Source organism: Devosia naphthalenivorans (assembly GCF_003056355.1).
GTDB lineage: Bacteria > Pseudomonadota > Alphaproteobacteria > Rhizobiales > Devosiaceae > Devosia > Devosia naphthalenivorans.
This window is the reverse complement of sequence record NZ_PYVW01000009.1, coordinates 113,739-163,440: the sequence shown is the minus strand read 5'-3', so window position 1 is coordinate 163,440 and position 49,702 is coordinate 113,739. Positions and strand designations below refer to the sequence as shown.

Below are 49,702 nucleotides of genomic sequence, written 5' to 3'. Positions count from 1 at the left end.
CCTGCTCGGCATCGCCCGTGCCAGGAAACTTTCCAGGGCCACCATGGGTAATATCCGGCAAAATCTCTTTCTTGCCTTCGTGTACAATGCTGCCGGCGTGCCCGTAGCCGCCGGGGTCCTCTATCCATTCTTCGGACTGACGCTTTCGCCGGCCATCGCCGCCGCGGCCATGGCACTGTCGTCCGTCAGCGTGATCGGGAACTCCCTGCGCCTCCGTTCAGCTCGCATCGCATGACCCGTCGAACTCTTCAACTCAGGCGATTCCTGTAACCGACGCGTGCCGGAATGGGTTTGGGTGCGCCCAAGCGCTCGGCAAGTGGTGCCGGCGCTGCAGGCGTCGGCCTCATGGCTTGGGCTCGAAGATTTCGACGACCAGTTGCATTGGTTCATCGGGCCGTAGAGCATGGGACGGGATGCGTGTCGCTACCGGCGAGATTCGCTCCTCCACCAGCGAAAACGATAGGGACGTGCCTGCATGAACCGCAAGTCGCTCCTCGATGGCATCATCCACTACCTGTCGATCCTCAGGGTTTCAGTGGAACTCCACAACAGCCTGAACCATCAGGACATCAACGTTGTTTCCGAGAACTTCTTCCGGGATTTCCTCAACCTGGCGTTCGGGTACGGTCTGAAGAACATCAACATCGTGGAGAAGAATGCCCGTGCCATCGACCTGGGTGACGAGGCGCAGCGCATCGCCATCCAGGTGACGTCGACTTCCGGCATCGCCAAGATCAAGCACACCCATGCCGGTTTCGTGGCCGGAGCGTTGGACGGAAAGTACGATCGCCTCGTAGTGCTGATCATCGGCGAGAAGAAGCTCTATAAGCAGGACATCCTGGGCGGGGATGGTGTATTCGCCATGTCGATCAAGGATGACGTGTGGGGGCTGGAAGAGCTCCTTGCCCGGATCGACGACCTGCGGCCCGAGAAGCTCGTCGAATGCTTCAACTATCTCAATGCCGGCATCTCGACCCGGCAACCGCGCGAGGCGAACGAGGTGCTGACGCTACTGCGCCTGATCGAGGTGCTAAGTGAGTCGGAGGTCGGAATCACCGCCGACGATATCCGCGTCGACCCGGACCCGGACGGGAAGATCAATGCAAGGTTCGCCGACCACGCCGACTTCCTGAAGCGGCAGTTCACCGGCCTTCACGTCATCTACGGCGCTACGCTGGCGGAGGTGTCGAACCAAGCGGACATCGGCCATGGTCGCATGCTGAAGCTGCAGATATACCTGACGAACTGGAGTGACCGCATCCTGCAGGAATGCAGCGGCGATCCCGAACTGGCTTTGGAGACGATGGTGACGCGGGTCATGGAGAAGATGGGCGACGGGACCGCTGGCTTCGACGAAAGCGCCGTCCGCTTCTACCTCATCGACCAGTTGATCCGCTGCAACGTGTTCCCCAACAAGAGGGCTGCCCATGTCTAATCTCTTCCTTAAGGATGAGCCGTTGGACAAGGCCCCCGCGATCGTGGGATTCGAGATCATCCGCTATGTCCGGACGAAGGGCAAGGGCCGCATAAGCATCTTCGACGTGATCGATCACTTCAAGCGCGAACGTTGGTTCACCTCCAGCGCGTTCTTCTACGGCCTAACCTTCCTTTACGCAGTCGGGCTGATCGATTTCGAGGAACCTTATCTGGTTGCGCTCGATGCGGATTGAACTGCTCTACACCGAGCCCGCGACGATCGAGCCGATCGAGTTCGGTGACGGCGTGAATGTCGTACTCGGCGAAAGCGACGACACCAGCTCGAAGAACAACGGCGTGGGCAAGTCCCTCTGTATCGAGTTCATCAACTTCGCTTTGCTCAAGAAGAAGTCGGACAGCCGTGTGTCCAAGATACCCAAGGAAGCGTTCGACCCGGCGACCTTTGTCTGCGTTCGCTTCATGCTGCACGGCGAGGTTTACACGATCAAGAGGTCGTTGTCGGAAGCCGAGCAGCCCAGGATCGTCGTCGGTGGCAGAGAGACCATATTCGCCAAACGCGAGGACGCCACTGACTTTCTGACGCAGCGGATGTTTCCCTTCGAGGGCGCGGGTGCGGTGAACTTCCGCGAGATGCTCGGGCCCCTGATCCGCGATGAGCGATCGGAATTCAAATCCATCGTCTCCTACTTCGACACCCGGCTGAAAGTGCCGGAGAACTATGCGCCCCACCTCATGCTCCTCGGCATCGACCTGAGTATCTATCATCTCATCAAGGATATCCTGAAGGAGATCGACTTGATCGGTGCCGAGGAGGCCCGCATCCGTGAAAACGTCCTGCTCGTCCGCCAGAAGACGATCGATGACGCCCGTTCAGACCTGAATGCCCTCGACGAAGAGGTCGAGAGCATCAACAGCGCCATAGAAGCCCTGGAAAACGCCCCGGCCTTCGACATCGTGAAAGGCGAAATCCTCGCTATAGAAGAAGAGATGGCGGCACTCCGGCGCCGGAAAGAGGTGCTTTCCCAGCGCTCGGTACGCCTGGCTCCAGTCCTGGCCACGCCCACGATAGACAGCGAAGAGATCCGGCAGTTCTACGACGAATTGCGCGCGGGGCTCGGAACGGTCGTGGCCCGCGACCTGACGGAGGTGATCTCCTTCAAGGACAAGATCGAACGCTTCCAGCAGCACCTGCTGGAGGAGAAGTCCCAAGTCGTGGACGTCGAGATCAAGGGCCTCAATAGGCAACTGGCCGATCTGGACCGGAGGTATTCCAAGCTGCTTGCGGTGCTGGACCAGGAAGGACAGCTCCGCAGTCTCCGGCAGACATACGCTTCATATCAGGCGAAGAGTGACGAACTCGGTCAGCTCAAAGGCTTCTTGGAGAGGTACGACCAGCTAGCGGTCGACAAGCAGCAGAAGCGGTCGGACAAGGAAACCGAGCGACTGCGGCTGCAGGGGAGCATCGCCGCCGTCCGCGACCGGTTGAAATCGGTCGAGAAGACCATCCTCGACATCCACCAGTTCATCCAGGGAAACCGCAAGGCTTCTCTCGACGTCCGGACCACGGCGAACAAGCAGGTCGTCGACATCGTGCTGCGCATAGACGACGACGGTAGCCACAGCGTGGAGCGCGAGAAGGTCTTCATCTACGATATCGCGCTGCTGTTGAACGACTTCACTAAGGTGCGTCACCCGGGCTTGTTGGTACACGACAACATCTTCGACGTGGACGAGGATACCTTGAACAGGAGCCTGGAATTCCTGCTCACCCGGGCGGAGTTCGAGGATGAGCAGCAGTATATCCTGACGCTGAACGTGGACCGCATCGCCCATGCCACCGAAGAGGTGTGGTACGACGACTTGCAGCGCAGCGTCGTCGCGTCCTTCACCAAGACCGACAGGTTCCTGAACACGACATACCAAGAAGTTCGGTAGTCGGCGGCGCATTTTTGCCTACCTAGCCGTCACAGATGGAAGCAATGCCTGGGTCGGGCACGTCCTCTAATATTCTCTGACCTGTTGAGCGGCCTTGAGAGTGATCAAAGGGATAGGTTTCTCTAATGTTATCATGTCTGTGGAGCAAACAGATATTGCAAAGAAATCATTTCCGAACGACCCTAGTCAAAAGACTATGGGGGCGAGATTCATGCAGATTACAACCTGCGGGCGGGGCGTACATATTCGCGAGGTTGTCGGCATTGAGCGCCTGCGGAAGCTCCCCAACGACTGGTATGGGTTCACCAATCTCGATCTAGCCACAGGCAGGGGACGATCGCGCGAGATCGATCTTGTACTGGTCACCGACGACCGCATCTTTTTAGTCGACCTGAAAGATTGGCATGGCCGCATAGAAAGCGAGAACGGGAACTGGATTCATAACGGCAGGGATACCGGTCCATCTCCGGTTGCTAAGATCCACGCTAACGCAAAGGCCGTTTGGCAACTTCTGACGGAACACCTCAAACGCCATATGAAGGGCGAGGTCGTTCCAAGAGTGGTTGGGCTGGTTGTAGTGACCGGCAAGGCGGATATGACGGGCATCTCGGAAACCGAGAAGGGCTCCGTGTTCACCGATGAAGAATTCATCTCGTTGGTCAGCAAGACCGGATCGCGGATCGAGACATTCGGAAAGGTCGCCATTTCTTCACGTGGTCTACTCACGGAGAAAATCTGGAAGGATCAGCTCAGCAAATTTTTCAACGCACGTACAGGCCCCATTGTCCCAGGACGGCGGCGATACAACAACTTCATCGCCAATTCAGACGAGGCTACCTTCCAGCATCCGAGAGAAATCTACAGCGAGTACGATGCGGTCGACGAAAACGCGGCTCAGACACTTGGGACGTTGCGGATATGGGACTTCACCAAGGCTGATACACGCTTCCAGAACGACGAGGCGCGCCAGGAGATCGCCGGACGGGAACGCAGCGTAGTAGAATATCTGAGGGATCGGGGCGAGGCCTGTGAAAACGCGATCCTTCAACCGCGCGCCGAGGATCCGGAGCGTGGGGTAGCATACTGGGAAATATTCGATAGGCGCCAGCGTCTGCGGCGCTTGTCGGAATTTGTCACCTCAGAGAATTCTCACCTGGCGCGCGACCGTCGCATCGAACTAGCACGCCAGCTTATCGCCCGGGTTGCTGCGCTACATGCTGCGGACGCCGCGCATCTAGACCTGGGCGGACATAGTATCTGGCTCGAATCACCTTCGACAGTAAAGCTTTCCCACTTGATGGCGGCAAAGTTCCCTCAAGTCGAATCTCTGGGGGAGCGCAGATATCAGTTCTTGGCCAGTGCAAAGCTTCCCGAGGACTTGCTTGGCGGTGAAAACATCCCTAAGCGCCGTGACGTATTCCTTCTCGCAGCATCGGTTCACTGGCTATTGTTGGGCGTTCAGCCGGCCACAGACAGCGGCGAGGATATGCCGTTCGAATGGAACCCATCAGCCGATGCCGAGGGGAAATACACGTCTCTTCATGCCTGGCTTGAACGTTGCTTATCGCTAGACCCTATGGATCGGTTCACGGATGCGCAGGCAGCGCTGGACGCATTCAACGCTGCCACTGCCGACCGGCCTAATGCTGGCGAAGTAATCCGGGGTCTGGAGGGGTTCCGCGAAACTTACCGTTCCCAGCGGCACCTGTTCTCGGCTTATCCCGACATGGGAATGCTCAAGGAGAGCGACAGAGTCGACATATGGAAGAGTGAGGATAGTGAAGGCATTCCAGTTCTGGTCAAGCTGTGGAAGAGGGCTGCTTGGGGTGACCAGACACGAGAGGGTCCACGTATTCTGGATTTCCTGTCCAGAGCACATGAAATGAAATTGTCCCCTCTAGACGGATGCGCTGCAGTTCATGGCTCTTACTGGCTTGGTGACGCTATGGCGATCATCCAGAAATGGGTCGATGGAAGCGTGCTTTCGGAAGCCCTACAAGCAGGGCCCTTTAGTGGTGAGCCCGCTCGGTCGGTAGAATTCTGCCTGGCGCTCGCCAATACGGTGAACTCGCTTCACGACGCTGGCCTGACACATGGCGATATCAAGCCACAGAACATAATCGTCGCCGAGGATGGAACCCCGGTCTTGATCGACATCCTCGACTTTCATGCAAGCGATGACGGCGAACCAACGAACACGGCTTACTCGCCTTCCGCGGGCGGACGACTAGAGAGGGATCGCTTCGCAGTAACAAGGATTACCGAAGAGGTACTAGCCGAAGCCGGGCTGGATGCATCTGTTGCGGCCACGGTTTCGACAAGCATCGAAAGCTGCCGAGCCACCGTGCCTGAAAATGGCACGCTACTCCCGTTGGTGGAAGCGCTTGAGGTGGCCCTGCTTCCACAGCCCGAACAAACACCGAAACGCCTTATAGAGATACGGTTTCCGGGAATTTCCACCGGCCCCCTGCTATCAGACGAAGGGCAGTTTTACGTTCGAAAAGGCGCTGTGAACCGATCCAGCATCTTCATTCGTGGGGCATGCGAGGAGCTGGAGATATTTATGGATGATCAGATGCGTCCCGTGCGGGCACGGCGATGCACGATGGATCAAAAGCAGATAGGTAAACTGGCAAGGTTCGAATTCATGCAGTTCGAGGCTGAGATAGAAATATCTGGCTCAGCAGCGAGTGACTTCACCGATGTAGAATTTCTCTTGGCCGATCCTGCGTTTGTTTCGAACTGGAGTAACCAATCCACCAAGGGCGTCGATACATCCGCTGGAGATGAGATACCCGAGGCCCAGCCTGAACCCGCGTTCGACGACTCTGCGTTTGATGAGTTTAGTGACGATCAAGCCCGGGTCGCAAGCCCAACGACGCCTAGTATCGATATCAGGCGGTTATGGCAGTCACTCATCACCGCAGAGGGCGATCTGACTACTGATGGGGTGGCAGCGGCCGACAGCGGGTACAATCGTGACATCAAACGCCATTTTGTTCCCTTTGAGCTGACCAGCGGGACCTTCGATTTCAACCGAAACGATCGTGTTGGTGTCGAAAGGCTTGACCGCAAGGGAACCTGGCAACGGGTGGGTGAACTAGATATCGCCCGGTCAAAGCCCGATCGAGTTTTTATCGATGCAGCGGAGTGGAATGCGACTGGAAACGCAGGTCTTGTAAATGAAGAGCAGCGACTGCGCTTCATCAGCCACTTCGAAGTCCAAAGCCTGCGACGCCGGGAATCAGCGATTGGTAGAACACTGGGTGGACAGGCCCGCATTAAGGCTATTCCGACCTTTTTCGAGCCGCGAACCTCATCTCGTCCAGCATCTCTTAGCATCGAAGTGAGCGATAGTGATCTTGCTCGATATGGGTTGAACGAAGATCAGCGGGAGGCCTTCAAGAAGCTTGTTTCCGTTCGTCCGCTGGGTGCCCTGCAGGGGCCTCCTGGCACCGGAAAGACCTTGTTCATTGCCGCTCTCGCGCATTTCGCACTAACGCGCGGCCTTGCAAAAAACATCCTACTAGCAAGCCAATCTCATGAAGCTGTCAACAATGCCGCAGAGGCCGTTCTGAGGCTTTTTGCCAACCAGGATGAGCAGCCGAGTATTCTCCGTGTCGGTAACGAAGGTGTGGTCTCCGAGCGGCTGATGCCTTTTCACACCGATCGACTGGAACAACTGTACAAAGACCGTTTCGGTGCCGAATTCCGCGACCGTATGAAATTGGCCGGGCGCTCGCTGGGTGTACCCTTGCCGGTGGTGGAGGCGATGATTGACATCGAGGTCAACATGCGACCCGTTGCCGAAAAGATCGTAGAGTTGCAAGGGCAAGCCGAGCCGGAGACGGACCGCATTAACAGCCTGCTGGGCACGCTCGAGACTCTTGCCAAGAGTGTAGCTGGTGCAGATCAGGTTCTGATGGTGGAGGATGATCCTCTACAACTGTTAGACGACGTCCTGCGAATGGTAGTTGATCGCATGCCTGTAGGTGAACGACCTGCGCCAGAGCGGCTGGGCAGGATGCGCTCGGTTTTTAATATAGCCAAGGACTTCGTGGGTAGTGTGTCTACCCAGCAGCGGGGTTTCGAGGCGTTCTTGGCTGGTACGCGGCACATCGTTGCCGGAACATGTGTAGGACTCGGGCGCACATCGCTGGGTCTCACCACAACCCCGTTCGATCTCGTCATTATAGACGAGGCGGCGCGCTGCACCGCAAGCGAATTGGCGGTCCCTATGCAATCTGGACGTTGGGTCGTGCTAGTCGGAGACCATGCGCAGCTGGAGCCGCAGCACCCCGCCACCGTCGCATCGAAAGTTGCTGCTGAGCTCGGCACATCTGAGCTCACGGTAATACAAAGCGACTTCGAACGCCTTTTCGAGAATGGCTATGGCAAGTCGGCGGGCGCGAGGCTCAAGACCCAATACCGCATGCTCCCTCCTATCGGGAAGGTTGTATCGGACACCTTCTATGGAGGTGAACTCGAGGCTGGACGAACGGAGCCTGAGATCGATCCTAAGGTGTTGCCTGATGGCCTTGAGCTTCCTCTGACCTGGATCACTACCGATTCGATGGGTGCTGCCGGAGAGGAGAAAACAGAAAGCACGGGAACCAGCAGGGTAAACCAGGCAGAGGCCGACAGCATCGTCGCACTCCTAAAAAACTGGTCTGCGACCCCATCCTTCACCGAATGGGTCGCGGGGCAGACGAAGCATGCTCATGTAGTAGGGGTGATCTGCATGTATGCGGCGCAGCGTGATCTCATCCGCAAGAAGATCCAGGCGGCTAACCTACCCGAAGCGTTTCGACGTTCAATCAAGATCGACACCGTCGATAGTTACCAGGGCAAGGAGAACCCTATCGTGGTCCTTTCCCTCGTTCGCAACAATGTTTCCGGCCAGGCTGAGCGAGGACTCGCCAGCATCCGGCCAGGGTTCTTGAAACGCCCGAACCGTATCAACGTAGCTGTCAGTCGCGCTATGGATCGCCTAGTTATAGTTGGCGCCAAGTCACGTTGGCAAACAGGTACTCCAATGCAGAGGTTGTCGGAAGCAGTCGAAGATCGCTTCAATGCGGGAGAAGCTCTAGTGATCTCGGCGTCGGTATTGCTGGGCGATGCTAGGGACGTGCGAAGTGCGGTTAAAGAAACGGTGGCTACGGTATGATCGCGCATCCAAGACCGACGCTGTCTCTGTCTGGATTATTGAAACCGGAAGAGGATAGGGACCTTGAACTGGCCAGCTATGACGTGCTGCTGCCTTGCCGCCGGTTCGAGGTTGACCACAAGGTTGCTGTCCTGGGTCGTGTGTCCCTAACCGCTGAGTTCTTGTTGCGCTTGGTGAAATCGGCTGACGGTATTGATGAAACCGATGCTGCTTTATTTTTCGGCTTCGGCCTGCGTGACATGTCTTTCGTTCTGGCCGAGGTAGAGGGTCTGGGATACGTGGAGCGGCGTGAAGGCAGGCTCTGGATCACCCTTTCAGGAATGTCCCTGTTTCTAGAAGGATCGGAGGAGCCAAAGATATTCGAGGTGGAGGTTCGGCGAGAGAATGTCGGGTTTGACCTAATCTCGTTGGCCTACGAACAGCCCAGGGGTCTCGATGAGTTCTCAAGAACTCTTCCCGAACTGCCGCTATTGCATCCAGAGCGCGCCAGCGCCGCGGCTTCAAATATCTATTCGGCCTTTCGGAGATCGTATCCAGAAATCATCAGCCGAAGGGAAAGGTCGCTCGATAGACGTTCACTCTATTCAATCGATCATGTGAGCGCCGGCGACCGCTTCTCCAGCCCGGTGAAGTTGACCATCCAGTCAACCGGACTCCGTCCTTGGGTGGGCGTGGCTGACTTGACCGAGTGGCGCAACGAGGTGGAACAGGAGGATCGCCCCGAGGTTCTGGACGCCGTGGCGGCCTTCGTAGACGACCTATCTGTCAGCCAACGGAGTGGTGATCAGGACGGCTATGAGGCCCTGATATCGTTGGCGCCCGAGTTCCTGAAAGAATTTGTCCGCAAGGACGGCCTCGCCGTGGATAAATACTATCGGGAGACCATCAACCGCGTCGGTGAAGTGCGCTCGAACCGGCAGACCATTCCTTTTGTTGGGTCGCTCTTCACCAGGGACAACGTACGAAAGCTGACCGAGGCTTACAGTATCGGACTCCGGTCGCAATCGAGACCCTCCACCTTACTGTGGTTGATGCCGATAGTTAAATATTGGGGGGCAACGAGAACACTCCCGGAGCTCCTGCGGACGATGGCTTCCCGCATTGGGGCCGACAATAGCGGTGAGCGCCCAGCTACTACCACCGTGGGCTTGGTGTCGGGGTGGCCGGAAGCGCATATCAAAAAGGCATTCGGTCAGGTTTGCAAAAGCGATGCACCGGCATTTCCGCAGATGCTTGAGATCCTGCTGGTGCCGGGCGTCGTTGTTGCAGCGTCAGTCCATGCCCCCATTGGATCTAAAACCGGCTTGCCAGTCCCTCTGGGTTTTATCAGCTTCGATCCACGAGTTATCGAGCGTGCCTCGGACTATCTCGACCAATCGCTGCATCGATACGTTAAAGACGACATGCTTGATCGTCGTATCCGTGAAGACCTAGCACGCAAGACCGACGCTGAGGTCGAAGCGAGCAGCATTGTCCAGGAGTGATGGCTGGGAGCTGATTAAAGAGTCTTTTAAATGTTGGCGGTCGCGGAGGAACTCGAATCCCCGACCTCAGGTTTCGGAAACCTGCGCTCTAGTCCAGCTGAGCTACACGACCAAAAACTCGGTGCAGGCTGCGGGTAGCGCGCCGCGACACCTCAAAACGGGAAGATCGGATTACGCGGCAAATGCCTACGCAATCCTGTCTAAGTCGTTACCTACGTTGACTAATTCCGATTAATGCCCAAAAAATCGGGAATATCGGACTCCGTTCAACACGAGCGATTTCAATAGGTTACTGGCGATCCCGACAGGATTCGAACCTGTGACCAACAGCTTAGAAGGCTGCTGCTCTATCCAGCTGAGCTACGGGACCAGCGCAGGCATGTTTCATGTAGCGCATTTTGCGGCGAAGGGAACCGCCTTATTGACATCTGTTGTGCATGTTCACCGCGGTCGGGGAGGGGCCGTGCTGCCCCGAACGATGAGCTGGGAGCTTAGCACGAACTGCCTCGGGACGCGTTTTCCCGGCGCTCCTTCGATCAGGTCGATCAGAGCTTCCGCCGCCAACCGGCCCAGTGCCTCGCGCGGTTGCCGCATGGTCGTGAGCGGCGGCAGGAAGTGCTCGGCAATGCCCAAATCATCAAACCCGATGACTGACATGTCGCGGGGACAAATTAGCCCTGATCTGGCAATCTCCGAGATGAAGCCGATAGCGGCTTCGTCATTGGTCGCGAAAATGGCGGTGGGCCGCTCCTGAAGATCGAGCATTGTGCGCGCAGCGCGCGCCCCGTCATCCATGCTGAAACCTCCATGGAGGACCCACTCGGCACGGATTTCGGCCCCCGCGGAACACAATGCTGCAAGGAATCCGGCTTCGCGTTCTGCGGTGAGCACGTTTCCGGCGGGTCCTTTGATGTGACCGATTCTACTATGACCAAGGCGCAGTAAATGCCGTGTCGCCTGTTCTGCGGCATAGGCATTGTCCGTCCTGACGGTGTGGAACGGAGCGTCGGCAATCGCTTCGCATGCGACGATCAGGGGCAGGCTGGTCGGCGCACGGGTGAGGGCCTCCAACTGCGCGCGATCGATCGATCCATCGAGCAGCAGCAATCCATCGGCGCGATTCGACAGAAAATAGTCCCGCAGCGGATCCGTGTCTCCGCGGGCAAACCGGTTGGCAACCAGAACCCCATAGCCGCGTCGGGCGGCCTCTCGCTCGATAGCGTCCAGTATGGTTGAAAAGAACGGATTGCCGATGTCGGGCAGGGCCACAAGGATGGTTCTCGCGCTCTGCAACCGCAGTGAACGCGCCGACTGGTTCAGCGTATAACCGGTCACCCGAACAGCTTCCGATACCCGCTCGCGGGTCGCCTCCGTAACTCGTTCCGGCCGTGACAAGGCCCGGCTAACGGTGGCTGTGGACACTTTCGCTATCCGTGCAACGTCTTGAATCGTTGGCGCTTTTTCGCTCAGTTCATGATCCAACAGCGTCCCCTTCCACTGTCAGCGACACTTCTGTCTAAATCGATCTTGACAGCCCGGCAAGAGCTAGGTGAAACTAATGAAATCGATTGCATAGATTTTCAGACGATCGTCTTGCAATCGATTACATGCAGTCAGCTCGGGATGTTTCATCAGAAGACAACCTTGCGGCTGGCCGCTTCGCGGGAGCACCTCGCTCCAAGTGATCGTTGGGAGGACATTTAATGAAAAAGTTTACCGTAGTGGCCGCGATGGCCGCTGCCATGATGGGCTCTACCGCTGCAATGGCAGCAGACCTCGAAGTCACCCACTGGTGGACTTCGGGCGGTGAATCGGCCGCTGTGGCCGAGTTCGCGCGTCTGTTCAACGAAACCGGCAACACTTGGGTCGATAGCGCCCTTGCAGGTTCCGGCACCGGTGCGAACCCCGTCATCATCAGCCGTATTCTCGGCGGCGATCCGATGGGCGCCACCCAGATGAACACCGGTCGCGACGCGGAAGGGCTCATCGAGGCTGGCTTGATCCGCGATCTGACCCCCATCGCAGACGAAGAGGGCTGGAAGGATTTCTACGCCGATCCAGGCCTGTTTGACGCTTGCACCTATGACGGCAAGATCTATTGCGTTCCCGTCAACATCCACTCCTGGCACTGGCTCTGGCTGTCGACTGCAGCGTACGAGAAGGCCGGCACTGCCGTTCCAAAGGATTGGAATGAATACGTAGCCTCCTGGCCGGCTCTGCGCGAAGCTGGCGTGGTTCCCTTCGGTCTGGCCGCTGGCTGGGCTCTGAACGGCATCCCGGGCGTTCTGCTGGCCGACGTCGGCGGTCCCGATCTCTACATGAAGGTCAACCAGGATCACGATGCCGAGGCTGTCCGCAGCCCCGAATTCCGCAAGGTTGCCGAAGCTTGGGCCGCCCTGCGCGATGTTGTCGATCCGGCCGAAGTCGTGCCGCAGTTCGGCGACGTGGCCAACCAGCTCCTTGCTGGCGAAGCCGCCGGCAACATCCACGGCGACTGGATCCAGGGTGAGTTCGCGGTTGCCGGTGCAACCCCAGGCGTCGAATATGACTGCCTGCCAGGCCTGGGACTGACCAACCGCATCGAAGGCGGCGGCGACGCGTTCTACTTCCCCGTGCTGCCAGAAGGCACCGCGCAGGACGTGATCGATGCCCAGACCGCTCTCGCCAAGCTGCTGGTCAGCAAGGAAGCCCAGGTTGCGTTCAACCTGAAGAAGGGCTCCATGCCGATCCGTACGGACATCGACCTGTCCACGGCCAACGATTGCATGAAGAAGGCAATCACCATTCTGGAAAGCCCGGAAGGCCTGCTGCCATCGGGCGAAACCCTGAACTCGAGCGACACCCAGCAGCAGCTGGACGACCTCAATCAGGAATTCTTCGCCGACAAGAGCTTCTCGGTCGATGACTACATCGAAGAATACGCTTCGATCATCGAACAGGCCGACTAAGCTTTCAGGCTGAAAAATGGGGGTCGCCATTGGTGACCTCCAAATAGCGTTTCGGGCAAGCATCCATCCCGGGCTTGCCCGGCGCACTTATTCTTCAAAGGAAGTGCAATGACCGACATTGGGCGCTCCGGCGCTATGGGTCGGCCGGTGGAAGCAGATAAGCCACCTGGTCTGCTGTACAATATATTCGTCAGGAACATTACGGCCAAGATCGCCGCCTCGCCCATGGTGGCGATTGTCCTGATCGTTTTCATCGGCTGTACGCTGTGGAGCGTCTGGTTCTCGTTTACCGATTCCCGTTCGCTGCCGAACGGCGATTTCGTGGGCTGGGCTCAGTATGAGCGTCTGTTCTCGGCACGGCGCTGGAAGATTTCGGCCACGAACCTTCTCACCTACGGTATTTTCTCGCTCGTCTTCACCATGGTTGTCGGCTTCCTGCTTGCAGTGCTGATGGACCAGAAGCTCCGCTTCGAAGACGGCTTCCGCACCATTTTCCTGTATCCATTCGCCCTTTCCGGCATCGTGACCGGTCTGGTGTGGCAGTGGATCATGAACCCGACATTGGGCCTGCAATCCACGATCCGCGGTCTTGGCTGGACCAGCTTCACCTTCGATTGGATCACCAATACGGACATGGTGCTCTATGCCCTGCTGATCGCGGGCACTTGGCACGGTACGGGTTTCGTCATGGTTTTGATGCTCGCGGGTTTGCGCAGCATCGACGGTGAAATCTGGAAGGCGGCCCGCGTCGACGGCATTCCCGCTTGGCGCACCTATCTGCAGATCGTGCTCCCCATGATGCGCGGCGTTATCGTGACCACCCTGGTCATCGTGGGCTCCGGCATCGTGCGTACCTATGATCTGGTGGTGGCGCTCACCAATGGCGGGCCCGGCCTGTCCTCGGAAGTGCCGGCCAAATACGTCATCAACTACATGTTCACGGCGGGCAATCTGGGGCAGGCCCTGGCTGCCTCCACCATCATGCTCGTTGCGGTATTCGTCATCCTGATCCCGTGGATCATGATCGAATTCGGCCCCAAGAAGGCTCGTTAGGAGGATCTTATGACCAATATCACTGCGGTCGACGAGCCCTCCGGGCCGCGTCCAAGCAAGGGTTTCAACCCCAAGCGCATCGTCATCTACGGCATCATCATCGTTGCCGCCATGTACTATCTGCTGCCCCTCTATGTGATGATCACCACATCGCTGAAGGGCCTGCCTGAAATCCGCGTCGGCAACATCTTCGCGCCGCCGCTCGAGATCATCACGATCGAACCGTGGGTGAAAGCCTGGACCAGCGCCTGTACCGGCCTCACCTGTGAGGGGCTTGCGCCCGGCTTCTGGAACTCGGTGAAGATCACCGTTCCGTCCACCATCATTTCGGTGCTGGTTGCTGCGGTCAGCGGCTACGCCCTGGTCAACTGGCGCTTTAAGGGGTCGGAGTTCTTCTTCACCTGCCTGCTGCTGGGCTCGTTCATCCCCTATCAGGTGATGCTCTATCCCATGGTGATGATAACAGCGCAGCTCAAGATCTTCGGCACGCTCTGGGCCGTGATTCTGGTGCATACGGTGTTCGGCATGCCGATCCTGGTGCTGCTGTTCCGCAACTATTTTGCGTCGCTGCCGCAGGAACTGTTCAAGGCTGCCCGTGTCGATGGTGCTGGCTTCTGGCGCATCTTCATCCAGATCATGGTGCCGATGTCGCTGCCGATCTTCGCCGTGGCCATCATCCTGCAGGTCACCGGCATCTGGAACGACTTCCTGTTCGGCGTGGTCTTCGCCGGCACCCAGAATTATCCGATGACGGTGCAACTCAACAACATCGTCAACTCCACGCAAGGCGTGCGGGAATACAACGTCAACATGGCCGCCACGATCCTGACTGCAGCTGTTCCGCTGCTCGTCTATTTCGTCTCGGGCAAATGGTTCGTGCGCGGCATCGCCGCTGGCGCGGTGAAGGGTTAAAACCATGCAAAGCAGTGTTTCCATCAAGGATGTCTCGCTCAACTTCGGCAGCGTTCCGGTCTTGCAGCATCTCGATCTCGAAGTGGGGCAGGGCGAGTTCATCGTGCTGCTCGGACCTTCCGGTTGTGGCAAGTCCACCCTGTTGAACTGCATCGCCGGCCTGCTCGACGTCTCCGGCGGTCAGATTTTCATCGGCGGCAAGAACGTTACCTGGGCCGAGCCCAAGGACCGTGGCATCGGCATGGTGTTCCAGTCCTATGCGCTCTACCCGCAGATGACCGTGGAGCGGAACCTCTCCTTCGGTCTTCGTGTCGCGGGCATGCCCAAGGACGAGATCAACAAGCGCGTCAAGCGCGCCGCCGAGATTCTGCAGCTCGAACCTTTCCTGCAGCGCAAGCCTGCCAACCTCTCCGGCGGGCAGCGCCAGCGCGTCGCCATCGGCCGTGCCCTGGTCCGCGACGTGGACGTGTTCCTGTTCGACGAGCCTCTGTCGAACCTGGATGCCAAGCTGCGCTCCGATCTGCGCGTCGAGATCAAGCGGCTGCATCAGCGGCTCAAGAACACCATGATCTACGTGACGCACGATCAGATCGAAGCGCTTACCCTCGCTGATCGTATCGCCGTCATGAAGAATGGCATCATCCAGCAGCTTGCCGATCCGCACACGATCTACAACAAGCCGGTCAATCTCTATGTTGCGGGCTTCATCGGCTCGCCGCAGATGAACATGCTGGAAGGCACCCTCAACGGCACCACCTTCACGACGGACGACGGCACCGTCATCCCGGTTGGCAATTACGCCTTCACCGCCCCGGCGACAGGGTCCGCCAAGGCCGTTCTGGGCGTACGCCCCGAGCACATTGTGATGGGCGAGGAAGCGGCCAGCATGCCCTATTCCACCGACGTCGAGATTGAAATCGTCGAGCCGATGGGTTCCGACACACTGGCGTGGACCAAGATCGCCGGCAAGCCGGTGACGTTCCGCTGCGATAGCGACGTGGTGATCTCGACTGGCCAAAAAGTCCGGGTCGGCTTCGACCCCGCGCGTGGCTCGATCTTCAACGCCGAAACCACCAACCGGCTCTAGCATCAAATCGTTACAGGCGCCGTGCGGCACCCTGCGCCTGTAGCGTCCCTCCATTGTCAACCGGCCGGGCTGCGCGCGGCATCTGACACATCAATCCATAAGCGGCATCACCCGATGCCCTTGCACACTCTACGAAAGAGGCCACAATGACTGAACTGTCATTCCAGCTTTACAGCGCCCGCAACGTCCCATCGCTCCCGGACTTCCTCGCCAAGCTCGGCGAGCTTGGCTACACGCAGGTCGAAGGTTACGGCGGGCTCTATGCCGACGCCACCGGTCTTGCCGCTGAGCTCAAGAAGAATGGCCTTACCATGCCCACTGGCCATTTCGGCCCCGCCCAGGTGCAGGACGTGGAAACCACGCTGAAGACCGCTGAAACTCTCGGCATCAAGCGCATCTATTGCCCCCACATCGGCCCTGAAGGCCGCAGCGAAGACGAGTCCAAGTGGCTTGAGCTTGCCGAGATGCTGGCCAAGGCCGGCGAAACCTACACCAAGGAAGGCTACGGCTTCGGCTGGCACAACCACGATTTCGAGTTCAAGGCGACCACCTCGGGCCGTACGCCCATGGAGATCATTCTCGAAACCGCTCCCAGCATCGAATGGGAAGCCGACGTGGCCTGGATTGCTCGCGGCAATGCCGACCCGATCGCCTGGTTCGACAAGTACGGCGACCGCATCACCGCTGTTCACGTCAAGGACATCGCGCCCGCTGGCGAAGCCACCGATGAAGACGGCTGGGCTGACGTGGGGCAGGGCACTCTCAACTGGGATGACCTGATCACCAAGGTTCAGTCCAAGACCAAGGCGCAGTATTTCGTTGCCGAACACGACAAGCCATCCGACGCAGTGCGCTTCGCCACGCGTTCGATCGCTGCCGCCAAGAACTGGAAGTAATATCAAATGACCAAGACATTTGGCGTCGGCATCATGGGTGCCGGCAATATTTCGGGCGCCTATCTGCGGCTTGCTCCGCTGTTCAAGGGCCTCGAAGTGCGCGCCGTCGCAGACATCATTCCAGAAGCCGCCAAGAAGCGCGCCGACGAATATGGCGTCAAGGCTCAGACTCCTGACGAGTTGCTCAAGAACAGCGAACTGGACGTGATCGTCAATCTGACGATTCCGGCTACGCACTACTCGGTGTCGATGGACATCATCTCGGCCGGCAAGCACGCCTATTCCGAGAAGCCGTTTGTGCTGTCCCTCGAAGAGGGCATGGCCCTCAAGAAGGCCGCTGACGATCGTGGTCTGCGCGTCGGCAGCGCCCCTGACACCTTCCTCGGCGGTGCCCATCAGCAGGCGCGTCAGATTATCGATAGCGGTGAACTCGGCAAGATCATGAGCGGCACTACGCACGTGATGAGCCGCGGCATGGAACATTGGCATCCCAATCCGGAGTTCTTCTTCCAGGTCGGCGCCGGTCCCATCCTTGATCTGGGCCCATATTATGTCACCGAGCTCATCCACCTACTCGGTCCGGTGAAGCGCCTTTCCGCCTTCACCAACATGGCGCGCACGGAACGCGAAGTGACCGCCGAAGGCCCCTACAAGGGCAGCTTCGTCAAGGTCGGCACCCCCACCACCATCCATGGTGTCCTCGAGTTCGCCTCCGGTGCCATCGTCACCATCGGCGCCAGCTGGGACGTGGCGGCCCATGGCCACCATAACATCGAGCTCTACGGCACCGATGGGTCGATCTTCGTGCCCGATCCGAACTTCTTTGGCGGCGATCTCGTCACCGCCAATCTCTCGGGCGAACGGCACACTGTAACTCCATGGGACCACCCCTTCGGCAAGGCCAACCAGGACCTCGACAAGCCAAATCCGCGCGCCAACTATCGCACCGCTGGTCTGGCCGACATGATGCACTCAATCGACGCTGGTTACCGCGCGCGTTGCGGGCTTGATGTCGCCCTGCACGTCGTGGACGTGATGACGAGCCTGCTCAAGGCTGGCGAAAGCGGTCAGGTTCTGACGCTCTCGACCACCTGCGAGCGCCCGCTGGCCCTTTCGCCGCAGGACGCCCAGGCTTTGCTCAGGTAGACAATCTATCCGAGCTCGTTGACAGGCCCATGGGCCTGTCAAACAATACCAGGATCAAGGACAGGTTCCGCTTCGGCAGGAGCCGCAGTGAGGAGCAGCATCTATGCGCACCATCAAGGGACCAGGGATTTTCCTGGCTCAGTTCGCCGGCGACAAGGCCCCCTTCAATTCATTTGACGCAATTTGCGGCTGGGCGGCCAACTACGGCTACAAGGGCGTACAGATCCCCACCTGGGTCGGCAGCTTCATCGATCTGGAAAAGGCCGCGACCTCAAAGACCTATACCGACGAGTTGAAGGGCACTGCTGCCAAGCACGGGCTCGAAATCACCGAGCTTTCAACCCATCTGCAGGGCCAGCTTGTCGCCGCTCACCCTGTCTACGACACGATGCTGGATGGCTTCGCCCCAGCTTCCGTGCACAACAACCCAAAAGCCCGTCAGGAATGGGCTGTTCAGCAGCTGCATTGGGCCGCAAAAGCCTCGCAGAACCTTGGCCTGACCGAACACGCGACCTTCTCCGGCGCACTCGCCTGGCCGTTCCTTTATCCATTCCCCCAGCGCCCGGCTGGTCTGGTCGAGGAAGCCTTTGACGAGTTGGCACGCCGCTGGACGCCGATCCTTAACGCCTTTGACGAAGCTGGCGTCGATGTCGGTTACGAACTGCATCCGGGTGAAGACCTGTTCGATGGCGTCACCTTCGAGATGTTCCTCGAGCGCGTGAACAACCACCCGCGCGCCAACATCCTCTACGATCCAAGCCACATGGTGTTGCAGCAGCTCGATTATCTCGATTTCATCGATATCTATCACGAGCGCATCAAGCTCTTCCACGTCAAGGATGCCGAGTTCAATCCCACCGGCCGCCAGGGCGTCTATTCGGGTTATCAAAGCTGGATCAACCGGGCAGGGCGCTTCCGCTCGCTGGGCGACGGCCAGGTCGATTTCGCCTCGATCTTCTCCAAGATGGCGCAATATGACTTCGCCGGCTGGGCCGTGCTCGAATGGGAATGCGCCATCAAGCACCCCGAGGATGGCGCGCGCGAAGGCGCCGAGTTCATCAAGAACCACATCATCCACGTCACCGAACACGCCTTCGACGATTTCGCCTCGGCCGGCACCGACCTGGCGGCAAACCGGAAGATCCTGGGGCTGTCGTAATCGGACTTCCCACGCCCTCGTCCTTCGACAGGCTCAGGATGAGGGCTACTCTGAATTTTCAGTAGACCTCATGGTGAGCCTGTCGAACCACGAGGTCGTGGCGCAATAATATTCGAGGAGACTTCAATGGCTGAAAACGGCGCAAGGCGCATTCGTCTCGGCATGGTTGGCGGCGGCACCGGAGCCTTCATCGGCTATGTGCACCGTATCGCGGCCCGCATCGACGGAGATTATGACCTGGTCGCGGGCGCACTGTCGTCCCGCCCTGACGTCGCAAAGGAGTCCGGCCGCAATATCGGGCTTGCCGAAGAACGCATCTACACCTCCTATGAGGAAATGGCCCGCGCGGAAGCAGCCCGTCCGGATGGCATCGAGGCGGTCTCCATCGTCACGCCAAATCATATGCACTACGGTCCCGCCAAGGCCTTCCTCGAAGCGGGCATCCACGTGATTTGCGACAAGCCAATCACGAGCACGCTCGAAGACGCTCGCAAGCTTGCTTCCATCCAGCCGAAGAACGGTGCGAAGTTTCTTCTGACGCACAACTACACAGGCTTCCCCCTAATCCGCCAGGCACGCGAACTCGTGGCTTCCGGTGCCCTGGGCAAAATCCGCGTCATTCAGGCCGAATATCCGCAGGATTGGCTGACCGAGCCCACCACCGACGACAACAAGCAGGCCTCCTGGCGCACCGATCCCGCCCGCTCCGGCGCCGGCGGCGCCATCGGCGATATCGGCACCCACGCCTATAATCTCGCCCGCTTCGTTTCCGGCCTCAGGACTGACGCCGTTTCTGCTGATCTCACCAGCTTCGTCGAAGGTCGTCAGCTCGACGATAACGTCCACATCATGCTGCGCTTCGAAGGCGGCGCCAAGGGCATGCTCTGGGCCAGCCAGGTAGCCGTCGGCTGCGAAAATGGCCTGCAACTGCGCATTTACGGCGACAAGGGCGGCCTGGAATGGCGCCAAGACAATCCCAACTACATGTGGTTCACCGAGTTCGGTAAGCCCAAGCAGTTGCTGACCCGCGGCGGCGCCATCTCCGGCAATGCGTCTTCCACCATGAACATCCGCATCCCCTCCGGCCACCCCGAAGGGTATCTGGAAGCCTTTGCAACCCTTTACTCGCAGTTCGCAGCGGTGATCCGCGGCGAGGGCGCCGATTACGAAGCGCTGCTGCCTAGCCTCGCCGATGGCGTTGAAGGCATGCAGTTCATCGTCGCCTCGGTCGAATCGAGCAAGAACGACGGCAAGTGGACCAAGCTCAGCGACGTCTGAGTTTTTCTCCCCAAACAGACGGCTACTGGATCCTCTCGATCCGGTAGCCGGCCTGCTCCAGCAGGTCGAGGACGCTGCCATCTCCGATCAGGTGCGCCGCGCCTACGATCACCAGCGCCTCCTCGTCTTCCTCCAGTATGCTTTCGAGCGGCGCTATCCAGTTGCGGTTCCGCTGGTAAATCAGCCGCTCCAGAAACGCATCCTCGAAGCCACCCATCTCCGACAGGAACAGTCTGGCCAGCTTGTCGGGCGTGCCCTCCACCCAATTGGAAACCATCTTGCCCAGCATCTTGGGAAAGGCGTCCAGCTCTTCGAGCGTGGCCCCCAGCATCGCCAATTGCTCGGTTTCCGGTGCGCCGGAAAGAATATCCAACTGCTGCTCCCCGGTTTCGAGGTAAGTCTGCCGATCCGCCGGCAAATCCGGCTGCAGCACGAACTCCACCCCTTCAGCCTTATAGCCTTCAGCGGCCATCGCACTCACTGAGATTGTGTTTGCCGCAAACCACGGTTTCATCGCCAAAAGACTGCCGACGGGCAATTCGAGCCCACTCGCCACTTCTCTGAGCTTCGCCTCCGCTGCCGGATCGATGAAATCGCTCAGCAGCTTTCCATCGGTATAAATACCGCGCGCGAATGCCTCCGCCGCCAGTTCAGCCATCGCCCCGGGCCTGACATCGGCTTCGAAGACGATCTTGTCCGCGTCGGCGAAGGTCTGGTCGAACAATGGTGTGCGCCACTCCAGGCCCTCAGGCAGCACATGGAACGACCCGAAAAGCCAAATGACACTATCGGCGTCACGAACTTCCCACATCGCCGGTGCAGCCACCGCCGGAGCGGCAGCCGAGAGACCCATCAATAGGCCTAGCAGGCGAATAGCTGTTTTCGGCATCGGATGCTCTCCCTGGCCGCCAGTGTGCCTCAAATCTCTCGATTTGCCAAAACCGGCCACACCGGCTGCTGCAGACACAAAAAGCAAATGCGCCACAATCACTTGCGACGCACTACGAACTCTCGGCGATAGCAACGCGATTAGTGCGTCCAGGGAGTCTTTCGATCTGCACGGAAATTGTCGGGATAGCTCTGGCGCTTTGGAGTTTCCTCATGCGCTGTCTGAACCGTGTAGGCGATCCCGTTCTTTTGGGCGTAAGCCTCTGCGGCTTCAACCGTATCAAACGACAGCTTGATCTGCTGGCGCATGTCGCGGGAGCTCGTATAGCCCATCAGCGGCTCGATATCGCGCGGAGCGGAAGGCTCGTAGACCAAAACCCAGTTCTTGGTTTTGCCTTTGCCCGACTGCATTGCGTTGCGGGCAGGGCGGTAGATACGGGCGGTCATGCAAAGTCCTCGACACGAAGCGCTGCGCAGCAAGTTGTGATGGTCGGAGTACAAAGATTCGAACTTTGGACCCCCGGTTCCCAAAACCGGTGCTCTACCAGGCTGAGCTACACTCCGAGATCACAGGCGCTTCGTTAGCGCGTTCGATTGGAAAGGGCAAGCACGCAAAAGCACAGTTTATGCTATTCGCACAGCAACCTGCCTGCCGTGCTCCACAATTACCTCGCCTCGGCATAGCGCGCCATCGCGTCGGCCAGATCCGCCTTCAAATCCTCCATGCCCTCGAAGCCGATATGCAGCCTGAACAAATTGCCTTCTTCGGTCCATGGTCTCGCTGTGCGATTCTTCCCCAGCTTCACCGGCAGGCACAGGCTTTCATACCCGCCCCATGAGTACCCCATCGTAAAGATACGCATCTGGTCGAGGAAAGCCGCTACTGAAGCGCGCGGCGCAGGCGCCAGCAATATGCTGAACAGGCTGCCCGAGCCGGTAAAATCCCGCTTGAACAGCCAATGGTCGGGGTGGCTGGGCAGGGCCGGGTGCAGCACCTTGGTGACCTCCGGCTGCTGCTCCAGCCACTGTGCCATCGCGACACTGCGTTCATTGTGCTCCTTCATGCGGATCGCCAGCGTGCGCAGACCCCGCGCCACGAGAAATGCGTCGTCACCCGAGGTGAAAAAGCCGAGCGCCGCCCGATTAGCTTCTACATCGGGCCAGGCTTCCTCGGTGGCCGAGATCGTCCCCGCAAACGCATCCGAGTGTCCAACGAACATCTTGGTGCCGGCGTGTACCACCAGGTCCGCGCCCAGCTTGATCGGCTGCAGGAATAGTGGGCTCGCCCAACTGTTATCCACGATCAGCCGCGCGCCGCCGGCATGGGCAGCATCTGCCAGCGCCGGGATATCCTGCAGTTCAAACGTCAGCGAACCAGGGCTTTCCGCCAACACAGCCCGGGTACTCGGCCGCATCAGCTCTGCCAGTCCAGCTCCGATTCGTGGGTCGTAATAGCGGACGCTGATGCCCATGCGCGCCAGAAAGCCATCGGCGAACTTGCGACCCGGCTCATAAGCACTGTCCGTAACCAAAACATCGTCACCGCCCTTGAGGCAGGACAGCAAGGCAACCGTTATGGCCGATAGCCCCGATGGCAGCAGGCGCGTCCGGTATGCGCCCTCCAGTTCTGTCACGACGGCTTCGACGCTTTCCGTCGTCGGGTTGCCGGCGCGTCCATAAAGGAACCGCTGCTCCTGCGCCTCGATGTCGGCCAGGGTTTTGAACAGCACCGTCGAGCCGCGATAGACGGGCGTGTTGACGAATCCAAACTGGTCTTCGGGGTTTCGCCCATAGTGGGTCAGGATGGTCTCCACGGAAGGCCGCTGTGTGCTGCCGCTTTGCTCATCATTCATCATAGGCTCTCTGCTCATTAACGCGCCAAATGGTCGGCTCTGGCCAAAAAAGCGACAGCGTTGCTGTCCCAAGCCGCGAACACGCTTGACGTGTGGTTCAATAGACGCTTGCATGCTTAGCAGCATCAGAACCGCCATTCAAAGGCGGCGGTGCCGCCAGGGACGGGGGGTGCAAGCCTTATGAACTCTGGGACACGTGGTCAGGAAAATAGAAGGCAAACTCAATGCAAAAAATGCTCGTAACCTTCGCAGCGGCGGCCTCACTCGGCCTCGTTGCGACGGCTGCCCAGGCGGCAACGCTCGATGACGTTAAGGCAAAGGACTATATCCAGTGCGGCGTTACCGGTGGTGTGGCCGGATTCTCTGCTCCCGACGCGAACAACGTTTGGGCCGGACTTGAAGTCGACTTCTGCCGTGCGGTCGCTGCCGCCGTGTTCAACGATGCTGGCAAGGTCCGCTACACGCCATTGACCAGCCAGGAGCGCTTTGCCGCACTGTCCGCCGGTGAAATCGACATCCTGTCGCGCACCACGACCTGGACCATGAGCCGTGATACCGACCTCGGCATCAGCTTCATTGGCACCATGTATTATGACGGCCAGGGCTTCATGGTCCGCAAGGCCGACGAGATCGCATCCGCTCTCGATCTGTCCGGCGCTGCTATCTGCATTGAATCGGGCACCACTACCGAACTCAACGCGGCCGACTATTTCGCCGCCAACAGCCTCGAGTTCAACACCGTCGTGTTCGTGGACCAGGACGAAGTTGTGAAGGCATATGAAGATGGCCGCTGCGACGTCTACACCACCGATGCTTCGGCTCTCGCCGCCGAACGTTCCAAGTTCGCCGTTCCCGGCGATCATATCATCCTGCCCGAAATCATTTCCAAGGAGCCCCTCGGTCCTGTGGTCCGTCAGGGCGACGATCAGTGGTTCAAGATCAACCGTTGGGTCTATTTCGCTCTGCTCGAAGCTGAAGAGTTGGGCGTAACTTCGGCCAACGTCGATGAAATGCTTGGTTCCGACAACCCGGCCATCAAGCGCCTGCTCGGCGTCGAGGGTGACTTCGGTGCGCCGATCGGCCTGACCAAGGATTGGGCATACCAGATCATCAAGCTGGTCGGTAACTACGGCGAGGCTTTCGAGCGCAACGTCGGTCCGTCGACCGATATCGGTCTTGAGCGTGGCCTCAATGCTCTGTGGACCAATGGCGGGCTGCAATACGCCCCCCCGATCCGCTAACCGCATCGATTACAAGCCCGGCGCTCCTTACCAAGGGGCGCCGGTTTTGGTTTGAGCCGGTAAAGGCCTTGGAAATGGATGCGATCTGCCCGTTGGGCCGGTCAGTGAGGAGTGGTCAAAAGCCGCTCTGGCGAGGCGATTCCAAAGCCAGCCCCGGACCCGGTTCGTAGCAAAGGAACGCATGCCCTATGGCAGTGCAAGACAATATCGGCGAGCGAGCCCCGCGGGCCTCTCTACTCAACGATCCCGTGGTACGCGGCATCATTTATCAGGTGCTTGTCGCTGCGGCAGTCGTCGCCTTCATCAGCTGGATCGTTCTGAACACGGCCCAGAACCTGGCGGCCCAGAACAAGTCGACGGGCTTTGACTTCCTGTTCCGGACGGCTGGTTTCGACATCAGCTTCACCCTGTTTCCCTGGAGCCGCACGTCCCTTTATTGGCAGGCGTTCCTGGCGGGACTGCTCAATACACTGCTCGTCTCCATTATCGGCATATTTTTTGCGACAATTCTCGGGTTCACGCTGGGCATAGCCCGCCTCTCGTCCAACTGGCTCGTGGCCCGCGTCGCCACCGTTTACATCGAAACAATCCGCAACATCCCGCTGCTGTTGCAATTGTTCTTCTGGTATTTCGCCGTGCTCAAGGCCATGCCGGCGGTGCGCGAATCCTTTGCGTTGCCGCTCGACATCTTCATCAACCAGCGCGGCCTGATGGTGCCACGGCCTTTGCCGGACCAAGAGTTCGTCTGGGTTCTGGTCGCCATCGTTACAGCCCTCATCGCTGCTATTGCCATTGGCATCTGGGCCACCCGCGTTCGCACTGCCACTGGCCGCTATCCGGGTCAGGTGGTGCTCGCGGCAAAGGTCGCTGACGCAATCGTCAGCTTTCTTGTCGCCCTTCTGGCGTTCTCCCTGCTCGCCAACATGGTTCGCGGTATCTCGATGCCGATCATGCTGGGCGCATCGGTATTGGTGGCTGCCGTCTCGGTTACGCGTTTCGCACCATTTGGGCGCGCCACTTTGGCGTTCGTATTCGGGCTCACCATTCTTTATGCGCTGCTGGTCGCCATGTTTCCGGCGGTGCCGCAATTGCTGATTGCGTCCGGCTCTGCCATCGGCGGCCTGACCATGGCATGGATCACCTTCGCGCGGGCAACCGAGCGTCCGCCCAGCGAAGGGCGTTTTCCGTTCGCCTTGCTGATTCTCATCGCCGTCGGCATTCCGTCTCTCGTCTACTGGGCAACGGGGGCGCAACTGGCCTTCGAAATTCCGGTGCTGGCGCGCTTCAACTTCCGCGGCGGCGTGCAGTTGCCGCCCGAGCTTGTCGCGCTCGTTTTCGGGCTCACGATCTACACGGCGGCCTTCATCGCGGAAAACGTGCGTGGCGGCATTCGCGCCGTCAGCAGCGGACAGAACGAGGCTGCGCAGTCACTTGGCCTCAAGGAAGGTGACCGGCTGCGCCTCGTCATCATCCCCCAGGCCATGCGTGTCATCGTTCCGCCGCTCACCAGCCAATATCTCAACCTCACCAAGAACTCGTCGCTTGGTGCGGCCATTGGCTATCCGGAACTGGTGAACGTGTTCACCGGCACCACCCTCAACCAAACCGGCAAGGCCATCGAGGTCATCGCGCTCACCATGGCGGTGTACCTCACCTTCTCCTTGCTTACCTCAGCCTTCATGAACTGGTACAACGGCCGAGTGGCCCTGGTGGAGCGGTAGAGCCATGACAACTGACACCGCGTACATTCGCGATGAGTTCGTTCCCGAGCGACCCGCACCGGGCCGCGCCGGCGGGCCCATCATGTGGCTCCGTGCCAACCTTTTTGCGACCCCGTCCGACGCCATCTTGACCGTTCTGGGCGTTATCTTCCTGCTCTGGGCTGTCCCACCCATCTATAACTTCATCATCGGCCACGCCGTCTTTCCGGGTGGCACCGTGGAAGATTGCCGCGCCGAAGGGGCGGGGGCTTGCTGGGCCTATATCTATGCCCGCTTCAACTTCTTCATCTATGGCTTCTACCCCATCGACCAATACTGGCGTCCCAACATCGTCTTCATTCTGGGCGCCGCCCTCATCCTGCCGCTGCTGATCCCCACGGCGCCGTTCAAGCGCATAAACGCGGTGCTGTTTTTTCTCGTCTTCCCGGTGTTCGGCTTTTTTCTGCTGAGTGGCGGTGTGTTTGGGCTTTCCTATGTGCCGACTGAGCAGTGGGGCGGCCTGCTGGTCACGCTGATCATTTCGCTGGTGGGCATTATCTGCTCCATTCCGCTGGGGATTCTCCTGGCGCTGGGGCGGCAATCCGATCTGCCCGTCATCAAAACGCTCTGCGTCATGTTCATCGAACTGTGGCGCGCCATGCCGTTGATCACGGTCCTGTTCATGGCATCGATCATGCTGCCGCTGTTCATGCCAACCGGCACCAACGTGGACAAGCTGCTGCGCGCCTTGGTCGGCGTAACGCTGTTTGCCTCGGCCTATCTGGCAGAAGTGGTCCGTGGGGGCCTGCAGGCCCTGCCGCGCGGGCAGTACGAGGCAGGCGCATCGCTTGGCCTGAGCTACTGGAAGCGCACCTACTTCATCATCCTGCCGCAAGCGATCAAGCACGTGATCCCGGGCATCGTGAACAACTTCATTGCCCTGTTCAAGGATACTTCGCTGGTCTCGATCGTGGGCATTTTCGATCTGCTGAACACCGTGCAAGCGGCCAGCTCCGACATTGAATGGGCATCCCCAACGCAGGCGGTGACCGGCTATGTCTTTGCGGCCTTCATGTTCTGGATTTTCTGTTTCGCCATGTCCCGTTATTCGCTCTGGATGGAGCGGCGTCTGGACACTGGGCACAAGAGGTAAGTTATGAGCCAAATGACCGAAACCACGGCCGAGACCACCGCGCGCCAATCCGGCATGCAGGTCTCCAAGACCGACGTCGCCATCGACGTGATCGGCATGCACAAATGGTATGGCGATTTCCATGTGCTGCGCGACATCAACCTCCGCGTCATGCGCGGCGAGCGCATCGTCATTGCCGGTCCTTCAGGGTCAGGCAAGTCGACCCTGATCCGCTGCATCAACCGGCTCGAGGAGCATCAGGAAGGCCAGATCATCGTCAATGGCACCGAGTTGACCGCCGATCTCAAGCGGATCGACGAGGTTCGGCGCGAAGTGGGAATGGTATTTCAGCACTTCAACCTCTTCCCACACCTCACCATTCTCCAGAACCTCACCCTGGCGCCGATCTGGGTGCGTGGCATCCCCAAGGCAGATGCCGAGGCTACGGCCATGCACTATCTGGAGCGCGTCAAGATTCCCGAGCAGGCCAACAAATTTCCGGGCCAGTTGTCCGGCGGTCAGCAACAGCGCGTCGCCATCGCCCGCTCGCTCTGCATGCAACCCCGCATCATGCTGTTCGATGAGCCGACATCCGCGCTCGATCCGGAAATGGTCAAGGAAGTGCTCGAAGTCATGATCAGCCTCGCCGAAGAAGGCATGACCATGATCTGCGTGACCCACGAAATGGGCTTTGCCCGCCAAGTCGCCAACCGGGTCATCTTCATGGATCAGGGCCAGATCGTCGAGCAGAACGATCCGGAGAACTTCTTCTCCAATCCCCAGCACGAGCGCACCAAGCTCTTCCTCAGCCAAATTCTGCATTAGGTTGGGGCTGCGCTATCGTCGCGCGTCTGCATGACCACAGGCGTTCGAGTATCCCGACCATCTCACCTCCCCACGGCGCTTCCCCCGGACTTGATCCGGGGGGCACTCTCAACACGGCACAAGCCGGCAAAGACCCCCGGATCAAGTCCGGGGGAAGCAATGGCGTGTGGGCTACGGGAGCGTTTTCTTATGAAATCCAACACAGAACCCACCGAAAATTCTGGGCAACACGGACCCTTTGCTTGACCCCACAGCTTTGCCCGCCAATATGACAGGCAAACCGGAGGGATTGACCATTTCATCAAAGCTGCTGGCCGGTTTCGCCGCCCTTCTATTATGCCTTCTCGCCTGTGCGCCGCCGACGTCGGCCCAGTCGACGCTTGAAACGGTCAAGGAGCGCGGCTTCCTGATTTGTGGCGCTACGGATCCCATTCCCGGCTTCGCGCAGCAGGACCCGCAGGGTCGGTGGTCTGGCTTCGACGTCGATATCTGCCGCGCTATTGCCGCTGCCGTGCTGGGCGATCCCAATCTGATCGAGTTCCGCTCGCTGCGTGGTGAAACGCGGTTTGCGCCACTGCAGACCGGCATGGTCGATGTGCTGACCCGCAGCGGCCCCTGGACCCAGCGCCGCGATACTCTCTACGGCGCCACCTATGTCGCCACGGCCTTTTTCGATGGCCAGTCATTTCTCGTGCCCCAGTCTATGGGCATTGTCTCGGCCTTCGAGCTCGAGGACGTCAGCGTCTGCGTGCTCGATACGGGCGAGGAGCTGGAGCGTATCCAGGAATTTTTCTTTTCCAATCAAGCCCTTTACACTGAAGTCCCGTATGAAGACGTGAGCGATCTTTCCGTGGCTTACCAAGCTGGTTTGTGCCAGGCGGTCTCAGCCGCCGGCCGCAATTTGCAGGCAATTCGCCGGGCGCTGCCGGAACCCAATGCCCATCGCATCCTGCCCGAGCGGATCTCCAAGGAATTGCTGGGGCCGCTGGTTCGCGAAGGCGACGACCAATGGTTCAAGATCGTGCGCTGGACGCTGTATGCCCTTATAAACGCTGAGGAAGTCGGCATCACCGGGCTCAATACCGAATCGTTGTCCGCCTCGAGAAACCCAGCGATTCGGCGCATTTTGGGGGTGGAGGGGGACTTTGGGGCGCCGCTTGGCCTGGAGCGGACGTTCATGGCCGATGCCATCCGCGCGGTGGGCAATTATGCCGAGCTATATGATCGCCATTTCGGGCCGCAAACCGGGGCTGCGCTGCTGCGGGGGCAGAATGCGCTGTGGACCAATGGCGGGCTTCTCTATGCGCCGCCGGTGCGCTGACGGGCAAAGCATGCTTCGATTCTGCTTCGCAAATGCTGGGTTCACGCACCTGTTTTGCCGGCTTTATTCTCAATTTTGCCCGGCTTTTGCGGGCCAGTTACAGCAGTGGTGAAAGCAGGCGGGCCGCTTGCGTCAGGAAGCGCATGGGCAGCGCCCGATTTCTGACCTCATCCCGGTCGACCTGCCGGCACATTTCGAAGTCCTCGAGCAGCATGGCCTCCACGCCGTCGATGGTTGTCCTGTCGGTAAACCAGAGGGTGATTTCGAAATTGAGCCCGAACGATCGGTTATCGAAGTTCACGCTGCCAATGGTCGCGATCTGATCGTCCATCAACACCACCTTCTGGTGCAGGAAGCCATCGACGAACCGGTAGACGTCGACGCCATGCTCGACCATGCTGTCGGCATGGGCGATGCTCGCCAGCCATACCATTTTGTGGTCCGGCTCATCGGGCAGCATGATCCGCACGTCCACGCCGCGCAATTTGGCGGCGAACAGCGCCGTGCGAATATCGGTGTCCGGCACGAAATAGGGGCTGACGATCCACAATCGTTCTCGCGCCCGCCCGATGATGTCGGTGAACGCGATGGCGCATTCTTCCAGTCTGTCCGCCGGGCCGCTGCCCATCACCAATACCGATTGGTCGCCCGGCGTGGGCACGGTTTCGGGCGGATTGGCCGGCAGTACTTCCCCCGTCGCCCATTCCCAATCCTCGCGGAACAGCAGGGCGCAGGCCAGCGTCGCCGGCCCTGAAATTCGCACATGGGTATCGCGCCAACGGCCAAATTTTGGGTCTTCGCCCAGATATTCCACCCCGACATTATGCCCGCCAACCCAGGCCTGTTCGCCGTCCACCACCACGATCTTGCGGTGATTGCGATAGTTGATGCGGGTGGGGCCATAGACGCGCAGGAATTTGTGCCGCTGGTTGAACCCAGCGACCTTGACCCCGGCGTCACGCAACTGCGTCCGGTATCGCTTTGGCATGCCCGTGCTGCCGACATCGTCATAGAGCAGGTAGACCTTAACCCCGGCGTTCGCCCGTTCGATCAGCCGCTCGGCCAGTTCCTTGCCCAGTGCGTCGTCCCGCACGATGTAGAACTGCACCAGCAGGTAGTGCTTGGCCTTGGCAATGCCTTCGAAGATCGAATCAAAAGTTGCCCGGCCGTCGACGAGGATTTCCACCTCATTGCCGTTGAGGAACGGCACTTCGGAAACCTTGACCTGTACGGGCCAGAGATGGCTGGTTTCCCGGTCGATCAGCGCCAGATCCTTGGCCTTGAGCGGGCGGGCCGCGCGCCCGTTGCGGATCCGATCGGTGGCGTAATCGTCAAAGGCTTTCCAGCCGAAGACGAAGTAGAGCAGCGTGGTAGGAAACGGCAGCAAAGCCAGCGAGATCAGCCAGGCAATGGACCCCTGCGAAGTCCGCGAGTTCATGATCTCGCGCACGGCACAAATCAGCGCCAGCAGATAGAACAGTCCGGTCAGGGCTGCCATCAGGCTGAAGTCGGCAACAATGGTTTTCAGTAAGTCATCGATGCCGAACAAAGCGCCCGCCTGAAGTCATGGGCGCACTTTATCAGCATGCCGCCATGTCACAATGCCTTCCGAGCGCTTTGGCTCAGTTCGGCTCAGGTTCTATAACGCTCGAAATGTCGATTGGGGTGCGGCCTTCCATCCAGGGCGGCACGGGCAAGCCTTTACCGTGCAGGAATTCTGGATTGTAGATCTTGCTGGCGTAGCGATTGCCGTAATCGCAGAGGACCGTGACGATCGTCTTGCCGGGCCCAAGATCCCTGGCCATGCGCACCGCGCCGGCGATGTTGATGGCGCTCGAGCCGCCCAGGCACAGCCCTTCGTGCTCCAGCAGATCAAAGATGTAGGGCAGGGCCTCCGCATCGGAGATCTGATACGGATTGTCGATAGTCAGCCCTTCGAGATTGGCGGTGATGCGGCCCTGGCCGATACCTTCGCTGATCGAATTGCCGGACGATTTCAATTCCCCATGCGCATAGAAATTGTAAAGCGCGGCGCCTTCGGGATCTGCCAGGCCGATTTTGACATCCGGGTTGCGGACCCGGAGCGCCTCGGCCACGCCAGCGAGTGTCCCGCCCGATCCGACGGCACAGATGAAGCCATCGATGCGCCCATTGGTCTGCTGCCAGATTTCGGGCCCGGTGGTTTCGGTATGCGCCCGCTTGTTGGAAAGATTGTCGAACTGGTTGGCCCAGACGGCGCCGCCCGGTAATTCACGGTTGAGCTTCTCGGCCAGGCGGCCGGAGATCTTGATGTAGTTGTTGGGGTTCTTGTACGGCTTGGCCGGCACTTCGATGAGTTCCGCGCCATAAAGGCGCAGCGCGTCCTTCTTTTCCTGGCTTTGCGTTTCAGGAATGACGATCACCGATTTGAAGCCCAGCGCATTGGCCACGAGCGTAAGCCCGATGCCGGTATTGCCGGCGGTGCCTTCGACGATCGTGCCGCCCGGCTTGAGAGCGCCAGACTTCACCGCATCATGGATGATGAACAGCGCTGCCCGATCCTTCACGGATTGGCCCGGGTTCAGGAATTCGGCCTTCCCCCAAATCTCGCACCCTGTCAGCTCGGAAACGCGGTTGAGGCGGATCAACGGCGTGTTGCCGATGGCGGAGAGGAGGTCTTGGTGCTTGGCCATGGATCAATCTGTGATGCGGAAGAGAACCGGGATGGTAGGTGCAGGGCAGGGCGGCAGCAAGTGATAACCCGCTGGCCGGGCAGACCATTCCGCTCTGCCGGGTGCGGGCGCAACGCGGATGCGTTGGACGTGGTTCAGAAGAATATCATTCCCGTGGGTGCGCAGATCAGTAGACCTCATGGTCCTCCGCCACTGCGTCATTCCCGCGAAAGCGGGAACTCACTTTTGTGCCGAAGGGAAGTGAGATTCCCGCTTTCGCGGGAATGACGCGGTGTAGCTGGGCAGGTGCAGACGATGAGCACTCCCTATTGAGGGGGGGCTTAGAGCGCCCAAATCTGGGCTAAACATCCCCCACCCTTGATCCCTCCCCGCAAGGGGGAGGGAGACGAAGGGGCCGGGAAATTGATGCTGGAGATGAACACTGCTGGAGGGGCAGTGTTCACTTTGGTCGCATGGACCAGATCTATCTCGCCCTCTACCCTATTCCAGCACTTCGGCCAGATGTTCCAGGGCGGCGCTCCAGGCTTCCATCGAGAAAATGCGTGATTCCGGGTCGGCATGGGCCAAGCCGCTCTCGGTGATGGTCACCTGCGTGCGGTCTTCGCTCAAGGGTTTGAACTGGACGTCCAGCACGAAGATCAGGTCTTCGCCCTCGTCTTCGCCATCCTTGTGCACCCAGGACATCACCAGCTTCTGGTTGTCGACGAACTGCAGGACCTCGCCACTGACGGTGTGATCTTCCGGGTCCTCATCATCGCCAAAAGTGGTGAACTTGTAGTCGCCGCCTTCGAACGCGTCGAATTCTGCCTCGTCCGCCTGCCATTGCTCGATCAGTGCCGGATCGGTCCATGCGGCGAAAACATCATCGATATGGGCGTTGATGGTCCGCGTCAGCGTGATCTGGCTTTCGCCATCAAGTTCGGTGCCGTTGCTCATGCTGGCTCCTTCAGGTTCGGGTGCAGTTCACGTGCCCGGGGCAGGAATATCGTCAGGAACCCCAGGAACGGCAGCAACGCAGTCAGGTTGAAAACATAGACAATGCCGGTCACGTCTGCCAGCGCTCCGATTACGGCAGCGCCAATCGCCCCGATGCCGAAGGCAAAGCCGAAGACGAATCCGGCGATCAAGCCCACTTTGCCGGGCACCAGTTCCTGCGCATAGACCACGATGGCCGAAAACGCCGATGACAGAATCAGGCCCACGGCAATGCTCACCACTGCCGTGCCGGCCAAATTCATATGCGGCAACAGCAATGTGAAGGGCAGGGCGCCGACGATCGACACCCAGATCACGGTCAAACGTCCGAATCGATCGCCTACCGGACCGCCGATGAAGGTTCCTGCTGCGATCGCGCCCAGGAACAGGAACAGGTAGAGCTGCGCTTCCTGCGCAGTGAGATCGAACTTCTCGATCAGGTAGAAGCTGTAATAGCTCGTGATCGAGGAAATATAGACATATTTGCTCAGCAGCAGCGCGCCGATCACCAGGAACGCGATGGTCAGCCGCCTGCGCGACAGGATCTGCTGCGCCGCCTTGAGCACCGGCTTGCCCGAATGCGCCCGCTGATGCGCTGCGTACCACCGGCCAACCGCCGACAGAATGATCAACGCCGTCAGCGCGACGAGGGCAAACCACACAGCGCTCCCCTGGCCGCGCGGCAACAGGAAATAGGCGGCCGCCAAGGGACCGACGGAAGTGCCCAGATTGCCGCCCACCTGGAACAGCGATTGCGCAAAGCCCAGCCGTCCGCCGGATGCGAGCCTTGCAACTCGCGATGCTTCCGGGTGGAAAATCGCCGAACCCACGCCGCCGACCATTGCTGCAAGGATCAGCAGGCCGAAGGTGTTCGCCGTCGCCAGCAGCGTCACCCCGGTGATCGCGAAAACCATCGAAATGGCGAGGGCATAGGGCTTGGGCTTGAGGTCGGTATAAAGCCCCACCAGCGGCTGCAGGATCGACGCGGTCATCTGTTGCGCCAGCGTGATCAGCCCGATCTGCACATAGTCCAGCCCATAGGCTTCCTTGAGCAGCGGATAGAGCGCCGGCAGCAGGAACTGCATCAGGTCATTGACGAAGTGAGAGGCGCTGACAGCCAGGATGATGGCGAGGGAAGTGCGCTGCACGGCCTGTGGGGCCTTGCTGGAGACGGTGTCCATTTCAGGAGGTCCGTAAAACTGGAAACAGCCGCACCCCTAACCCGCAAGCATTGCGGAGGCAATGGCTGGCTGCATCTTTAGGGGATTTGGGAAAAAATCCGATTGGCTCCGCGAGCTGGACTCGAACCAGCGACCATTCGATTAACAGTCGAACGCTCTACCAACTGAGCTATCGCGGAACACTTATCGGGCGCCCTCGAACCGAAGGCGAGGTCCATGTAGCGAACTTGATTTGCTTTGCCAAGCCCCAATTGGCCAGCGTGTGAATATCTCGTCACAACAAGGGCTTTTGCCTGGCTCTTTTCCCCAGCGCCACAAGGTCCGCCAGCGTATTGAGATTGTCGAACGGGTTGTCCTCCATCTCGTCCCAGCCAATGCGCTGCCCGCCCATGACCCGTTGCAACCGCTTGAGGCTGGTTTCACCCTGCTGCAGGTCCTGAATGGCGGCCAGTTCCCAAGCCGCATTGGGCGGATAGAAATTCGCCCCCCAGGCGCCGAACGCCACTGGCGCATGGGCAAGGCCGGCCACCAGCCGGCTCACATAGTCATCGGGCAGGAAGGGGGTGTCCACCGCGACCGACACGAGCACGCCCTGTTGCACGCCCTTGCTCCGAAGCCACTGAACCGCAGCCACGAGCCCGGCAAGAGGGCCGCCGCCGGCGCCGGGCAAGTCGCTGATCGGCTCGCAATATGGTGGCAAAGCCAACTCGCGGCCTATTCGCCCCGTCGACACCAGCAGCGGTCGCTCCGCCTGCGCCAGCTTCGCCGCGACTCGATCGATCAACCGAACGCCGCCGATTCGTAAGTCGGCTTTACGCACGCCGCCCAGCCGTTGCCCCTCGCCGCCGGCGATGATGACCGCATGGACCGCGCTCATCGCGCGGTGGTCCGGCCCGTTCGCAGCAGCAGCAAAATGGCGATGCCTCCCAACAGGCCCCAGAAGGGTCCGCCCAGCCCGGCAATGGTGATTCCCGACGCGGTAGTGACAAAGGTGAAGATGGCCGGCAGCCGCACCTCTTCATCCGCCAGCGCGCCCGACAGCGCTGCCGCGAGACTCGACAGAAGCGCGAGCCCCGCCACCGCTTGGATCAGCACCGGGGGCGCAGCAGCTATGAAGGCTGCCGCAAGGCTCGCCGCCCCGGCGAGCAGCAGGTAAACCACGCCCGCGGCGGTTGGCGCGGGCCAGCGCATGTCGCGGTCGGGATGCGCCTCCGGCCCGGCGCAAATTGCGGCGGTAATCGCCGCCAGATTGCTGGTGTGTCCACCGAAAAAAGCCGACGCGGCGCTTGCCAGCCCGGTCATGACGAACAGCGGCGCCGGTCTGACTGAGTAGCCGTTGGCCTGCATCACGGCGATGCCCGGCAGGTTTTGCGAGGCCATGGTGACGACATAGAGCGGCAGGCCGATCCGCAGAATCGCATCAAGCGTAAACACCGGCCACACCGGTACGAATGTCGGCCAAGTCCCGTCCAGCGCGCCGGCCGGCAGATGTGTCGTCATGGCCAGGATCACGCCGGTCACCACCACGGCGATCGGCACCGCATAGCGCCGCGCGAACCGCAGCCCGAGCACCCATGCCAAAAGGATCGGCAGCGCCAGCGCCGGCACTTCGGCCACCGCCGTGATCGGCGCCAGGCACAGCGTCAGCAGCATCCCGGCCAGCATGGCATTGGCAATCGGCCCGGGAATGGCGGCCATCAGCCGGGCCAGTGGCTTGATCATCCCGGTCAGCAAGATCAGGGCTGCTGCCACGAGAAACGCGCCGGCTACGGCAGGAAATCCGCCCACGGGCTCTCCAACCGTTAGCAGAAAAGCCACGCCGGGCGTCGACCACGCAAAGCTGATCGGCACCCGCACGCGCGCGCTGACCACGATGTTAAGCACGCCGATGGCAATGCACACCGCCATCAATCCCGAACCCGCCTGTTGCGGCGAAGCGCCTGAGGCGGTCAGCGCCGCCAGCACCAGCGTAAACGTGCTGGCATAGCCAACCACCGCCGCAAGGGCGCCAGCCATCACCGGCTGCAGATAATCGCGCCGCGCCCGAGCTTGCTCCAGAACCTGTTCAGACACCGCGATTCCCCATTGCTGCGGCGCCAAGCTACGCGACGAACGTGCTCCCGGTGAAGCCCGAACCGCGAAAGGCCCGGTAGGTTGACGGCCCGATATGACAACCGCATGACACTTTGGTATAGTCGGCGCTTCGCGAGATTTGAGGCCGATGCGCACCTATACCGATACGCCCGCCACCCGATTTCACCGTGAATTCCCGGACATCCTGCTCCGGCTGCACTCCGAGCGCATCCCGCCCGGACAGAGCCGGGTGATCACGCGGGAGATTCGCAGCGCGGCAGAGGTCGAAAATCTGTTCTGCGCGTTCCGGGCCACCAACCAGCGTATTTTTGTCGGTTCGGGCACGCCGAACGCGCGGCCGATGCGCATTGCCGAGTTGATCGCAAGGCTGTCGGAAATCCCCGAGCATGACCGGGTGCGGTTCTCGCCCTCGCACTATGCTGAAGGCGGCGCGCCGCTCGAGGTCCAGATCCCCGCCTATTGTGTTGGCCAGGACGAATTCCTGCTGCTCGATGGCAACCATCGCGCCACGGCCCTTGCGCTTTCCGGCCGCCCGTTCAAACTGCAGTTGAAGGTGCTCGAAGCGCCGGTGGACAGGAAATTCCTGTTCGACCTGAAATTTTGGGATGGCGGCCTCAGACGCTTCCCGCGTCGGTTGCAGGGCGAACGGATGCGTCTGTCCCAGCTTGAATCGCAGATTTCGTGAGCCAGCAGAGGAGAGCTTAGTCATGGAAATTGCCAAGAACACGATCTGCCTGTGGTACGACAACGATGCCGAGAGTGCTGCCCGCTTCTATGCCGAGACGTTTCCGGACAGCTCCGTAACGGCGGTTCGCAAGGCCCCTAGTGACTTCCCATCCGGCAAGGCAGGGGACGTGCTCACGGTGGAGTTCATCGTGGCCGGGGTCTCTTGTATCGGCCTTAATGGCGGGTCGGCGTTCAAGCAGAGCGAAGCCTTCTCATTCCAGATTGCTACTGACGATCAGGAAGAGACGGACCGCTACTGGAACGCCATTATCGGCAATGGCGGACAGGCAAGCGTCTGCGGCTGGTGCAAGGACCGCTGGGGTGTCTCCTGGCAGATAACGCCGCGTACCCTGAGCGAGGCGATGGCTGCGGGTGGCGATGAAGCAAAACGCGCCTTTGAAGCCATGATGGAAATGACCAAGATCGACGTCGCTGCCATCGATGCGGCGCGTCGGGGCTAAACAGCTAGCACCGGGGCATGGGCAGGCCGTGGGCTACCGCCTCGGCTCGTAGCGCAATGCCACGGCCCCGCCGCTGAACTCGTGCCGGTCCACCAGCTTCAGATCGACATGCTTGGCCAACCCCGCAAACAGCGTGGGTCCGTGTCCCGCGATCCGCGGGTGCACCACGAATTCGTACTCGTCGATGAGCCCCAATTGCGCCAGGGCGAGCGGGAGCCGCAGCCCGCCGACAAACAGGCCCTTGCCGTCCTGCTGCCGCAGGTGGCGGACAGTTTCTTCCAGGCGATCCCCGCGAATGATCTCTGAATTCCAGTCGACCCGGTCCAGGGTGTCGGAAACGACGTACTTCCTGGCGGCGTCGATTGTGTGGGCAAAGGGCATCATCCAATCGAGAACCCAGTCCGGCCTCGGCTCCACTCCTGCCGCCAGCGGACGCCAGGCGCTCTCCATCATTTCGTAGATGGTGCGGCCGAATATCAGTGCGTCGGCCTGTGCCAGAAGGTTGGTGGCGTGACGATGCAGTTCTGCGTCCGGAACCATGGCCTCGTGATCGCAGCATCCATCCAGCGTAATGTTTATAGAGTATCGAACCGGTTGCATGGCCACCCCTCGCCCTGGTTGCACCCCAACTTGCTCCCATCGCCACTGTACCACAACCGGCGTTATCGCCGGTTGGCCCGGTAGTACGCACATCAAGACCGCGCGGAACCGTCTGCCCACCTTTGCAGGTCCAGCGAAAAGCCAAACCGGAAATCCACGAAACAACGCAAAACATCATACTCGACTAAATCGGTAGAGATAATGCCAAATGGCATGGCTGCACGGTTGGTGCGGTTGAATATCGAGAGGTCGAGATGAGTGACACAGCACGCAGGATACGCCTCGGCGCCTTCATCATGGCAACGGGCCACCATATCGCCGCCTGGCGGCACCCCGACGCCGACGCCGAAGCGGGGCACAGCATCGATCATTATCGCGGCCTGGCGCAAACGGCCGAGAAGGGGCTGTTCGACCTGGTCTTCGTGGCTGATAGCCCCGCCGGTTGGGACGGCGACCGCGATCCGGAAATCCGCTCCCGCGTCAGCCATTCGGCACATTTCGAGCCGGTGACGCTGTGGTCGGCGCTGTCGCAGGTGACCAGCAATATCGGCTTCGTCGCCACCGCCTCGACCACCTATGAGGACCCTTACCTGCTGGCCCGCAAGTTCGCCTCGCTCGATCATATCAGCAAGGGCCGGGCGGCGTGGAACGTGGTGACCACGGGCGCCGACGTTTCGAAGAACTTCTCCATTGCTGGCCATCCCGCGCACGCCAATCGCTACGAGCGCGCCGAGGAAGTTGTCGATCTCGTGCTCGACCTCTGGGACAGCTACGAGGACGATGCGCTGATCATCGACAAGGAAGGCGGCGTCTTCCTCGACCCCGACAAGGTGCACAAGGTCGATCACCACGGTCAATTCTTCGACGTCGCCGGTCCGCTCAATGTCGCCCGTTCGCCGCAAGGCCGGCCGGTGGTGGTGCAGGCCGGCGCATCCGAGGCCGGTCGCAACCTTGCAGCCCGCACGGCCGAGGTCATCTTCACCGCCAACCAGACTTTGGCCGATGGCCAGGAATTCTATTCCGACGTCAAGGGACGCCTCGCCAAATATGGCCGCCGTCCCGAGCAATTGCTGATCATGCCCGGCCTGTTCCCGGTGCTTGGCGGCACCGAGGCCGAGGCCAAGGAGAACTACGAGTTCATCCAGTCGCTGGTACATCCGTCCATCGCCTGGGGCATCCTCAAGCAATATTACGTGGGCGTCGATCTTTCCGGTTACTCGCTCGATGATTTGGCCCCGGCGCTGCCCACCGATACCGAACTCAACAAGAGTCGCCTCAAACTGGTATCGGACCTGACGCGCACCGGCCTGACGCTGCGCGAACTCTATCGCTCGCTGGCGACTGCTCGCGGTCACCGCACCGTGGTTGGCACTCCGGAGCAGATCGCCGATGCGCTGCAGGACTGGTTCGACAACGGTGCTGCCGACGGCTTCAACATCATGCCCCCCATCCTGCCGACAGGCCTCACCGATTTCGTTGAGCAGGTGGTGCCGCTCCTCCAGCAGCGCGGGCTTTATCGCACCGAGTACGAGGGCGCGACCCTGAGGGAAAATCTCGGCCTCGAACGCCCGGCCAACCGCTTCGTCGCGCGTGCCAATCAACAGCAGCGTAGCGCGTGATGAGCCAGTTGCACATCGTCGGCTTCGCCGGCAGTTCCTCGGTGCCGTCCCGCACCAAGAGCCTGGTCGAGTCCATCGTCGAAACCACCGCGATGCGGGCAGGGGCCCGGACCACGATCTATGATCTGGTCGATATCCATCCCTCGCTGGGCGCGACGCTCGACCCGCGGCAGGCGCCGCCCGATCTGATGGAGTTGATCGACATTATCACCAATGCCGATGCGCTGGTGGTCGGTTCGCCAGTCTACAAAGGCACTTATACGGGCCTTTTCAAGCACCTGTTCGACCTGATCGATCCCAAGGCGCTCAAGGACAAGCCGGTGGTGCTGACCGCCACTGGCGGCAGCGAGCGCCATGCGCTGGTGGTCGATCACGGCTTGCGGCCGCTGTTTGCCTTCTTTTCGGCTGATATCCTGTCGACCGGCATATACGCCACCGAGCCCGATTTTGCCGACTACGAGCCGGCCAGCGTCAATCTCAAGGCCCGCATCGAGCGGGTAGTCGACGAACTCGGTTGGCGCCTGGCCGCCACCCGCAATGCAGACCTGTTGGCGCAGAGCGCCTGACCTCTTCAACGGAGCTTCCATGTTCACTCGTAGACAGACCTTCTCGCTGCTGGCCGGCACGGCGGCCGCACTGGCGCTGCCCGCCGTCGTGCGTGCACAGGATAGTGCCACCGAATTCCGCATCGGCTGGCAAAAGGGCGGCGTTTTCGCCCTGGCCAAGAACAGCGGCGCCATCGAGGCGCGCCTCGCTCCGCGCGGCGTCACCGTCACCTGGGCGGAGTTCACCTCGGGGCCACCGCTGCTTGAAGCGCTGGGCGCCAATGCGCTCGATTTCGGCTCCACCGGCGACGTGCCGCCACTGTTTGCCCATGCCGCAGGCGGCGACCTGGTCTATGTGGCCGCCACGCCCGGGAGCCTTGATGGCTCGGCAATTCTGGTCAAGCAGGACAGTCCCATCCAGACCCTGGCCGATCTCAAGGGCAAGAAGGTTGCCTTCAAGCGCGGTTCCAGTTCGCACAACTTCATCGTCAAGGCACTGCGCAGCGTGGAACTGACGCTGGACGACGTCACGCCCCTCGATTTGGGGCCGCCGGATGCGGCGCCGGCCTTTGCCAATAACCAGATCGACGCCTGGGTTATCTGGGACCCCTATTATGCCATTGCGGCACAGCAGCCCGATACGCGCGTGCTGACCACGACCGAGGGCGTGGTGGATTCCTACGGCTTCTACCAGGCCAACGGCGCCTACGCGAAGGCCAACCCCGTCATCCTCGCCGAAGTCCTCGATGAGTTGCGAAAGGTCGGCGAGGCGGCCCAGGCCGATCTCGATGCCACCGCCGAAGCCATCTCTGCCTCGACCGGCGTCCCGACGGAAATCACGCGCATCACCCTTGGCCGCAAGGGCACTGACCTGGGCGCCATCCTGCCGCTCGATGATGACATCATCGCCTACCAGCAGGCGCTGGCCGACGAGTTCTACGGGCTCAAGATCATCCCTCGTGAACTCACAGTGGCCGACGCCGTCTGGTATCCGCCTGCGCTCTGAACCTGCCGGGCCGGCCTGAAGCCGGCCCGCTTCCCCTGCATTCACTGGAAGGTCGCCATGACTCTCGCTGCTGAACTCGGTAAGCCCATCTCCGTGCCCACCGGCCCGCGCATCCGCGCGCCGCGCCGTTCCCTAGCTATTTCGCCATCGGCTCTGCTGCCCTTCCTGCTGCCGCTCGGCATCGTGGTGCTGTGGCAGGCGGCATCCTCCTTCGGCTGGATTACCAACCGGCTTATGCCAGCGCCCATCCAGGTCGTTTGGGCCTTCTGGGACAAGCTTGTGAGTGGTGAGCTTGCGGTCAACATCCAGGCCAGCGCCATCAGGGCCATATCGGGCCTCCTGGTCGGTGGCTCCATCGGCTTCCTGCTCGGCCTGGCCAATGGCGTGTCGCGGCTGAGCCATTCGCTGACCGACACAACGCTGCAGATGCTGCGCACCATTCCCAATCTGGCGCTGATCCCGCTGGTCATCCTGTGGTTCGGCATAGGGGAGGAGGCCAAGCTGTTCCTCACTGCGCTCGGCGTCTTTTTCCCGATCTACCTCAATACCTTGCATGGTGTGCGAAATGTCGATCCGCAACTTATCGAGATGGGCCGCGTCTATGGCATGAACGGCTGGACCCTGTTCCGCAAGGTGATCTTTCCCGGCGCGTTGCCCTCCATCTTCGTCGGTCTGCGCTTCTCGCTGGGTATCATGTGGCTGACACTGATCGTCGCCGAAAGCATGGCCGCCTCATCCGGTATCGGCCACATGGCCAATTCGGCCCGCGAATTCATGATGACGGACGTCGTCATCCTGGCCCTCGTCATCTATGCGCTGCTCGGCAAGCTGGCCGACCTGGTCGCGCTGACCCTCGAACGGCTGACCCTGTCGTGGAACCCCGCCTACCAGAAATCGGCAAGGAGCTGAGCCATGAGTACGACGGTCCGTACCAAGAACGTCTGGGGCAACGATATCGAGCCCGAATATGCGGCTCGCATCCCGCGCCAGCGCGCCGGTGATCGTGGTGTTGGCATCCGCATCGAGGGGCTGGCGAAGAGCTTCGGGGATGTGCCGGTGCTGCACGATCTCGACCTCGAAGTCCCTGCCGGTCAGTTCCTCGCCATCGTCGGCAAAAGCGGCTGCGGCAAGAGCACGCTGCTGCGCCTGCTGGTCGGGCTGGATACGCCGACCTCTGGCGCCATCAGCTTCGTCGGACCCGACGGCGCCGATACTGAGCCAAGCTCGCGCATCGTGTTCCAGGAGCCGCGGCTGCTGCCCTGGGCCAGCGTCATCGACAATGTTGTGGTCGGATTAGGGGAGGGCGTCGGCAGGCGCGACGCTCGCCGGCTGGCGGAGGCCGCCCTGGCTGAAGTCCAGCTCGGCGAAAAGGCCGGTGAGTGGCCTTCGCGCTTGTCTGGCGGCCAGCGGCAGCGCGCGGCCCTGGCTCGTGCGCTGGTGAGCCAGCCCGCATTCCTTGCCCTCGACGAACCCCTGGGCGCACTCGACGCGCTGACCCGCATCACCATGCAGGCTTTGATCGAGCGGGTATGGCAGGAGCAGGGCTTCACGGCGCTCTTCGTGACGCACGACGTGGGCGAGGCGGTCGCCTTGGCCGATCGGGTCATCGTGCTCGATGAAGGCCGCATCGCGCTCGACATCGCCATCGACCAGCCCCGCCCGCGCCGGCGCGGCGCTCCCGATCTGGCCGAGATCGAGGGCCGTCTGCTCGCGGGCATCTTCAAATAGGGAGTTTCAGATGCGGGGGTCGATCAGTGCGATCCCCACATCGGCATCCATACGTTTCCTGAGATGGCCGGGAGCCTCGGTTAGGATGATCTCCAGCGTTGGACGGACCACTGCCTCTTGCAGATGCCCGGCGGCGGCGCTGCCGTCCCGCTTTCCGAGGACTGCATGGATGTGCAGGGCGGGCTTTCCATCCGGACCGATGGCGATATCGCCCGTCAGGGAAGCGACTTCCACCTGCTCATCCACGGGAATGGGCAGGTATTCTTTGCTTTCCCAATCGAAGAAGGCGAGTTTGGCCGAGGAGAATGCGCCGATCGCCTTGAAGCTGGCGGCCTGCAGCTCATGCTGCCTGGCAAATTCGCCCAGGCAGCCGAGGACCTCATCACCCGTTTCCAGGATGATTGCGAACGTCCGCTCGCCATTTGCATCATGGATGATCTTGCTGCGCATCATGCCTCCGTCGCTGCATGGGCAATCTCGGTGGGGGGAGATAGTTCCAAATCACGCGGCAGGCGCTCGGGCAGCGCCAAGTCGGCCGGCAGGATAGGCGCATTTATCGCCGGCTTCCCCTGCGAGCCGTGCTTTGGCGAGCCTTGAGTTCGAACCCCAGGTCGACAGTCGCTGTTTCCGGGCGCTGACCGGCATTGGCGGCGGCAATCATCTCGACCGCCCGGCGCCCCATTTCGTAGCGAGGCGTACGGATCGTCGACAGGGATGGCGCGATGGAGTCTGCATATTCCAGGTCATTGAAGCCCATGATGCCAAACTGTCCGGGAACGCTTATGCCCCTCCGCTGGCACTCGAAAAGTGCACCCATGGCGATATCGTCATTGTTGCAGAATACCGCATCGGCATCGGGAACCCTGGAAAGGAACTCAGCGAGCATTTGGCCACCGAGCAGGACCGATGAGGGCTGCGGTGTGGTCATGACCAGGCGGGCATCGTCGAGTCCTGCGTTCGTCAGGACCTGCCGGTATCCGTCAAGGCGTCGTTGCGCGCGCGAATCCATGCGTGCACCCAAAAATCCGATCCGCCGGTAGCCCTGGTCAAGCAGATGCTGCGTCGCTGCCCGGCCGCCTTCGGTGTGATCAAAACCGATGCTCATGTCGATGGGGTCATCGGCGAGATCCATCACCTGGACGACGGGACAACCGAGCTGCACCAGAATGGCGCGAGCCGCGGGATTCTGATCCTTCCCCGCCACGATCAGGCCGGCCGGGCGTTGGGCGGCGAAGACGCGGAGCAGTCGTTCTTCCTTGTGCGGCGTGTAGCGGGAATTGCCCAATTGAACCTGCAGGTCGGTTCCTTCGATGGCGTCATAAACCCCGCGCAAAACGTCGGTGAAGACCAGATTGGTGACTGAGGGAACGATGATGCCGATGATCGAACTTTTGGACGAAGCGAGCGCCCGGGCTGCCTGGTTCGGCGTGTAGCCCAGCAGGTTCACCGCTGCTGCAACGCGCTGACGGGTTTTGACCGAGACCACTTCGGGGGTGCGCAATGAGCGGGAGGCCGTTATCAGACTGACGCCCGCCGCCGCGGCGACTTCCTTCAGCGTTACAGCCCTGTAAACACTGGTACTATCGGTCATGCAGTCCCCGCTGCGCCTGCCGGCCACTGTCGTCCCGTTGACAATGACATACGCTACCATTTAGATCGCTGTCTAGCTCGGCACCCTGGAGGGGCGCCAAGTGAGGAGAATGCGGTGTGATGTCCCAAGGGCAAGCAGCCGCGACGGAGGAAGTGCGCGTGTCATCTGTGACCATCCCGGTCACGGCCTGGAGTGTCAGGTCGTGAGGGTATTTACGTCGGCAATCGGCAAAATCATCGAAGTCTCCATCGTCCTGCTGCTGGCAGGCATGACAGGCATGGTGTTTCTCAATGTCGTGCTGCGCTACGGCTTCAATTCCGGTCTGGTCATCTCAGAGGAGATGAGCCGGTTCTTCTTTGTTTGGCTCACTTTCGTGGGTGCGGTCCTGGCCTTTGCCGAGAACGGGCATCTGGGCGTCGAAACGCTGGTGCGCATGTTCGGCCGGCGCGGGCGGATCATCTGCATGTTCCTCACCAACCTGCTGATCCTTTTCTGCGTCGCCGTCCTGTTCTGGGGCAGCTGGCAGCAGGCGCCGATCAACGCAACCATGCGCTCGGCGGTGGCTGGCATGCCGCTGCTCTATGTCTACGGGATCACCTTCTTCACCGCGATCGGCGTGGGCATCATCGCGATCTGGCGCCTGTTCAAGATCCTGGCCGGACGCACCACCGAAGCCGAAATCGCCCAGTTCGTCGGTGACTACGACAGTATCGATGCCTTGCTGGAGCGCGGCGAATGACCCTTGTCGTCTTCCTGTCCTCGCTCTTGGGCGCCATGGCAATCGGAGCGCCGATTGCGTTTGCGCTGATGTTCTGCGGCATCGTCCTGATGAGCTATATGGGCATGTTCATGCCCCAGATCGTCGCCCAGAACATGGTCGATGGCGCCAATAGCTTCGTGCTTCTGGCCATTCCGTTCTTCATTCTGGCCGGCGAGCTGATGAATGCCGGCGGACTATCCAAGCGCATCATCGAATTTGCCATTACCTTCGTGGGTCACCTGCGAGGCGGGCTGGGCTTTGTTGCCATTATCGCGGCCCTGATCATGGCGGCGCTTTCGGGCTCTGCTGCTGCCGACACGGCGGCACTGGCCGCGATCCTGATCCCGATGATGAGCAAGGCCGGCTACAACGTGCCGCGCTCGGCGGGCCTGATCGCTGCCGGTGGCATCATCGCCCCAGTGATCCCGCCCTCCATTGCCTTCATCATCTTCGGCGTGGCTGCCAACGTCTCCATCACCCAGCTGTTCCTGGCCGGCATTGTACCGGGCATGATGATGGCGGTGGCTTTGCTGATCACCTGGGGCATCGTATCGCGGCGTGATGGGGTGGAGTCCCTGCCCAAGGTGGGCTGGGCCGAACGCGGCCGCGCTACCCTGCGCGCCGGCTGGGCCCTGATGATGCCGGTCATCATCCTGGGTGGCATTCGCTTCGGCATTTTCACCCCTACCGAAGCGGGCGTGGTGGCGGCAGTTTACGCGATGTTCGTGGGGCTCTTCGTCTACCGCGAGCTCAAGTTCTCCGATCTCTACAGCGTGTTCCTGCGTGCTGCCAAGACGACCTCGGTGGTGCTGTTCCTGGTTGCGGGGGCGCTTGTCTCCGCCTGGCTCATCACCAGCGCCAATATTCCCGGCGAGATCACCCGTATCCTCGAGCCGGTCATGGGCAACCAGCTGGTTCTGATGCTGATGATCATGGTGCTGGTGTTCGTCGTGGGCACGGCTCTGGACCTCACGCCGACGATCCTGATCCTCACCCCAGTGCTGATGCCCATTATTCGCCAGGCGGGGATCGATCCTGTTTATTTCGGCGTGATGTTCATCATGAACAACTGCATCGGGCTGCTGACGCCGCCGGTAGGGGTTGTGCTCAACGTCGTCAGCGGCGTGGCGCGGGTACCATTGGGGCGGGTGATTACGGGCGTAACTCCGTTTCTTATCGCCCATTTCATGGTCCTGATGCTGCTGACATTCTTTCCCCAGCTCGTCTTGGTGCCGCTCAGCTGGATGCGGCACTAAATCAGTCGTTTCGACCCAATATAATCAACAAGGAGGAGAATACTCATGAATTGGAAATCTCTCGTCGCGGCGGGTCTCGCCGCCACTCTGCTGTCAAGCGTTGCCACCCCGGCATTCGCCCAGGTTTCGGAGCGGACCATCCGCATCGCCAACGGCATTGCCGAAGACCATCCGGTGGGTGACGGCGTCGAGGCAATGAAGGCATGTATTGCCGAGCGCACCGATGGCGCCTGGACCGTCAACGCGTTCTGGAGCTCGGCTCTGGGCGATGATTTGCAGTCGGCCCAGGCCCTGCGTTCGGGCACGCTCGAAATGGTGATTTCTTCGACTTCACCGCTGGTCGCCATCGAACCCGCGCTTGGCGTTTTCGATCTGCCGTTCCTTCTTAACAACGAAGAAGAAGCGGATGCCCTGCTCGATGGCGAGTTCGGCAAGTACATGGCCGACCTGCTGCCCAAGCACAATCTGGTCAACCTCTCGTACTGGGAGAACGGCTTCCGCAATCTCTCCAACTCGCTTCGCCCGGTGGAAAGCCTGGAAGATTTCGAAGGCATGCGCGTGCGCGTCATGCAGAACAATATCTTCCTCGACACCTTCCAGACGCTGGGAACCAACGCCCAGCCGATGGCTTTCGGCGAAGTGTTCACCGCACTCGAGACCGGTGCAATCGACGCCCAGGAAAACCCCTATGTGACGATCGACACGTCGCGCTTCTTTGAAGTGCAGGACTACGTCTCCAACACCCGCCACGCCTACACGCCATTCGTGGTGCTGTTCTCCAAGCCGATCTTCGATACCTACTCTGCCGAAGAGCAGCAGATCCTTGTGGACTGCTCGATTGTCGGTCGCGACGTACAGCGCACCGCCAGCCGCGCCCTGTCCAGCGAGTCACTGCAGCGCATCAAGGATGCCGGCCTTGAGGTCAACGATATCTCGGAAGAGAACATGGCCGAAATCCGTGCAGCGGTTGCGGGCGTTTACGAACGCAGTGCCGCATCCATCGGCGCCGAGGTGATCGAGCGCGTCAACGCGGAACTGGCCACCATCCGCGGCGAATAAGGCCTCGAGCGAATGAAAGGGGAGGGCGGGATTTCGATCCCGCCCTTCTGCTTGAGAACTGTCCTTTTCCGCAAACCGAACGGAGGCGGCAGGGAGTTCACCATCCTCCAGTTCCACGACCACTTGCCGCACCAGCCAATCCGTGATGGGCTGCTGAAAACGGGAGGTCGGATATGCCCATTTCAACTGGTTGGTCTAGCCAGCAAGTCGCACTGCATTGGGTGACAGTGGCGCTGGTGGTCTTTCAGCTGATCATCGGCGACGCCATGAGCGAGGCGTGGGAAGCCCGAGAGGATGGTCTTGGTGGGCCCCCCGGCATCGGCGCCATCCTGCACATAATCGCCGGGGTAAGCGTCCTTCTGGTCGTGCTTTACCGGCTCTACCTGCGACGCACCCATGGTCACCCACCGCGCTCCGAGAACCAGCCGAAATGGGCCTCGACCCTCGGCGCCATTACGCACGGCGCGCTCTATTTGCTGCTCATTGCAATGCCACTCAGTGGAGCTGTGGCCTGGTTCCTCGGTGTCGAAGGCGCAGCTGACGCGCACGCCGGGCTACTTCGAATTGCACTCGTCGCCGTAATCGTGCTGCACGTTGCTGGAGCCCTGGTCGAACACTTCGTGTTCCGCAGCTCATCGCTCAAACGCATGCTGCGCCCCGGCGACATCACCTGATCGCTCCCTTCCTGCTCTTGAACGGCTGCGTGGGCGGGAACGACGAATTGGCTATCTTCCGAGAATATTGCGGCGTGCTAGAATGCGATTCTGGCGCGGTCCACGCCTCCCCCCTCCAATGGGAAAGTAGACATCATACCGGACTTCATCGAACCCAACCCATAGGTCGGGCAGAAGCAAAAGGAGGGATTGCTGACAACGCCCGCACTGAAAGGGTACGATGAAACTCTCAGCGCCAATCTACCATCTTAAACGCAGCGCAAAGCGTCTCGCACGTGAAGAAGGCATCGAGCTACATGTCGCGCTCGATCGCATAGCCTCCGGCGAAGGCTTCAAGAGCTGGAGCCTGCTCGCCACGAAATATCAATCAAGCTCGTCTGCAAGCAAGTTGTACGCGGGCCTGAAAAACGGCGACATGATGCTTATCGGGGCTCGCCCCGCACAAGGTAAGACCCTGCTCGCCCTTGAGATCGCAGTGGAAGCCGTGAAATCTGGCAAACGCGGCATGTTCTTCACCTTGGAATATACCGAAGGCGAGGTTCTGGAACGCCTGAGTTCCCTCGGCATCGAACCAAGCCGGCTTGGGGCTGGGTTCGAGTTCGACTGCTCCGATGGGATATGTGCGGACCACATCATTTCCAAGGCGCGATCTGCACCAACGGGCACAGTGATCGTAATCGACTATCTGCAGCTATTGGACCAGAAGCGTGAGCATCCCCCACTCGCAGAACAGGTCGAGGCCCTGAAATCCTTCGCCGAAAAAAGCGGGGTGGCAGTTGTCTTCATCTCGCAGATCGCTCGGTCTTACGATCCCTCTGGAAAACGCTCTCCCGATCTGAGCGATGTCAGGTTGCCAAATCCGTTAGACTTGGCCCTGTTCACGAAGACGCATTTCCTGAGTAATGGGCCAGCGCATATGAGCGCTGCTAGCTAAACTGGTGTCGCAGACCTGCCGCAGGCCGAATTCAGCCTGCCGCTCAGGAGTCGGCCCGCCAGCAGGTGCCGGCGGGCCTCGTTTCCATCACCAGGGCTGGATTTCGTTGACCGACCCGGTGAAAACGCCCGTCGGGCCTTGGTTCCCAAGCAGGGCGACACGAACGGCTTCGGCGGCACCCTGCTGGACGGTTTCGGTACCCTCGTAATTGTTGAGCGCGGTGGCAGTGAAGCCCGGCGTCACCGCGTTGACCTTGATACCTTCGGCTTCAAGATCGATGGCAAAGGCCATCGTAATGGCGTTGAGCGCGGTCTTGGATGCGCCATAACCGGGGTTGAAGGTTGTCCGGTAGGGATTGT

The 49,702-nt window shown here is 60.3% G+C and carries 44 protein-coding genes, 4 tRNA genes and 1 pseudogene (1 of these 49 running past the window's edge); 31 read left to right on the top strand and 18 right to left on the bottom strand.

Translation table 11 applies throughout. The features are described from left to right. From C8264_RS13040 to C8264_RS13015, 6 genes and pseudogenes are all read left to right on the top strand, one after another. Window positions 1–235: pseudogene (locus tag C8264_RS13040) on the top strand (haloacid dehalogenase); the annotation flags it as partial. Between the two features lie 240 nt (window positions 236–475). Next, window positions 476–1,435: an SMEK domain-containing protein gene (locus tag C8264_RS13035; protein ID WP_108461412.1), complete on the top strand. Its 960-nt coding sequence runs from the start codon at window positions 476–478 to the stop codon at window positions 1,433–1,435. Beyond that, a complete protein-coding gene (locus C8264_RS13030) occupies window positions 1,428–1,670 on the top strand; it encodes a hypothetical protein (protein WP_108461411.1) in 243 nt (80 codons plus the stop codon). The genes C8264_RS13035 and C8264_RS13030 overlap by 8 nt, the downstream gene beginning before the upstream one ends. Continuing rightward, window positions 1,660–3,372 carry a DUF2326 domain-containing protein gene (locus C8264_RS13025; protein WP_108461410.1) on the top strand — a complete coding sequence of 571 codons (1,713 nt, stop codon included), beginning with the start codon at window positions 1,660–1,662 and terminating at the stop codon, window positions 3,370–3,372. The genes C8264_RS13030 and C8264_RS13025 overlap by 11 nt, the downstream gene beginning before the upstream one ends. A gap of 211 nt (window positions 3,373–3,583) precedes the next feature. After that, window positions 3,584–8,539, top strand: a complete 4,956-nt coding sequence (locus C8264_RS13020; RefSeq protein ID WP_162783625.1) for an AAA domain-containing protein — start codon at window positions 3,584–3,586, stop codon at window positions 8,537–8,539. Then, the gene (locus C8264_RS13015) at window positions 8,536–10,023 is read left to right on the top strand and encodes a hypothetical protein (RefSeq protein ID WP_108461408.1); all 1,488 of its coding nucleotides are present in this window, start codon (window positions 8,536–8,538) and stop codon (window positions 10,021–10,023) included. Before C8264_RS13020 ends, C8264_RS13015 begins: the two co-directional genes overlap by 4 nt. 34 nt (window positions 10,024–10,057) lie before the next feature. Here the strand turns inward: C8264_RS13015 and C8264_RS13010 are convergent. The 3 genes from C8264_RS13010 to C8264_RS13000 form a co-directional block, all read right to left on the bottom strand. After that, window positions 10,058–10,135, bottom strand: a tRNA-Arg gene (locus C8264_RS13010). 181 nt (window positions 10,136–10,316) lie between these two features. Continuing rightward, a tRNA-Arg gene (locus C8264_RS13005) sits at window positions 10,317–10,393 on the bottom strand. A 71-nt stretch (window positions 10,394–10,464) separates the two neighbouring features. Then, window positions 10,465–11,505 carry a LacI family DNA-binding transcriptional regulator gene (locus tag C8264_RS13000; RefSeq protein ID WP_108461407.1) on the bottom strand — a complete coding sequence of 347 codons (1,041 nt, stop codon included), beginning with the start codon at window positions 11,503–11,505 and terminating at the stop codon, window positions 10,465–10,467. A gap of 221 nt (window positions 11,506–11,726) precedes the next feature. Between C8264_RS13000 and C8264_RS12995 the strand changes: the two genes are divergently transcribed. The 8 genes from C8264_RS12995 to C8264_RS12960 all read left to right on the top strand — a co-directional run bounded on the left by C8264_RS12995 (window position 11,727) and on the right by C8264_RS12960 (window position 20,502). Next, window positions 11,727–12,971, top strand: a complete 1,245-nt coding sequence (locus C8264_RS12995; protein ID WP_108461406.1) for an ABC transporter substrate-binding protein — start codon at window positions 11,727–11,729, stop codon at window positions 12,969–12,971. 135 nt (window positions 12,972–13,106) lie between these two features. Continuing rightward, window positions 13,107–14,024: a carbohydrate ABC transporter permease gene (locus tag C8264_RS12990; RefSeq protein ID WP_108461427.1), complete on the top strand. Its 918-nt coding sequence runs from the start codon at window positions 13,107–13,109 to the stop codon at window positions 14,022–14,024. Window positions 14,025–14,033: 9 nt separating this feature from the next. Next, on the top strand, window positions 14,034–14,936 hold the full coding sequence (locus C8264_RS12985; RefSeq protein WP_108461405.1) for a carbohydrate ABC transporter permease: 903 nt from the start codon (window positions 14,034–14,036) through the stop codon (window positions 14,934–14,936). A gap of 4 nt (window positions 14,937–14,940) precedes the next feature. Further along, window positions 14,941–16,023: an ABC transporter ATP-binding protein gene (locus C8264_RS12980; RefSeq protein WP_108461404.1), complete on the top strand. Its 1,083-nt coding sequence runs from the start codon at window positions 14,941–14,943 to the stop codon at window positions 16,021–16,023. Between the two features lie 146 nt (window positions 16,024–16,169). Beyond that, window positions 16,170–16,919 carry a sugar phosphate isomerase/epimerase family protein gene (locus tag C8264_RS12975; RefSeq protein WP_108461403.1) on the top strand — a complete coding sequence of 250 codons (750 nt, stop codon included), beginning with the start codon at window positions 16,170–16,172 and terminating at the stop codon, window positions 16,917–16,919. A gap of 6 nt (window positions 16,920–16,925) precedes the next feature. Beyond that, window positions 16,926–18,065, top strand: a complete 1,140-nt coding sequence (locus C8264_RS12970; RefSeq protein ID WP_108461402.1) for a Gfo/Idh/MocA family protein — start codon at window positions 16,926–16,928, stop codon at window positions 18,063–18,065. Window positions 18,066–18,168: 103 nt separating this feature from the next. Then, a complete protein-coding gene (locus tag C8264_RS12965) occupies window positions 18,169–19,224 on the top strand; it encodes a sugar phosphate isomerase/epimerase family protein (RefSeq protein WP_108461401.1) in 1,056 nt (351 codons plus the stop codon). Window positions 19,225–19,350: 126 nt separating this feature from the next. Further along, entirely contained in the window at window positions 19,351–20,502 is a 1,152-nt protein-coding gene (locus tag C8264_RS12960) for a Gfo/Idh/MocA family protein (protein ID WP_108461400.1), read from the top strand. Window positions 20,503–20,524: 22 nt separating this feature from the next. On the opposite strand, the gene C8264_RS12955 is transcribed toward C8264_RS12960, so the two are convergent. From C8264_RS12955 to metC, 4 genes are all read right to left on the bottom strand, one after another. Further along, window positions 20,525–21,391, bottom strand: a complete 867-nt coding sequence (locus C8264_RS12955) for a TraB/GumN family protein (protein WP_108461399.1) — start codon at window positions 21,389–21,391, stop codon at window positions 20,525–20,527. Window positions 21,392–21,531: 140 nt separating this feature from the next. Next, window positions 21,532–21,837: an ETC complex I subunit gene (locus C8264_RS12950; RefSeq protein WP_108461398.1), complete on the bottom strand. Its 306-nt coding sequence runs from the start codon at window positions 21,835–21,837 to the stop codon at window positions 21,532–21,534. Between the two features lie 40 nt (window positions 21,838–21,877). Next, a tRNA-Pro gene (locus C8264_RS12945) sits at window positions 21,878–21,954 on the bottom strand. A gap of 101 nt (window positions 21,955–22,055) precedes the next feature. Further along, window positions 22,056–23,261 carry a cystathionine beta-lyase gene (gene metC, locus C8264_RS12940; protein ID WP_245893153.1) on the bottom strand — a complete coding sequence of 402 codons (1,206 nt, stop codon included), beginning with the start codon at window positions 23,259–23,261 and terminating at the stop codon, window positions 22,056–22,058. Window positions 23,262–23,467: 206 nt separating this feature from the next. Between metC and C8264_RS12935 the strand changes: the two genes are divergently transcribed. The 5 genes from C8264_RS12935 to C8264_RS12915 all read left to right on the top strand — a co-directional run bounded on the left by C8264_RS12935 (window position 23,468) and on the right by C8264_RS12915 (window position 29,462). Next, on the top strand, window positions 23,468–24,484 hold the full coding sequence (locus tag C8264_RS12935; RefSeq protein ID WP_108461397.1) for an amino acid ABC transporter substrate-binding protein: 1,017 nt from the start codon (window positions 23,468–23,470) through the stop codon (window positions 24,482–24,484). Between the two features lie 188 nt (window positions 24,485–24,672). Next, window positions 24,673–26,205, top strand: a complete 1,533-nt coding sequence (locus C8264_RS12930) for an amino acid ABC transporter permease (RefSeq protein WP_108461396.1) — start codon at window positions 24,673–24,675, stop codon at window positions 26,203–26,205. Between the two features lie 4 nt (window positions 26,206–26,209). After that, window positions 26,210–27,337 (top strand): amino acid ABC transporter permease, encoded by a 1,128-nt coding sequence (locus tag C8264_RS12925; protein WP_108461395.1) that lies wholly within the window; start codon window positions 26,210–26,212, stop codon window positions 27,335–27,337. A gap of 3 nt (window positions 27,338–27,340) precedes the next feature. Then, window positions 27,341–28,141, top strand: coding sequence for an amino acid ABC transporter ATP-binding protein (locus C8264_RS12920; RefSeq protein WP_281261447.1), 801 nt, complete (start codon window positions 27,341–27,343; stop codon window positions 28,139–28,141). Window positions 28,142–28,430: 289 nt separating this feature from the next. Further along, on the top strand, window positions 28,431–29,462 hold the full coding sequence (locus C8264_RS12915; protein ID WP_162783622.1) for a transporter substrate-binding domain-containing protein: 1,032 nt from the start codon (window positions 28,431–28,433) through the stop codon (window positions 29,460–29,462). A 97-nt stretch (window positions 29,463–29,559) separates the two neighbouring features. Here C8264_RS12915 and cls read toward each other — a convergent pair whose 3' ends face one another. From cls to C8264_RS12880, 7 genes are all read right to left on the bottom strand, one after another. Further along, window positions 29,560–31,011 carry a cardiolipin synthase gene (gene cls / locus C8264_RS12910; protein WP_245893151.1) on the bottom strand — a complete coding sequence of 484 codons (1,452 nt, stop codon included), beginning with the start codon at window positions 31,009–31,011 and terminating at the stop codon, window positions 29,560–29,562. 73 nt (window positions 31,012–31,084) lie between these two features. Next, a complete protein-coding gene (locus tag C8264_RS12905; protein WP_108461393.1) occupies window positions 31,085–32,134 on the bottom strand; it encodes a cysteine synthase A in 1,050 nt (349 codons plus the stop codon). Window positions 32,135–32,614: 480 nt separating this feature from the next. Further along, window positions 32,615–33,070, bottom strand: coding sequence for an SRPBCC family protein (locus C8264_RS12900; RefSeq protein ID WP_108461392.1), 456 nt, complete (start codon window positions 33,068–33,070; stop codon window positions 32,615–32,617). Continuing rightward, entirely contained in the window at window positions 33,067–34,290 is a 1,224-nt protein-coding gene (locus tag C8264_RS12895; RefSeq protein ID WP_108461391.1) for an MFS transporter, read from the bottom strand. The genes C8264_RS12900 and C8264_RS12895 overlap by 4 nt, the downstream gene beginning before the upstream one ends. 103 nt (window positions 34,291–34,393) lie before the next feature. Beyond that, window positions 34,394–34,469, bottom strand: a tRNA-Asn gene (locus tag C8264_RS12890). Between the two features lie 95 nt (window positions 34,470–34,564). Beyond that, complete coding sequence (gene mobA / locus C8264_RS12885; RefSeq protein ID WP_108461390.1) at window positions 34,565–35,167, bottom strand: molybdenum cofactor guanylyltransferase; 603 nt, start codon at window positions 35,165–35,167, stop codon at window positions 34,565–34,567. Beyond that, on the bottom strand, window positions 35,164–36,363 hold the full coding sequence (locus C8264_RS12880; protein ID WP_245893149.1) for a benzoate/H(+) symporter BenE family transporter: 1,200 nt from the start codon (window positions 36,361–36,363) through the stop codon (window positions 35,164–35,166). Before C8264_RS12880 ends, mobA begins: the two co-directional genes overlap by 4 nt. Before the next feature lie 148 nt (window positions 36,364–36,511). Here C8264_RS12880 and C8264_RS12875 point away from each other — a divergent pair, with 148 nt between their 5' ends. Both C8264_RS12875 and C8264_RS12870 read left to right on the top strand, forming a co-directional pair. After that, window positions 36,512–37,069, top strand: coding sequence for a hypothetical protein (locus C8264_RS12875; protein ID WP_108461389.1), 558 nt, complete (start codon window positions 36,512–36,514; stop codon window positions 37,067–37,069). A 28-nt stretch (window positions 37,070–37,097) separates the two neighbouring features. After that, window positions 37,098–37,571 carry a VOC family protein gene (locus tag C8264_RS12870; protein ID WP_205245677.1) on the top strand — a complete coding sequence of 158 codons (474 nt, stop codon included), beginning with the start codon at window positions 37,098–37,100 and terminating at the stop codon, window positions 37,569–37,571. Window positions 37,572–37,604: 33 nt separating this feature from the next. Here C8264_RS12870 and C8264_RS12865 read toward each other — a convergent pair whose 3' ends face one another. Then, entirely contained in the window at window positions 37,605–38,171 is a 567-nt protein-coding gene (locus tag C8264_RS12865; protein WP_108461387.1) for a dihydrofolate reductase family protein, read from the bottom strand. A gap of 254 nt (window positions 38,172–38,425) precedes the next feature. On the opposite strand from C8264_RS12865, the gene C8264_RS12860 reads away from it, so the two are divergent. The 5 genes from C8264_RS12860 to C8264_RS12840 are packed head-to-tail and all read left to right on the top strand — an operon-like array spanning window position 38,426 to window position 43,069. Next, complete coding sequence (locus C8264_RS12860) at window positions 38,426–39,790, top strand: LLM class flavin-dependent oxidoreductase (protein ID WP_108461386.1); 1,365 nt, start codon at window positions 38,426–38,428, stop codon at window positions 39,788–39,790. Then, entirely contained in the window at window positions 39,790–40,356 is a 567-nt protein-coding gene (gene msuE / locus C8264_RS12855) for an FMN reductase (RefSeq protein ID WP_108461385.1), read from the top strand. Before C8264_RS12860 ends, msuE begins: the two co-directional genes overlap by 1 nt. Before the next feature lie 19 nt (window positions 40,357–40,375). Beyond that, a complete protein-coding gene (locus C8264_RS12850; RefSeq protein ID WP_108461384.1) occupies window positions 40,376–41,341 on the top strand; it encodes an aliphatic sulfonate ABC transporter substrate-binding protein in 966 nt (321 codons plus the stop codon). A gap of 57 nt (window positions 41,342–41,398) precedes the next feature. Continuing rightward, a complete protein-coding gene (locus tag C8264_RS12845) occupies window positions 41,399–42,250 on the top strand; it encodes an ABC transporter permease subunit (protein WP_108461383.1) in 852 nt (283 codons plus the stop codon). 3 nt (window positions 42,251–42,253) lie between these two features. Then, complete coding sequence (locus C8264_RS12840; protein ID WP_108461382.1) at window positions 42,254–43,069, top strand: ATP-binding cassette domain-containing protein; 816 nt, start codon at window positions 42,254–42,256, stop codon at window positions 43,067–43,069. 6 nt (window positions 43,070–43,075) lie between these two features. Here C8264_RS12840 and C8264_RS12835 read toward each other — a convergent pair whose 3' ends face one another. Then, the gene (locus C8264_RS12835) at window positions 43,076–43,519 is read right to left on the bottom strand and encodes a PPC domain-containing DNA-binding protein (RefSeq protein ID WP_108461422.1); all 444 of its coding nucleotides are present in this window, start codon (window positions 43,517–43,519) and stop codon (window positions 43,076–43,078) included. A 103-nt stretch (window positions 43,520–43,622) separates the two neighbouring features. Next, complete coding sequence (gene gntR / locus C8264_RS12830) at window positions 43,623–44,660, bottom strand: HTH-type transcriptional regulator GntR (RefSeq protein WP_108461381.1); 1,038 nt, start codon at window positions 44,658–44,660, stop codon at window positions 43,623–43,625. A 268-nt stretch (window positions 44,661–44,928) separates the two neighbouring features. Here gntR and C8264_RS12825 point away from each other — a divergent pair, with 268 nt between their 5' ends. The 5 genes from C8264_RS12825 to C8264_RS12805 all read left to right on the top strand — a co-directional run bounded on the left by C8264_RS12825 (window position 44,929) and on the right by C8264_RS12805 (window position 49,343). Then, on the top strand, window positions 44,929–45,399 hold the full coding sequence (locus C8264_RS12825; RefSeq protein ID WP_162783627.1) for a TRAP transporter small permease: 471 nt from the start codon (window positions 44,929–44,931) through the stop codon (window positions 45,397–45,399). After that, entirely contained in the window at window positions 45,396–46,676 is a 1,281-nt protein-coding gene (locus C8264_RS12820; protein WP_108461379.1) for a TRAP transporter large permease, read from the top strand. The genes C8264_RS12825 and C8264_RS12820 overlap by 4 nt, the downstream gene beginning before the upstream one ends. A gap of 45 nt (window positions 46,677–46,721) precedes the next feature. Then, window positions 46,722–47,735 carry a DctP family TRAP transporter solute-binding subunit gene (locus C8264_RS12815; RefSeq protein ID WP_108461378.1) on the top strand — a complete coding sequence of 338 codons (1,014 nt, stop codon included), beginning with the start codon at window positions 46,722–46,724 and terminating at the stop codon, window positions 47,733–47,735. Window positions 47,736–47,908: 173 nt separating this feature from the next. Next, a complete protein-coding gene (locus tag C8264_RS12810) occupies window positions 47,909–48,409 on the top strand; it encodes a cytochrome b (protein ID WP_108461377.1) in 501 nt (166 codons plus the stop codon). Between the two features lie 220 nt (window positions 48,410–48,629). Next, complete coding sequence (locus C8264_RS12805) at window positions 48,630–49,343, top strand: DNA helicase (protein ID WP_108461376.1); 714 nt, start codon at window positions 48,630–48,632, stop codon at window positions 49,341–49,343. Between the two features lie 87 nt (window positions 49,344–49,430). Here the strand turns inward: C8264_RS12805 and C8264_RS12800 are convergent, their stop codons facing one another. Further along, window positions 49,431–49,702, bottom strand: the end of a protein-coding gene (locus tag C8264_RS12800) for an SDR family NAD(P)-dependent oxidoreductase (RefSeq protein WP_108461375.1). 487 nt of this gene lie beyond the right edge of the window; only the last 272 of its 759 coding nucleotides appear in the window; its start codon lies off the right edge, out of view; its stop codon occupies window positions 49,431–49,433.

Coding starts and splice junctions, on each gene's coding strand:
- C8264_RS13035 (WP_108461412.1), top strand. CDS start 476: ATGAACCGCAAGTCGCTCCTCGATGGCATCATCCACTACCTGTCGATC.
- C8264_RS13030 (WP_108461411.1), top strand. CDS start 1,428: ATGTCTAATCTCTTCCTTAAGGATGAGCCGTTGGACAAGGCCCCCGCG.
- C8264_RS13025 (WP_108461410.1), top strand. CDS start 1,660: ATGCGGATTGAACTGCTCTACACCGAGCCCGCGACGATCGAGCCGATC.
- C8264_RS13020 (WP_162783625.1), top strand. CDS start 3,584: ATGCAGATTACAACCTGCGGGCGGGGCGTACATATTCGCGAGGTTGTC.
- C8264_RS13015 (WP_108461408.1), top strand. CDS start 8,536: ATGATCGCGCATCCAAGACCGACGCTGTCTCTGTCTGGATTATTGAAA.
- C8264_RS12995 (WP_108461406.1), top strand. CDS start 11,727: ATGAAAAAGTTTACCGTAGTGGCCGCGATGGCCGCTGCCATGATGGGC.
- C8264_RS12990 (WP_108461427.1), top strand. CDS start 13,107: ATGGGTCGGCCGGTGGAAGCAGATAAGCCACCTGGTCTGCTGTACAAT.
- C8264_RS12985 (WP_108461405.1), top strand. CDS start 14,034: ATGACCAATATCACTGCGGTCGACGAGCCCTCCGGGCCGCGTCCAAGC.
- C8264_RS12980 (WP_108461404.1), top strand. CDS start 14,941: ATGCAAAGCAGTGTTTCCATCAAGGATGTCTCGCTCAACTTCGGCAGC.
- C8264_RS12975 (WP_108461403.1), top strand. CDS start 16,170: ATGACTGAACTGTCATTCCAGCTTTACAGCGCCCGCAACGTCCCATCG.
- C8264_RS12970 (WP_108461402.1), top strand. CDS start 16,926: ATGACCAAGACATTTGGCGTCGGCATCATGGGTGCCGGCAATATTTCG.
- C8264_RS12965 (WP_108461401.1), top strand. CDS start 18,169: ATGCGCACCATCAAGGGACCAGGGATTTTCCTGGCTCAGTTCGCCGGC.
- C8264_RS12960 (WP_108461400.1), top strand. CDS start 19,351: ATGGCTGAAAACGGCGCAAGGCGCATTCGTCTCGGCATGGTTGGCGGC.
- C8264_RS12955 (WP_108461399.1), bottom strand. CDS start 21,391: ATGCCGAAAACAGCTATTCGCCTGCTAGGCCTATTGATGGGTCTCTCG.
- C8264_RS12950 (WP_108461398.1), bottom strand. CDS start 21,837: ATGACCGCCCGTATCTACCGCCCTGCCCGCAACGCAATGCAGTCGGGC.
- metC (WP_245893153.1), bottom strand. CDS start 23,261: ATGAGCAGAGAGCCTATGATGAATGATGAGCAAAGCGGCAGCACACAG.
- C8264_RS12935 (WP_108461397.1), top strand. CDS start 23,468: ATGCAAAAAATGCTCGTAACCTTCGCAGCGGCGGCCTCACTCGGCCTC.
- C8264_RS12930 (WP_108461396.1), top strand. CDS start 24,673: ATGGCAGTGCAAGACAATATCGGCGAGCGAGCCCCGCGGGCCTCTCTA.
- C8264_RS12925 (WP_108461395.1), top strand. CDS start 26,210: ATGACAACTGACACCGCGTACATTCGCGATGAGTTCGTTCCCGAGCGA.
- C8264_RS12920 (WP_281261447.1), top strand. CDS start 27,341: ATGAGCCAAATGACCGAAACCACGGCCGAGACCACCGCGCGCCAATCC.
- C8264_RS12905 (WP_108461393.1), bottom strand. CDS start 32,134: ATGGCCAAGCACCAAGACCTCCTCTCCGCCATCGGCAACACGCCGTTG.
- C8264_RS12900 (WP_108461392.1), bottom strand. CDS start 33,070: ATGAGCAACGGCACCGAACTTGATGGCGAAAGCCAGATCACGCTGACG.
- C8264_RS12895 (WP_108461391.1), bottom strand. CDS start 34,290: ATGGACACCGTCTCCAGCAAGGCCCCACAGGCCGTGCAGCGCACTTCC.
- mobA (WP_108461390.1), bottom strand. CDS start 35,167: ATGAGCGCGGTCCATGCGGTCATCATCGCCGGCGGCGAGGGGCAACGG.
- C8264_RS12875 (WP_108461389.1), top strand. CDS start 36,512: ATGCGCACCTATACCGATACGCCCGCCACCCGATTTCACCGTGAATTC.
- C8264_RS12865 (WP_108461387.1), bottom strand. CDS start 38,171: ATGCAACCGGTTCGATACTCTATAAACATTACGCTGGATGGATGCTGC.
- C8264_RS12860 (WP_108461386.1), top strand. CDS start 38,426: ATGAGTGACACAGCACGCAGGATACGCCTCGGCGCCTTCATCATGGCA.
- msuE (WP_108461385.1), top strand. CDS start 39,790: ATGAGCCAGTTGCACATCGTCGGCTTCGCCGGCAGTTCCTCGGTGCCG.
- C8264_RS12850 (WP_108461384.1), top strand. CDS start 40,376: ATGTTCACTCGTAGACAGACCTTCTCGCTGCTGGCCGGCACGGCGGCC.
- C8264_RS12845 (WP_108461383.1), top strand. CDS start 41,399: ATGACTCTCGCTGCTGAACTCGGTAAGCCCATCTCCGTGCCCACCGGC.
- C8264_RS12840 (WP_108461382.1), top strand. CDS start 42,254: ATGAGTACGACGGTCCGTACCAAGAACGTCTGGGGCAACGATATCGAG.
- C8264_RS12835 (WP_108461422.1), bottom strand. CDS start 43,519: ATGCGCAGCAAGATCATCCATGATGCAAATGGCGAGCGGACGTTCGCA.
- gntR (WP_108461381.1), bottom strand. CDS start 44,660: ATGACCGATAGTACCAGTGTTTACAGGGCTGTAACGCTGAAGGAAGTC.
- C8264_RS12825 (WP_162783627.1), top strand. CDS start 44,929: ATGACAGGCATGGTGTTTCTCAATGTCGTGCTGCGCTACGGCTTCAAT.
- C8264_RS12820 (WP_108461379.1), top strand. CDS start 45,396: ATGACCCTTGTCGTCTTCCTGTCCTCGCTCTTGGGCGCCATGGCAATC.
- C8264_RS12815 (WP_108461378.1), top strand. CDS start 46,722: ATGAATTGGAAATCTCTCGTCGCGGCGGGTCTCGCCGCCACTCTGCTG.
- C8264_RS12810 (WP_108461377.1), top strand. CDS start 47,909: ATGCCCATTTCAACTGGTTGGTCTAGCCAGCAAGTCGCACTGCATTGG.
- C8264_RS12805 (WP_108461376.1), top strand. CDS start 48,630: ATGAAACTCTCAGCGCCAATCTACCATCTTAAACGCAGCGCAAAGCGT.